Source organism: Bacillus sp. PPSBB_11 (assembly GCF_038023285.1).
Taxonomy (GTDB): domain Bacteria; phylum Bacillota; class Bacilli; order Bacillales; family Bacillaceae; genus Bacillus; species Bacillus altitudinis.
The window spans coordinates 1,916,722-1,974,392 of the sequence record NZ_CP150633.1 but is presented as its reverse complement, the minus strand read 5'-3'; the positions used below and the strand labels follow the sequence as shown (position 1 = coordinate 1,974,392).

55 protein-coding genes and 2 riboswitches (1 of these 57 running past the window's edge) are annotated in these 57,671 nt (G+C 42.0%); of the genes, 13 read left to right on the top strand and 42 right to left on the bottom strand.

From position 1 onward, the window contains the following. The 7 genes from V7L95_RS09655 to V7L95_RS09625 form a co-directional block, all read right to left on the bottom strand. Positions 1-402, bottom strand: partial view of a PH domain-containing protein gene (locus V7L95_RS09655; protein WP_058336386.1) — the start only. It extends 1,095 nt beyond the left edge of the window; only the first 402 of its 1,497 coding nucleotides appear in the window; it begins with the start codon at positions 400-402; its stop codon lies beyond the left edge, outside the window. Beyond that, positions 392-871 carry a PH domain-containing protein gene (locus tag V7L95_RS09650; protein WP_008346922.1) on the bottom strand — a complete coding sequence of 160 codons (480 nt, stop codon included), beginning with the start codon at positions 869-871 and terminating at the stop codon, positions 392-394. Before V7L95_RS09650 ends, V7L95_RS09655 begins: the two co-directional genes overlap by 11 nt. Before the next feature lie 110 nt (positions 872-981). Further along, entirely contained in the window at positions 982-2,472 is a 1,491-nt protein-coding gene (locus V7L95_RS09645) for a DEAD/DEAH box helicase (protein WP_017358400.1), read from the bottom strand. Positions 2,473-2,638: 166 nt separating this feature from the next. After that, on the bottom strand, positions 2,639-2,977 hold the full coding sequence (locus tag V7L95_RS09640) for a hypothetical protein (RefSeq protein WP_017366661.1): 339 nt from the start codon (positions 2,975-2,977) through the stop codon (positions 2,639-2,641). A 120-nt stretch (positions 2,978-3,097) separates the two neighbouring features. Further along, complete coding sequence (locus V7L95_RS09635; protein WP_017366660.1) at positions 3,098-3,796, bottom strand: alpha/beta fold hydrolase; 699 nt, start codon at positions 3,794-3,796, stop codon at positions 3,098-3,100. 26 nt (positions 3,797-3,822) lie between these two features. After that, complete coding sequence (gene murF, locus V7L95_RS09630) at positions 3,823-5,187, bottom strand: UDP-N-acetylmuramoyl-tripeptide--D-alanyl-D-alanine ligase (protein WP_048001255.1); 1,365 nt, start codon at positions 5,185-5,187, stop codon at positions 3,823-3,825. Between the two features lie 81 nt (positions 5,188-5,268). Then, a complete protein-coding gene (locus tag V7L95_RS09625; protein WP_007496503.1) occupies positions 5,269-6,351 on the bottom strand; it encodes a D-alanine--D-alanine ligase in 1,083 nt (360 codons plus the stop codon). A 193-nt stretch (positions 6,352-6,544) separates the two neighbouring features. Between V7L95_RS09625 and V7L95_RS09620 the strand changes: the two genes are divergently transcribed. Both V7L95_RS09620 and fbpB read left to right on the top strand, forming a co-directional pair. After that, positions 6,545-6,865, top strand: coding sequence for a thioredoxin family protein (locus V7L95_RS09620; protein ID WP_008346934.1), 321 nt, complete (start codon positions 6,545-6,547; stop codon positions 6,863-6,865). A gap of 340 nt (positions 6,866-7,205) precedes the next feature. Continuing rightward, positions 7,206-7,355: a Fur-regulated basic protein FbpB gene (fbpB, locus tag V7L95_RS09615; protein ID WP_017366658.1), complete on the top strand. Its 150-nt coding sequence runs from the start codon at positions 7,206-7,208 to the stop codon at positions 7,353-7,355. 98 nt (positions 7,356-7,453) lie between these two features. Here the strand turns inward: fbpB and V7L95_RS09610 are convergent, their stop codons facing one another. The 8 genes from V7L95_RS09610 to V7L95_RS09575 form a co-directional block, all read right to left on the bottom strand. After that, positions 7,454-7,789: a hypothetical protein gene (locus tag V7L95_RS09610; RefSeq protein ID WP_017366657.1), complete on the bottom strand. Its 336-nt coding sequence runs from the start codon at positions 7,787-7,789 to the stop codon at positions 7,454-7,456. Between the two features lie 117 nt (positions 7,790-7,906). Beyond that, positions 7,907-8,674, bottom strand: coding sequence for an ABC transporter permease (locus V7L95_RS09605; RefSeq protein WP_024720482.1), 768 nt, complete (start codon positions 8,672-8,674; stop codon positions 7,907-7,909). Further along, positions 8,652-9,578: an ABC transporter ATP-binding protein gene (locus tag V7L95_RS09600; protein WP_340966026.1), complete on the bottom strand. Its 927-nt coding sequence runs from the start codon at positions 9,576-9,578 to the stop codon at positions 8,652-8,654. The genes V7L95_RS09605 and V7L95_RS09600 overlap by 23 nt, the downstream gene beginning before the upstream one ends. A 126-nt stretch (positions 9,579-9,704) precedes the next feature. Further along, a complete protein-coding gene (locus V7L95_RS09595; RefSeq protein ID WP_025206789.1) occupies positions 9,705-10,946 on the bottom strand; it encodes a dicarboxylate/amino acid:cation symporter in 1,242 nt (413 codons plus the stop codon). Between the two features lie 77 nt (positions 10,947-11,023). After that, positions 11,024-11,158: riboswitch (cyclic di-AMP (ydaO/yuaA leader) on the bottom strand. Positions 11,159-11,221: 63 nt separating this feature from the next. Continuing rightward, entirely contained in the window at positions 11,222-12,244 is a 1,023-nt protein-coding gene (locus V7L95_RS09590) for an AI-2E family transporter (RefSeq protein WP_007496515.1), read from the bottom strand. Between the two features lie 210 nt (positions 12,245-12,454). Then, positions 12,455-13,723, bottom strand: a complete 1,269-nt coding sequence (gene dctP, locus V7L95_RS09585) for a C4-dicarboxylate transporter DctP (RefSeq protein ID WP_007496516.1) — start codon at positions 13,721-13,723, stop codon at positions 12,455-12,457. 124 nt (positions 13,724-13,847) lie between these two features. Then, a complete protein-coding gene (locus tag V7L95_RS09580) occupies positions 13,848-14,531 on the bottom strand; it encodes a response regulator (protein ID WP_046342720.1) in 684 nt (227 codons plus the stop codon). Then, positions 14,528-16,132, bottom strand: a complete 1,605-nt coding sequence (locus tag V7L95_RS09575) for a sensor histidine kinase (RefSeq protein WP_162837050.1) — start codon at positions 16,130-16,132, stop codon at positions 14,528-14,530. Before V7L95_RS09575 ends, V7L95_RS09580 begins: the two co-directional genes overlap by 4 nt. A gap of 82 nt (positions 16,133-16,214) precedes the next feature. Between V7L95_RS09575 and V7L95_RS09570 the strand changes: the two genes are divergently transcribed. After that, complete coding sequence (locus tag V7L95_RS09570) at positions 16,215-17,312, top strand: TRAP transporter substrate-binding protein (protein ID WP_025206786.1); 1,098 nt, start codon at positions 16,215-16,217, stop codon at positions 17,310-17,312. Positions 17,313-17,338: 26 nt separating this feature from the next. Here the strand turns inward: V7L95_RS09570 and V7L95_RS09565 are convergent, their stop codons facing one another. Next, complete coding sequence (locus V7L95_RS09565) at positions 17,339-18,169, bottom strand: EcsC family protein (RefSeq protein WP_052320361.1); 831 nt, start codon at positions 18,167-18,169, stop codon at positions 17,339-17,341. Positions 18,170-18,332: 163 nt separating this feature from the next. On the opposite strand from V7L95_RS09565, the gene V7L95_RS09560 reads away from it, so the two are divergent. The 4 genes from V7L95_RS09560 to V7L95_RS09545 all read left to right on the top strand — a co-directional run bounded on the left by V7L95_RS09560 (position 18,333) and on the right by V7L95_RS09545 (position 21,100). Next, on the top strand, positions 18,333-18,593 hold the full coding sequence (locus V7L95_RS09560; RefSeq protein WP_003214275.1) for a GlsB/YeaQ/YmgE family stress response membrane protein: 261 nt from the start codon (positions 18,333-18,335) through the stop codon (positions 18,591-18,593). 229 nt (positions 18,594-18,822) lie between these two features. After that, positions 18,823-20,100, top strand: a complete 1,278-nt coding sequence (locus tag V7L95_RS09555; protein WP_076822730.1) for an Nramp family divalent metal transporter — start codon at positions 18,823-18,825, stop codon at positions 20,098-20,100. 67 nt (positions 20,101-20,167) lie between these two features. Further along, the gene (locus tag V7L95_RS09550; protein WP_008346964.1) at positions 20,168-20,737 is read left to right on the top strand and encodes a GNAT family protein; all 570 of its coding nucleotides are present in this window, start codon (positions 20,168-20,170) and stop codon (positions 20,735-20,737) included. A 99-nt stretch (positions 20,738-20,836) separates the two neighbouring features. Beyond that, a complete protein-coding gene (locus tag V7L95_RS09545) occupies positions 20,837-21,100 on the top strand; it encodes a hypothetical protein (RefSeq protein WP_008346966.1) in 264 nt (87 codons plus the stop codon). A gap of 39 nt (positions 21,101-21,139) precedes the next feature. Here V7L95_RS09545 and V7L95_RS09540 read toward each other — a convergent pair whose 3' ends face one another. From V7L95_RS09540 to V7L95_RS09475, 14 genes are all read right to left on the bottom strand, one after another. Continuing rightward, positions 21,140-21,361: a hypothetical protein gene (locus tag V7L95_RS09540; RefSeq protein WP_072368455.1), complete on the bottom strand. Its 222-nt coding sequence runs from the start codon at positions 21,359-21,361 to the stop codon at positions 21,140-21,142. 71 nt (positions 21,362-21,432) lie between these two features. Then, a complete protein-coding gene (locus V7L95_RS09535; protein ID WP_072368456.1) occupies positions 21,433-21,744 on the bottom strand; it encodes a hypothetical protein in 312 nt (103 codons plus the stop codon). A gap of 14 nt (positions 21,745-21,758) precedes the next feature. Further along, positions 21,759-23,429, bottom strand: a complete 1,671-nt coding sequence (locus V7L95_RS09530; RefSeq protein WP_076822728.1) for a T7SS effector LXG polymorphic toxin — start codon at positions 23,427-23,429, stop codon at positions 21,759-21,761. A gap of 193 nt (positions 23,430-23,622) precedes the next feature. Continuing rightward, entirely contained in the window at positions 23,623-25,344 is a 1,722-nt protein-coding gene (locus tag V7L95_RS09525; protein WP_017366647.1) for a pyruvate oxidase, read from the bottom strand. 70 nt (positions 25,345-25,414) lie between these two features. Next, the gene (locus V7L95_RS09520; protein WP_007498061.1) at positions 25,415-27,241 is read right to left on the bottom strand and encodes an APC family permease; all 1,827 of its coding nucleotides are present in this window, start codon (positions 27,239-27,241) and stop codon (positions 25,415-25,417) included. Positions 27,242-27,353: 112 nt separating this feature from the next. Further along, a riboswitch (cyclic di-AMP (ydaO/yuaA leader) is annotated at positions 27,354-27,501 on the bottom strand. A 66-nt stretch (positions 27,502-27,567) separates the two neighbouring features. Next, positions 27,568-29,649: a cellulose biosynthesis cyclic di-GMP-binding regulatory protein BcsB gene (locus V7L95_RS09515; protein ID WP_340966011.1), complete on the bottom strand. Its 2,082-nt coding sequence runs from the start codon at positions 29,647-29,649 to the stop codon at positions 27,568-27,570. Between the two features lie 4 nt (positions 29,650-29,653). After that, positions 29,654-30,922 carry a glycosyltransferase gene (locus V7L95_RS09510; RefSeq protein ID WP_039166140.1) on the bottom strand — a complete coding sequence of 423 codons (1,269 nt, stop codon included), beginning with the start codon at positions 30,920-30,922 and terminating at the stop codon, positions 29,654-29,656. Then, positions 30,915-32,630, bottom strand: a complete 1,716-nt coding sequence (locus V7L95_RS09505) for a DUF2334 domain-containing protein (RefSeq protein ID WP_340966007.1) — start codon at positions 32,628-32,630, stop codon at positions 30,915-30,917. The genes V7L95_RS09510 and V7L95_RS09505 overlap by 8 nt, the downstream gene beginning before the upstream one ends. Next, positions 32,620-33,471: a GGDEF domain-containing protein gene (locus tag V7L95_RS09500; RefSeq protein WP_046527399.1), complete on the bottom strand. Its 852-nt coding sequence runs from the start codon at positions 33,469-33,471 to the stop codon at positions 32,620-32,622. The genes V7L95_RS09505 and V7L95_RS09500 overlap by 11 nt, the downstream gene beginning before the upstream one ends. Next, positions 33,452-34,534, bottom strand: coding sequence for a glycosyl hydrolase family 8 (locus V7L95_RS09495; RefSeq protein ID WP_171465011.1), 1,083 nt, complete (start codon positions 34,532-34,534; stop codon positions 33,452-33,454). Before V7L95_RS09495 ends, V7L95_RS09500 begins: the two co-directional genes overlap by 20 nt. A 197-nt stretch (positions 34,535-34,731) precedes the next feature. Then, complete coding sequence (locus tag V7L95_RS09490; RefSeq protein WP_340966000.1) at positions 34,732-36,918, bottom strand: DNA topoisomerase III; 2,187 nt, start codon at positions 36,916-36,918, stop codon at positions 34,732-34,734. Between the two features lie 72 nt (positions 36,919-36,990). Beyond that, positions 36,991-38,046, bottom strand: a complete 1,056-nt coding sequence (locus tag V7L95_RS09485; RefSeq protein WP_113747471.1) for a tartrate dehydrogenase — start codon at positions 38,044-38,046, stop codon at positions 36,991-36,993. 97 nt (positions 38,047-38,143) lie between these two features. Continuing rightward, positions 38,144-39,076 (bottom strand): DMT family transporter, encoded by a 933-nt coding sequence (locus V7L95_RS09480; protein WP_008347149.1) that lies wholly within the window; start codon positions 39,074-39,076, stop codon positions 38,144-38,146. After that, a complete protein-coding gene (locus V7L95_RS09475) occupies positions 39,073-39,894 on the bottom strand; it encodes an AraC family transcriptional regulator (protein ID WP_017358421.1) in 822 nt (273 codons plus the stop codon). Before V7L95_RS09475 ends, V7L95_RS09480 begins: the two co-directional genes overlap by 4 nt. A gap of 154 nt (positions 39,895-40,048) precedes the next feature. On the opposite strand from V7L95_RS09475, the gene V7L95_RS09470 reads away from it, so the two are divergent. Next, complete coding sequence (locus V7L95_RS09470) at positions 40,049-40,723, top strand: GntR family transcriptional regulator (protein WP_025206775.1); 675 nt, start codon at positions 40,049-40,051, stop codon at positions 40,721-40,723. Between the two features lie 132 nt (positions 40,724-40,855). Continuing rightward, positions 40,856-41,152: a DUF3817 domain-containing protein gene (locus V7L95_RS09465; protein WP_008347156.1), complete on the top strand. Its 297-nt coding sequence runs from the start codon at positions 40,856-40,858 to the stop codon at positions 41,150-41,152. Positions 41,153-41,210: 58 nt separating this feature from the next. On the opposite strand, the gene V7L95_RS09460 is transcribed toward V7L95_RS09465, so the two are convergent. Beyond that, the gene (locus V7L95_RS09460; RefSeq protein ID WP_340965994.1) at positions 41,211-43,460 is read right to left on the bottom strand and encodes a hypothetical protein; all 2,250 of its coding nucleotides are present in this window, start codon (positions 43,458-43,460) and stop codon (positions 41,211-41,213) included. A 160-nt stretch (positions 43,461-43,620) separates the two neighbouring features. Between V7L95_RS09460 and V7L95_RS09455 the strand changes: the two genes are divergently transcribed. Both V7L95_RS09455 and V7L95_RS09450 read left to right on the top strand, forming a co-directional pair. Next, positions 43,621-43,839 carry a hypothetical protein gene (locus V7L95_RS09455; protein WP_039963137.1) on the top strand — a complete coding sequence of 73 codons (219 nt, stop codon included), beginning with the start codon at positions 43,621-43,623 and terminating at the stop codon, positions 43,837-43,839. 13 nt (positions 43,840-43,852) lie between these two features. After that, positions 43,853-44,035: a hypothetical protein gene (locus V7L95_RS09450; protein WP_041091160.1), complete on the top strand. Its 183-nt coding sequence runs from the start codon at positions 43,853-43,855 to the stop codon at positions 44,033-44,035. Positions 44,036-44,600: 565 nt separating this feature from the next. Here the strand turns inward: V7L95_RS09450 and V7L95_RS09445 are convergent. Further along, entirely contained in the window at positions 44,601-45,023 is a 423-nt protein-coding gene (locus V7L95_RS09445) for a pyridoxamine 5'-phosphate oxidase family protein (RefSeq protein WP_008347166.1), read from the bottom strand. Positions 45,024-45,316: 293 nt separating this feature from the next. Then, positions 45,317-46,186: an SDR family oxidoreductase gene (locus V7L95_RS09440; RefSeq protein WP_008347170.1), complete on the bottom strand. Its 870-nt coding sequence runs from the start codon at positions 46,184-46,186 to the stop codon at positions 45,317-45,319. A gap of 155 nt (positions 46,187-46,341) precedes the next feature. Here V7L95_RS09440 and V7L95_RS09435 point away from each other — a divergent pair, with 155 nt between their 5' ends. Continuing rightward, on the top strand, positions 46,342-46,953 hold the full coding sequence (locus V7L95_RS09435; protein WP_340965984.1) for a class I SAM-dependent methyltransferase: 612 nt from the start codon (positions 46,342-46,344) through the stop codon (positions 46,951-46,953). 16 nt (positions 46,954-46,969) lie between these two features. Here the strand turns inward: V7L95_RS09435 and V7L95_RS09430 are convergent, their stop codons facing one another. From V7L95_RS09430 to V7L95_RS09420, 3 genes are all read right to left on the bottom strand, one after another. Next, positions 46,970-49,057, bottom strand: coding sequence for a BglG family transcription antiterminator (locus tag V7L95_RS09430; protein ID WP_340965981.1), 2,088 nt, complete (start codon positions 49,055-49,057; stop codon positions 46,970-46,972). Between the two features lie 121 nt (positions 49,058-49,178). Next, the gene (locus V7L95_RS09425; RefSeq protein ID WP_340965979.1) at positions 49,179-50,261 is read right to left on the bottom strand and encodes a C45 family peptidase; all 1,083 of its coding nucleotides are present in this window, start codon (positions 50,259-50,261) and stop codon (positions 49,179-49,181) included. Between the two features lie 87 nt (positions 50,262-50,348). Further along, entirely contained in the window at positions 50,349-50,981 is a 633-nt protein-coding gene (locus V7L95_RS09420; protein ID WP_017366635.1) for a GDSL-type esterase/lipase family protein, read from the bottom strand. 414 nt (positions 50,982-51,395) lie between these two features. Here V7L95_RS09420 and V7L95_RS09415 point away from each other — a divergent pair, with 414 nt between their 5' ends. Then, on the top strand, positions 51,396-52,031 hold the full coding sequence (locus V7L95_RS09415; RefSeq protein ID WP_024720223.1) for an FMN-dependent NADH-azoreductase: 636 nt from the start codon (positions 51,396-51,398) through the stop codon (positions 52,029-52,031). Positions 52,032-52,065: 34 nt separating this feature from the next. Here the strand turns inward: V7L95_RS09415 and V7L95_RS09410 are convergent, their stop codons facing one another. The 6 genes from V7L95_RS09410 to V7L95_RS09385 are packed head-to-tail and all read right to left on the bottom strand — an operon-like array spanning position 52,066 to position 57,417. Further along, on the bottom strand, positions 52,066-52,839 hold the full coding sequence (locus V7L95_RS09410; RefSeq protein WP_007498093.1) for an IclR family transcriptional regulator: 774 nt from the start codon (positions 52,837-52,839) through the stop codon (positions 52,066-52,068). Between the two features lie 14 nt (positions 52,840-52,853). Next, on the bottom strand, positions 52,854-53,858 hold the full coding sequence (locus tag V7L95_RS09405; protein ID WP_206114193.1) for a biotin-dependent carboxyltransferase family protein: 1,005 nt from the start codon (positions 53,856-53,858) through the stop codon (positions 52,854-52,856). Next, positions 53,855-54,601 (bottom strand): 5-oxoprolinase subunit PxpB, encoded by a 747-nt coding sequence (gene pxpB / locus V7L95_RS09400; RefSeq protein WP_050826965.1) that lies wholly within the window; start codon positions 54,599-54,601, stop codon positions 53,855-53,857. The genes V7L95_RS09405 and pxpB overlap by 4 nt, the downstream gene beginning before the upstream one ends. 19 nt (positions 54,602-54,620) lie before the next feature. Continuing rightward, entirely contained in the window at positions 54,621-55,412 is a 792-nt protein-coding gene (locus V7L95_RS09395) for a putative hydro-lyase (RefSeq protein WP_050826964.1), read from the bottom strand. A 4-nt stretch (positions 55,413-55,416) separates the two neighbouring features. Further along, complete coding sequence (locus V7L95_RS09390; RefSeq protein WP_008347191.1) at positions 55,417-56,634, bottom strand: NRAMP family divalent metal transporter; 1,218 nt, start codon at positions 56,632-56,634, stop codon at positions 55,417-55,419. A gap of 24 nt (positions 56,635-56,658) precedes the next feature. After that, a complete protein-coding gene (locus V7L95_RS09385; protein WP_212357600.1) occupies positions 56,659-57,417 on the bottom strand; it encodes a 5-oxoprolinase subunit PxpA in 759 nt (252 codons plus the stop codon). Positions 57,418-57,671: the final 254 nt, after the last annotated feature.

Genomic DNA, 57,671 nt, shown 5'->3' with positions numbered 1-57,671 from the left:
CGCCGTCAGACTCACTTCCGGGCCATCTGTTCCGCCAGCTGTTTCGATTTGAACCCGCACTAAACCAAAGATCCGCTGGAAGATACCTTCACTTGTATTCACTGTTTGAATTCGTTCTAACGAGATATACTTTTTCTTTTTGGTGATGACACCTGATTCCACTCGAAATTCATCGTCTTCCATTCGGTAGGTGAATCGTCTCCATGCTAAAACGGTTGAAACAGCTTTCCATAAAAGAAGCACCCCAAGAATAATGAACGCATAAAAACGAATACTTGAATTCGAGTTCACAAAAATAAGCACGAAAAAAGGGATAATAAAGTTTTTGATCATGGATACGGCATCTGATATAAAATCAATGAACATCGAGATTGGATGTACACGTTTTGGTTCAGACATCATCTTCCGTCACCCTTGCTAATCGAGATATGTAATCGCGAAGCTCATCTGCCTCTTCTAATTCCAGTGCCGGAATATCATGCACTGTCGCAGCCGTAGAAATTTGAACAGATGCCAACCGGTAGCGCCTTAAAAGCGGCCCTTGAGATGTATCCACATGCTGAACACGTACCATTGGCACAATGACACGTGTGACACGAATCAATCCGTGCTGTATTTCAATTTCGTTCTCAAATACTTCATAGCGCCAGATGTGATGGCGGATTTTCGGGATGAGCCAGATTCCGAAGATGACCTGTAAAATCCACAAACCGATGAGGATGGCTCCAATCCAATATGGCCATTGAAAATAATAACTAGCTACAAATACCCCAATGATGATGAATAAGAAAATCAATGAGATAATTCCATTTTGAAGACGCCATACTTTTAATCCATTTAAGCTGATTTGACGTTGCGGCTGTTTTCTCACATTCTTCCCCCATTCTCTTACTTTTCTATCAATATATTACGAAAGAAAGCCTAAAAAGTTTCATTAGGCCTGTTAAAAAAAGCGAACCCTGCAAAGGATTCGCTTTTGAATTAGTTGTTATAAGATTTCTTTTGACGACGATCGTTAGAAGAACGATTGCGGTCATTTGAAGAACGCTTTTTATCACCGTAAGATGAACGGCTTTTTCCGCGATAGCCGCCACCACCGCCGCCGTCTCTGCGTTTAGAAGAGCTGCGGTTGTTACGATTGCGTTTTGAAATCATTGGTGCTTCATCTGTCAAACGAACAGGCGTTGCATCCGGCTCTTTTGTCATCATTTTGATGGCAGCCGCAACCACTGTAACAGAATCATGATCTTCTAACAATTCAGCAGCTGCTGTCATGTAGAAGTTCAAGTTGTTTTCACTAATGATTGTGCGTAGACGGTCAACTGTGACTTGTTGTTGTCCTTCAATTGCCTCGTCTAGAGTTGGTTCTTTCATACGATCCATTTTACGCTTAGTCGTTTGCTCAATCGCACGAAGCATATCTTTTTCACGTGGTGTGATGAATGTCATCGCCATACCTGTACGTCCAGCACGGCCTGTACGTCCAATACGGTGTACATAGCTTTCTGGATCTTGTGGTACGTCGAAGTTATACACATGTGTAACACCTGAGATATCAAGTCCACGTGCTGCAACGTCTGTTGCGACAAGCACATCGATTGAACCTTCTTTAAATTTACGAAGCGCAACCATACGTTTCGCTTGAGTCAAGTCACCATGAATTCCTTCAGCTGTATAACCTCTAAGGTTTAATGCTTCAGTCAATTCGTCAACGCGGCGCTTTGTACGGCCGAAAACAATTGAAAGCTCTGGTGATTGAATGTCAAGAAGACGAGTCAATGTATCGAACTTCTTACGCTCGTGAATATCCAAGTAGAACTGCTGGATGTTAGATACAGTCATTTCTTTCGCTTTTACTTTTACATGTTCTGGGTTTGTCATGAAACGCTCTGCAATACGCTTAATTGGTGCAGGCATTGTCGCAGAGAATAAAAGTGTTTGGTGTTCACTTGGTACATTTGAAAGGATCGCTTCAATGTCTTCGATGAAACCCATGTTGAGCATTTCGTCTGCTTCATCAAGCACGACTGTTTCAACATTTTGAAGACGCATTGTGCGACGATTAATGTGATCAAGTAAACGTCCTGGAGTTCCTACAATGATATGAGGATTTTTCTTGAGCGAACGGATTTGACGGCCGATATCTTGTCCACCGTAAATTGGAAGTACACGTGCACGCTTGTCTTGGCCGATTTTGTATAGCTCTTCAGATACTTGAATCGCTAATTCTCTTGTTGGCGCAATGATGATCGCTTGGATGTTAGGAGACGCTGGATCGATTTTTTCTACAAGAGGAATACCAAATGCTGCAGTTTTTCCTGTTCCTGTTTGTGCTTGTCCGATGACATCTTTATTCTGAAGACCGAGAGGAATCGTTTCTGCTTGAATCGGTGTTGCTTCTTCAAATCCCATGCGGTTAATAGCTTTCATGAGACTTTCGCTTAATTGAAAATCTTGAAACGTTATAGTCAATTTATTCAAACTCCTTCTAATTGCTGTTTCAGTAATCTCGTGAATGATCATTAAAAACTGCCCTTTGTATGAAAGGACAGGTCCATTATATACAAAGCCCGAATTACCCTACATTATATCTTACCATTACACTATTTGTTTTTCAACAAGACAGAAATGGATATATCTACTGCTCGACAATGACTGATTCACCTTCACTTTGATCTCCGTCCATCCATTTCCACTTTTCAAACAGTTGGATTTTCCCGTTATCCAGCTGCTTAGGGGTGGAATGACATGAACCGCTTCTCATGCTGCCATCCTTACTTACATGATGATATCTAAAATGAAGTGCTCCGTCTTTATTCACAGTTCCTACAAGTACGCCAGATTGAATACTGCCGCCTTGATATGTGCCCGTTAAAATATTCCCGTCCTGACGATATTGAAATATGGTTCCTTCCGATACTTCCCCATTGCTCGAATTAGACTGCGGGACAAAGGTTTTTCCGTCATATTGAAACAACCGAATCGACCACCTTTTCTTACCTATTGTAACATAGGCCTGTCACTCATTCGACAAAAATGATGCAAATTTTAACAAGTGGGATTCAATTTATATTAGTTTAGCCACATTTTAGCTTTTCTATAGATTAAATTGTTTTTTTAGAAATTGTTCGACTTTCTCAAACAATTGCTGTGCACAAGGCTCATGACAAACGTGATGTTTACAATCCGGTAAATAGAACATTTCTTTCTGACGGGACGGGATTTTATGATAAATGAATTCTGCACTAGAAGCGGGGACGATCCCATCGCTTTCACCTTGAACGATCAAGACAGGTAGATGAAGCTTTTCAAGAGAACCTTTCGTTTGCTTCACCAATTTCATAAATTCTACAGCAGCTGATAGCGGTGTACTCTTCAGCTTATGACGATATCGATCATACAATGGGTTCGTATCAATCAAACCAGACAAGGATTCCTTCACCATCTGCCTTGTGTCTTGAATCATTTGTTTTGGGTTAACATATTTAGCAGCAGCACTTAACAGAACAAGACGGGCCACTGGATACTTCGCTGCTAAATATGAGGCAATCATCCCGCCCATAGAAAAGCCGACCAAATAAATGGTGTCACATGTTCGGTAAAGGGATAAGAGTTCTAATTCAGCGGTGGCAATCCACTCCTGATAGAGAATGCCTTTGAGCTGAAGTTCCTCCCCATGCCCCGGAAGCGTGACAGATTGTACCGTCCAATCTGTCGTCTGCTTTAAATATTCTGCAAGTGGCTCTACTTCATACGGGGCACCAGTAAAACCGTGTATACATAGACAGCCAATCACCCTGTCACCTTCTTTGCCGATCTGTTTTATAGTGCAGTAATCACGTCTTCCAATCTCATGCCACGGGAAGCTTTGACAAGAACGACATCGTCAGGTCCTGCCACATCCGCTAGTTTTTTCTTCAGTTCTTCTTTGTCCATATAAGAAGACACGCGGTCGTCTCCAAATGCTTTCTTCGCTCCTTCAGCAATGAATGCGCCAAGACGGCCAAACGTTAAAACATGATCAATAAACTCAGGCTTGATGTACTCCCCTACTTCAAAATGATAGGTCTCTTCTTCACTGCCCATCTCCAGCATATCTCCGAGAACGAGTATGCGGTTAGCAAAGCCGTCCATATCTCCTACAAGATCAATCGCTGCCTTCATCGACGTAGGACTCGCATTATACGCATCGTTGATAACCGTGATGCCCTTATCTGTTTTAAACAGTTCTAAACGCATGCCTGTCAATTTCGTTTGCATTAGCCCTTGGGCAATTTGTCTTTCATTCAGACCGAAATGCTGGCCGATTGCAATAGCTGCAAGAGCATTCTTTACATTGTGTTTCCCTAATACAGGAATGAGAAACCCTTGAGCATATCCCTCCACTTGAAATTCAGTGCCTTCAGCGAGTTGGTGGATGTGAATCACCTTGATATCACAGTCCTCTGATTCCCCAAATGTTTTTACGCTACGTGCAAGGGCATTTGCTCTTTGGCGGAGTAAAGGCTCGTCTCCTAAATAATAAAAAGTCCCATCCTCTTTTAACCCTTTTGTGATCTCACATTTTGCATCTGCAATGGCTTCTCTTGATCCTAGATCCTGCATATGAGATTCTCCAATATTGGTGATGACAGCTGCATCAGGTTCAGCGAGATTAGATAAAAATTCGATTTCTCCTTTTGCACTCATGCCCATCTCTAATACAGCAATCTCTGTTCCTTCTGGCATTGCAAGGATGGTCAGTGGAAGTCCAATATGATTATTAAAGTTGCCATCTGTTTTATGGACTCTGTATGTCGTTTGTAGGACAGAATGGATCATGTCTTTCGTCGTTGTTTTGCCATTACTTCCAGTAATACCGACAACTCGAGGGTTTTCCTCTTTTAAGTATGATTTCGCAAGCTGTTGGAGTGCTGTCAGAGTATCCTCTACAAGAATGACAGGTACACCGGATGGTGGGTTCGCTTCTGTTTCATTCCAAAGAACCGCTGCCGCTCCAAGCTCCACTGCTTTTGAAGCAAAAGTGTGACCGTTAAAATGTTCCCCGATAAGCGGGATAAATAGTGCGCCTTTTGATACTTTTCGTGTATCTGTTGTCACTCCGTGTATCTGTTCTTCGCCAAAAGCTTCATTCGATAATGTGCCACCAGCCATTTGGGCGACTTGTTTCACTGTACGTTTGATCATGTTTTTTCGCCTCTCTTTCTCATTTCACGTTTGAAGGAAAAGAGACACTACCTGTAGGATAGTGTCTGCTTGCTTCTTACATTAAAAAGTGGTTTTAATGGTTTGTTTTTCTTGATGGCGCTCAATTGCAAGTGACACCAGCTTCTCAATCAGCTCAGGATACTCTACACCAGTATGTTTCCAAAGCAGCGGGAACATACTAAAAGGTGTGAACCCTGGCATTGTATTCACTTCATTGATCAGCACTTCGCCTTCTTCTGTTAGGAAGAAATCTGCACGTACGAGGCCAGATCCATCAATGGCTTTAAATGCCTTAATCGCCATATCATGAATCGTCTTGTACTCTTCCTCTGACACACTCGCAGGAATGATCAAATCTGTATCGCCATCTTCATATTTTGCTTTGTAGTCATAAAAATCTGTTTTAGGTGCAATTTCACCAACAACTGAGCATTTCGGCTCGTCATTTCCTAATACACCAATTTCAATTTCTCGTCCTACAACGCCTTCTTCCACAACAACACGACGATCATATTGGAAAGCCAAATCAAATGCTGTTTGCAGCTCTTCTTTGCTGCGGCATTTACTAATTCCGACACTTGATCCCATGTTGGCAGGTTTCACAAAACAAGGATACCCGAGAACTGCTTCTACCTGTTCTAGACTGTCTGATATGGCTTTCTCATAATCCTTTTTATTGAAGGAAAGGTGCTTTGCCTGCGCAAGTCCAGCTTGAGCAAACACATCTTTCATCATGACTTTATCCATACCCGCAGCAGACGCGAGAACGCCGTTACCAACATACGGGATATTCAATAGTTCAAGTAACCCTTGCATGGTCCCATCTTCACCATTTGGCCCATGTAGCAATGGAAAGACAACATCAATCTTTTCATCAGCTGCTGCAGGCTGTGGAAACATGCTTTCATTTAAAGAAGTTGGTAAAAACGTCTTTGCATTTTGTTCAAATTGAAGCATTTTGACGTTTGATACTGGTTCAGTGAGTTTTTCTCCTCTTAGCCATTCGCCCTCTTCTGTAATATAAATTGGATGTATATCGAACTTCTCAGTGTTAAGTGCTTTTGTAACTGCAAGGGCTGTTTGCAGTGATACATTATGTTCGGCTGACTTTCCGCCGTAAACCAATCCTAAACTTATTTTCAATGGATACTCCCCCCACTAAAATTCATCTTTACTATCTTATCACTTTCAAGCAAAAATGCTCTAATTAATTTTTGTTGTTACGGAATTGAAATGATTTGTAAAGATTGTAAGCGCCCCCCCGAGCATTTGTATGTCATTCGCCTTTATTTTATATTAAAATGACAAAATGACATTGAAAAGGAGTTGTGACAAATTGAAAAAAATTACAAGCACTGAACAATTCAACGAAATCATTCAATCAGACAAAGAGGTCATCGTTAAATTCTTTGCGACATGGTGCCCTGATTGCACTAGAATGGACATGTTCATTCCAGACATCTTAGAGGCTTATGCTCAGAATGAATGGTTTGAAATAAACAAAGACGACTTTCCTGAGTTAGCGGAAACGTATCAGGTCATGGGAATTCCTAGCCTGTTAATTTTCAAAAATGGCGAAAAAACAGGTCATTTACACAGTGCCAACGCTAAATCACCTGAAGAAGTAACAGAGTTTCTTCAAGAACACGTTTCATAACTCATTTGAATGGAGACATCAGCCAACTCATGCTGGTGTCTTTTTTTATATCCTTTTAAATCAAATCTCTTCATAAGACGAGATGTGCGGCTAAAACGTTTCAACATCGGCAGGGAATGTTTGATCTGATTTCATGACAAGGTTTGACAGCGGATTATTTCCTGGGAAAGAATTCATCGTCGATATGGATGGGAATATGTCGGTTACGTGAATTTTCTGAATTGAATCTTTACTTATGACATTCTGCTTTGTATAATGGAGTTGCTAATTGAAAATGATTATCAATTTCATCTGTGTGAAATCTTATAGAATCCATTCTACCAAAGGAGCGTTGAGTTACATGTCTAAGAAGAAAATCAAAACGTATCAGCAATTGATTGAAGAAAACAAGGAAGCGATCATGCGAGACCCTAAGATGATGGAAAGTATATACGCAACCATCGACAAAAAGCACCAGAAGCAGCTTGCCGCTGCTGGACGTGAATCATAAACACAAGAAGAGCAGTCAAATAGATGGCTGCTTTTTTATTTGCCTGAAGAAAAGAAAAAGCCGATAAAATCTATTCTTCGATTTTATCGGCTTTTGTTTTAATGTGATTTCGCTACACGGTCTTGTTTCATTCCTAAATAGATGAGCATATATGTTAGATAACCCATTGTCATCGTTAAACCACCGAAGAAGAATTGTGAAAACACGGGTTCTTCAAATGTCGTAACGGCAGCAAGAACGATCCAGCTCGCATATAAATAGACCATGAACCATTTCATGTTTCTTTTAAGTGTATACAGAAAGAAAAGACCCGCTAATGAAAAGATCCCTAGCGCTAGTCTGAAATAAACAAGATGATCAAACTGGAAGGCAAAAGACACAAACGAAAACGACAACAGCAACAAAATAGGTAAAGCCGTAATAAAATTTTTCACGATAGTGCCACCTCCATGACTCTGTCTTATTATAAGACAAAATCAGCCGGTTATCGTGAAATACAGACTCGTTTTCACAAAGATGTCACGAATTTTTCTTGTTATTTGACACAATTTTTACACATTTACATCACGCTTCCAAAAAAGGAGCCAAGCAGCACCAACAAAGAAAACGAAATGCGCCCCTACAATGAATAGCGAAAACAGAGGGCTCATGCCCTGAAAGAGCGGCGGACCTTGAAAACTGTATTGTGTAAAGTCCGTATTAGCGAAAAGTAGAATCTTCCCCCACTGATTTTCTAACAGAGACATGATCGACACTAATGATTTCGCCGCGTATAAGACGAAAAATGAAGTCACAAGTGCAATCAGACTGTTTCTAAACAAACTTGAGCACAGAAAAGCAAAGCTTGCCATCATGACCACTTCCACCCACTGTGATCCAATCACAGCAAATGTGTGCAGAAATAATCGCCCAGTGCTTTCATCAAAATCAGTACCAAAGAAAATAAGGCCAAAAAGAAAAGCGAACACATAATAAAAAACAAACAGGTAAAGGACCATCAGCACAAGAGTGATGTATTTTGACAAGAAAATATGAAGCCTTGTCTTCGGCCGAATCAACAAGAACTTGATGGTTCTTTTTTGAAACTCTGTTGAGATCAATGTGGCGCCAATCACGACAGCGAACACTTGTAAAATAAACACAACATTCGTAGAATAAGCAAAATAGTTCGCGACTGTATCTTGCCCGCCAAGCCCGGAAATGACTCGTTTCAATGCTAGAGCCATCGTCAATTGAAAGACAACAATCAGTCCAAGTGCAATGAATGTGATCTTTTGTCTCGTGATTTTTTTATGTTCATTCTTGATGAGTTGAAGCATCTGCCGTCCCGCCTTCCGTCCATTTCATAAAGGCCTCTTCAATTGATTGTTTTTGAGGCGTCATTTCAAGTACATCAAATTCTGCTAAGACAAGCTGTTTATTCAGCTCCGGCACACGGTCTTTTTTCAGTTGAACCAGCACATGCTGATCCCTTTGTTCATATGTATATCCTTGCGTATCTAGCCATGAAACTGCCTTTTCTACTGGCTGAATATTCATCAACACCTGCTCTTTTCCTTCCATGTCTCGAAGGTTTGTATTGGCTTTGATTTGTCCTTTTTGGATGATGATCATGCGGTCACAAAGCTCTTCTACTTCATGCAATAGATGTGTAGCAAATAACACAGAGACACCTTCTTCTTGTACAAGCAGTTGCAAGTGCTCTCGAAACTCCTTCATTCCTGCGGGATCAAGCCCATTTGTTGGTTCATCTAAAATGAGCAGATTGGGCTTATGCAAAATTGCTTGTGCAATCCCGAGCCTTTGTTTCATCCCTAGTGAATACGTTTTGACCTTCTGATGAATGGCGTGCTCCAGACGAACTCTTTTTACCACTTCAAAAATGCGTTCTTCTGAAACTCCATCATGCATAGATGCATACAGCTCAAGGTTTTCAAAACCTGTTAAATATGAATAAAATTCCGGATTTTCTATGATCGCCCCAACAGATGACATCGCCTTTTGATGATCATCATCTTGAGAATATCCATTTATGATGATCCGGCCGTTGTTTTTTTTCATCAAGCCAACGATCAATCGAATCAAGGTCGTTTTTCCAGACCCATTTGGACCAAGTAAACCGACAATTTCCCCTTGCCTAATGTCCAACGAAATATGTTGCAAAATTTGATGCCGGCCAATTTGTTTATCGACGTTCTCTATGTGTAAAACAGCAGACTGCAAAGTGGTTCCTCCTTCTGATGTAAAACCTATGGCGGCAGTTACGGCCGCTCATCCTGTAAAAAGTATATCACGCTAGACAAGCCGTTCCACGAAAAAAAGGGCTGATCCAGTCAGCCCTTCTTGTTGTTATAGTGATAAGTTAGGTGTTGGTGCTTCCTTCTCATGTTTCTTCTCAGTTTCAGAAACAATCACCGCACATGCTGCGTCACCTGTAATATTGACCACGGTTCTTGCCATGTCTAATAAGCGGTCTATGCCAAGGATCAGCGCAATGCCCTCAACAGGAAGATTCACGGAATTTAAAACCATGGCTAGCATGATGAGCCCTACCCCTGGGACACCTGCTGTGCCAATACTTGCTAGTACTGCCGTTAAGACAACTGTCAGCATTTGAACAAGGGTTAATTCAACTCCATACACTTGTGCGATAAAAATAGTCGCAACCCCTTGCATGATCGCTGTACCATCCATATTAATGGTCGCACCTAGCGGCTGCACAAAGCTTGAAATAGGTTCTGGCACCTTCAAGCGCTTTTGAGCTGTTTCCATTGATACTGGCAGCACTGCGTTACTGCTTGATGTACTAAATGCCACAACCATCGCTGGAGAAAATCCTTTGAAGAATGCCATTGGATTTCGTTTAGCTAATAGGGCAACGGTTGACCCATAGGTCAGGAAGAAATGCAAGATCAGCGCAATTAAGACGACTGAGAAGTAAAGTCCCATCGCTTTCATGGCATCGAGCCCCTGACTGCCAATCGCCGTTGCGATCAAACCGAATGTCCCGTACGGTGCGAATTTCATCACAACACCGACAAGATACATCATTAATTCATTTCCTTGTTCAAACAGCTTCAGCAAGCCTTCTGTTTTTTTACCGAGCAAGGCAATGCCGAGACCTAAAAATACACAAAAGACGATAATTTGAAGCATATTTCCTTCAACTAGAGATTGGACTGGATTGGTTGGAATAATGTTGAGTAGTGTGTCTGCCATTGATGGGGCTTCCTCAGCGGAATATTCTGCCGCTTTCGTATCAAAATTACCGAATGCGCCTGGCTTAATTAGTAAGGCCAATGAAATGCCAATAATGATGGCAAAAGTCGTAGTGAGTAGAAAGTAAGTAATGGTTTTCACGCCGATTCTGCCAAGTTTTTTCGGATCGCCAAGGCCTGCTACACCAAGTGTGATCGAAAAGAAGACAATCGGCACAACTAACATTTTAATCAGGTTTAAGAAGATTTGACCTAGAGGTGTAAATAGATAAGGGTCTAACACTTTGAATACATTTGGAGCAAAAATGTTGAGTAGTAGTCCTGTGATTGCACCTACAATTAAAGCAATAATAATTTTCGTCGCAAGCTTCAATAAAATCTCCCCTTCCTCGTCAAAAAGGCCCACGAGAGAGTCTTCTCGTGGGCCTGCGTGTCCATACGTGTACCACTGTCTACTCTCTTCACGCTGATGAGGTTAGCTGACGGGTTAGGACGAAGAGATGTCCTTTTTTCTTAAAATAAGAAAAATTCACCCCAAAAACTTGGGTCCCCCATTCCTTTAGAAGGATTAAGCGTGTGGTAATATGATATTTTCATACTATTTATACCTTATTTTTAGAAAATTGTAAACAGGTTCATATGAACTTTTTAATTACTTTCTTCCTTATTCGTGACCTCCAAGATATCTAAGATAAACACAAAGATTGGGATGCCGATAATCAGTCCCCAAATGCCAATATAGTGTTCAGAGAAGATCAGGACAATAAACGTGAAGAAAATAGGGAGCTCTGTTTTAGCTGACATGAGCTTCGGATTTAAGAAGTAGGCTTCAATGGCATGGATGATCACGATCACCAGCACAATATATAGGACGTACATTCCGCCTCCAAGTGTATACGCAATGATGCTGAGTGGAACGAGGGAGATGACCACACCCGCTACCGGAATTAAACCTAACAAGAAGACCATGACCGCTAATCCAAATAATTGCGGGAAGCCCATAATGCCAAGCGCAATTGTCGTTAACACACAGTTAACTGTTGCAATGATGAACTGTGCTTCAAGTACCTTACCAAATGTTCTGGAAAACTTACGTCCAAAGAAGGCAATTTCATGATAGAACACGGAGATTTTACTCGTTTTGAACTTATTCATGAATTGAATGAGGCGTTCCTTTTCGAACAGGAAGAACATGCTTAATATTAAGGACATAATGACCTGGATACTGAACGTGCTGAAATCTGTTAAGTATGTATAGAGGAAATTAAACCCTTTCTCGAAGAAAGAAGATATTTTGAAATCTCCGAACACATTGGTGACGACGTCAAAGAAGGGTAAATCTTGTGGATGATCTGCAATCTTTTTCCCTAAATGAAATAACTGTTCCACCTGTTTCGCAATGATGGGCACAAACACAAAGCCGCCAAACGTCAATCCACCAGCTAGAAGGATGTACAAAATGGTGATGACTGATTTCTGTCCTATTTTCAGGAAGCGATTTAAAAAGCCTCTTATGACCTCTTCTAACCGGTTCATTAAAAAGGTGAAAATGAAGGTCAGGAGAATTAAATTCATCATTCCTCTTAATAGATATAATGCTGTGGCTAATACTACAAATACTGAAAACCTCTTGACACCAGGTTTTTCGAACAATTTAAAAAATGCCGCCATACGTTACACACCTGCCAGGACTAAAGTCTATTTTTCGTTGGATCTCCTATTCATTATATCGGATCTTTCTGTAAATTATATAACAAAAGGTCAATGAGGTCTTACGATTCGTCCTAAATTTATCAAGCTTTTATGTTTTTTCTTTTTTTACACAAGAAAAAACCGAACCCCATGTAGAACATAAGGTTTCGGTTTTTGGTTGTTTTTATACTAAACAGCCTGCTTGATATTTCGCATTTCCTGTAGCGCTGTTTTACTCTTCGCTTCGTCAAATTCCCCTTCACTTTTCGCTACAACAATTGTAGCAATTCCATTTCCAATCAGGTTCGTAATCGCTCTTCCTTCACTCATGAAACGGTCTACCCCTAATAGCAGTGCAAGACCTTCTAGCGGGATAACCTGAAGTGCAGCAAGTGTAGAAGCTAGCACGATAAATCCGCTTCCTGTGACTCCAGCTGCTCCTTTTGATGTGAGCATCAGAACAAGGATAATCGTGATTTGCTGTCCGATGGATAGGTCCACCCCAAACACTTGCGCTAAGAAGACCACGGCCATGGACAAGTAGATTGAAGTACCATCTAAGTTAAAGGAATAGCCTGTCGGAATGACAAGTCCAACAACCGACTTAGAGCACCCGTAGCGTTCCATTTTATCCATCATTCTTGGCAAGACAGATTCTGAAGAACTTGTGCCAAGAACAATTAAAATTTCATCTTTGATAAAACGGAGATAACCGAACAGGCTGAAGCCATACATTTTACAAATGATGTTCAGCACGACGAAAATAAACAAGAACATCGTCATATAAACGGAAAGCATCAGACTAGCTAGTGGTTTAATTGAAGCTAAACCGAAGTGTCCGATTGTATAAGCCATTGCTCCAAATGCCCCTAATGGCGCGGCACGCATGATGTAACCAATGATTTTAAAGAAGACAAGCGACAGCTTATCAAGCCATTCGATGATGCCTTTCCCCTTCTCGCCAAGTGCAGCGAGCGCAACACCGAATAAAATAGAGAAGAATAAGACCTGTAAAATATCTCCCTTTGCAAAGGCATCTACCATGTTAGATGGCACAATGTGTGTGACAAACTCCATCCAGTCGATACCCTGTCCCCCATTTTGGGTATATTGCGAGACATCCCCTTTTTCAAGCTTACTATAGTCAAGACCCGCTCCCGGCTTCATGATATTGACCACAAACAGTCCGATGACAAGCGCAAGCGTCGTCACAACTTCAAAATAGATAAAAGCTTTTCCCCCAACTTTTCCAACCTTTTTCATGTCCCCCATCTTGGCAATTCCAAGAACAATGGTTAAGAAAATAATGGGTGCAATGACCATTTTCACTGCATTAATAAATGTGTCACCAAGCGGCTTCATTTCTTTCCCGACGTTTGGCCAAACCATCCCAACAATGATCCCGATAATGACAGCTGCAATGACCTGAAATGTCAGGTTCTTCAATAGCCTCTTCATAAAAAATCAACTCCCTCACCCTTTGATGTAAACGCTTAACTGTTATCTGTAGGTAAATGATAGCGATTTCATCAAAGGCTGTGAAGCTTATGGACATATCGTACATTTTGGTCTTTTTGGTCTCTTAGTCAGAATGTACGATATATTTATTCACAGGGCGTCCGACCCCGCCATATTGCATATCTAATTTCAGCTCGCCTTCTTTTACAAGGAAGTCTAAATAACGGCGTGCCGTAACACGTGCAATCCCAAGTGCATTGGCGACTTCCTCTGCAGACTGCGCTCCGTCTTGCAGACGCATATAGGCTTTAATTTCATTCATCGTATGCACATTCAGCCCCTTAGGAAGCCATGTCTCTTCCTGCTTAACTGCAGGCTTTCGTATGATATCATCGAGCATCTCTTGAGAAAATTCTGCTGCGGTACGAATTTTTGATTTGAACGCTTTATAGCTTTCAAGAGATTCTTTCATCCGTTCGAACTTAAATGGCTTAATGATATAATCTCGGGCACCATTTTGAAGCATGGTGCCGATCGTCTCTTTGTCCTTTGCTGCCGAAATCACAATCACATCCACCTGCATCTTTTGCTTTCTGATGTCTTGCAGTGTTTTGACGCCATCTTTTTTAGGCATATACACATCGAGCACCACAAGATCTGGGCGAATGTCTTTGATGAGCTGGATGCCCTGCTCACCATTTCCTGCTACAGCCGCAACTTGAAAGCCAGGGACACTCTTAATGAACTCTTTATTGACTTCTTGCACCATCGGGTCATCTTCAATTAATAGCACCTTAATCTGAGTCATCTGTCTCTCTCCTCTATTGTCATTGGGAATTCGATTGAGAAGGTGGTACCAATGCCGATGCTTGATGTGACTTCTACATTTCCCATTCCTTTGTCGATAATCGTTTTTACAATATACAGCCCGTAGCCTGTTCCGCCTTCTTTACCGTGAGTAAAGCCTTTGTCGAAAATATGAGGAATCATGTCCTCTTCTATTCCAGAACCATAATCTTCAATTAAGATCGCGAGGACATCCTCTGTTTGATCAATACTAATAGAAATGAGTTTTGTGTCTCTTTCTACAGTATCATACGCGGCAAAGGCGTTCTCGATCAGGTTGCCAAGCAGCTTCGTCATATCATGCTGATCCAGCCGCTCTGGAAAATCGCGCAGACTGCTATTTTCATCTACTTCAACCTTTATGCCTAGCTCCTTGCCCCTTCTTATCTTGCTCATCAATAAACCAGCAACTGCATCATGCTGTATTACACGGTGGAGAAAGTCCGTCACATGCTCCTGTTCTTCGGTCGTTTGGAACGCTAAATCGAGCGCTTGATCGGCTTTCCCCAGCTGAATTAAACCCGCAATTGTATGAAGCTTATTCATATGTTCATGATTTTGCACCCGCAGGCCATCAACGAAGTTCTTCACCCCGGTTAATTCCTCCGCCAATTTGGCCGCCTCTGTCCGGTCCTGAAAAATCGCAACCGCTCCGATGATTTTCTTTTTCATCACAATTGGAATTCGGCTGCTCATGATCCGCTTTCCGCTCATATGAATTTCTTCATTGTAGACGGGTTCTGCGCGGTCAATGATTTCTGGAAGCCTTGTATCTGACAGCACATCCCAAATATTTCGGCCCACTACATCACCTGTCACGCTGAAAATTTGCTTTGCTTTTTCATTAAAAATGGTGATCATGTGCTGGTTATCAATGGCAATGACCCCTTCATTAATGGAATGAAAGGTAGCGGTGCGTTCCTCTAGCATTCTGACAATCTCATGCGGCTCCAGCTTAAACATTTGCTGTTTAATATGACGGGCGAGCAAAAATGAACCGACAAGCCCGAAGCTGAGTGTGAGCAGAAGGATCATGAGGATATCCTGCTTCATTTCTCCTAATATATCTGCCATACTCGGCAATGTTCTTCCGACTAGTACAACCCCTGTTTGGTTAAATTTTTCATCCTTTACTGGATAAAAGGCTCTAATGGCTGTGCCAAGCTCGCCCTGTGCTTCTGAGAAATAGATATGCTCTGCAAAGGCAGGTTCTTCATCTGTCCCCTCTGAGCGCTGGCCAATCCTTGTTTTCACTGGATGTGTCAGTCGCACGTGATCCATATCCATGACAACAATGTAGTCAGCATCTTGGATAATCCGAATCTCTTCGATGGCATGCTGCAACCGCGCACGCTCCTTTGTCTGATCATCCAACGCCTGCTTTACCTCATTCATCTCAGCTACTGTTCTTGCCGTGTTCATGAGCCTTTTTCGAAGTTCTCGTTCCTCTGTTTGCTGAATTCCCCCGACCAGAACAATTCCTCCGATTAAAAGGGCAAAAATGACAACGAAATATGTGAGGATGGTGAGCTTCCATCTAATAGATAATTGTTGTAATTTCAGTCGATTTCTCATCATTTTTTCACCTGTATCTTTACGAATTCTTCCTCTGTCAAGTATCCTTGACATAAGGGGGATCTGACGCATGAAGAATTTACTCGCCTATACGCTATTACTCATCATCGGTTTTGTAACCGCTTTATACTTTGGCTTTTATCATATGATGCCTAAATCAGCGACGACCTTCGACGATGAACAGACAGGGCTGAAGGATCAGCTTGTGTTCAAATTCAGCCATGTTGTCGCAGATAATACCCCAAAAGGGCTGGCTGCAAAGAAATTTGCTGAGCTTGTTCACGAAAAATCCGATGGCAGGATCAGCATTCAAATCTTTTCAAACGGGAGTCTTTATTCTGATATCGAAGAAATTAATGCACTAAAAGAGAATCAAGTTCAATTTATTGCTCCGTCTACGTCAAAGCTCGGCATGCTGTCCCCTGAATGGCTGGCACTTGATCTGCCCTTTGCCTTTTCTAACTACGATGCTGTCCAAGAAGGGTTACATGGTGCGATTGGACAGAGACTGTTCGGCACACTGCAAAAAGACGGACTAAAGGGAATGGCCTACTGGACAAATGGCTTTAAGCAAATCACTTCGAATAAAGGCCCAATCAAGCAGCCTAGTGATTTAAAAAAACAATCTCTCCGTATTATGCAAAGTGACATGATTGAAAAGCAATTCAAGCTTCTAGGCGCAAAACCCTATCAGGAATCGTTTAATTCAACATTTCAGCTGCTAGAAACAAAAAAAGTAGACGGTGAAGAAAATACAATTTCAAATATTTATTCAAAAAAATTCTATCATATACAAGACTATATGACGATCAGTAATCACGGGTATTTAGGGTATGTCGTCTTGACGGATCAATCTTTTTTTGATCGTCAAACACCTGAGACGAAGCGAATTTTACTCGAAGCGATGGAAGAAACAACAGCATGGAACGAAAAACATGCCGAACAGATGAACAAGGATCAGCTGGAGGATATTAAACGCGAATCTCCAATTGCGATACACGAATTAACACCAGCAGAGCGGCAAAAATGGATGAAGGCGCTCGATCCTTTGTATGATGAAGCAGAAAGGATCATCGGTTCCACCTTGATCAAACAAATCCGCGAGCTCCGGGCACGCTATGAATATTCTCCGATTCAAGCGTTTGAAGAAGATGCTGAGACCAAATAAAAAATCCCTTCGAGAAAGGGATTTTTTTATGCGCCGGAGTCACGCTGTTCTTGCTGAGCGAGCTCCTCTAATCTTGATAATATTCTGCGCTTTCGATATTGCATGATGCCTGTTTCGGCAATTCCTTTTAACTGTGAGCGGTTGGACGCTGCACCAAACAAAATCCCCGCAATTGGGACAAGTTGAAACAGCTTCTTCCAGCCAAACGAATCACGATAGTTATATACGACCTCACGCCATCCTTGAATTTGAGAGATCATGTTTTCGTGCTTCCCTTCTGATGCATGATAGCTCTTCAGCTCTTTTAATATTGATTTTTTCCCAACAACGTCAGCAGAATTCAACTGTAAACATTTAATGATAAAGACTCGTTCTTCTTTATTTTTCGGATCATAGCCATAGGTGACGGCGATATCCTGTAATGTTTTTAAAGAGAGACCGAGGACAGCCGGAATATCTGCCGCTAATGTAAACATACCTCCGACACCTGTCGTCGCACCTTGCACAGTGGCGAGGTTTGTTCGGTTTTTCCCCATCTGATCACTAATGGCATCCATGACCTCGATCGGAGCCGCCTCAATATCTTCAATACGCGAAATCGATTCATCGGCACATTTCTTTTGAAATTGATGAATAATGCCTTTCTCTGACGTCAAATAGACACCGCCTGATTGAATATAGTGCCCCATCTCATCTAATAACACACCGATTTTTTTTTGAATAAAGGCAGGGGTCAGCTTGTCCAGCATTTGAAATGGAAGCCGGCTAAGTTTCTCCCAAAACCATACCTTTTGCTGGTCTTTCTCCCACTTTTCAATCTCTTTTAATTGTGCTTTTAACCACTCTCTTTCCTCCATGCGATTTGCCTCCTTAGATGCCGTTCAAGTATATGTCTGTTATTATACACAATCCTTGTCCATCATACGTATCGAACATTGAAGTGGTTCCGAAAGGTTTTAATCTCTTTTAAAACGGTTATTGCTTAGTAAACAATAAACAAACAAAAGAGGAGTGATCAACATGTTAGGATTTCTGATTTCATTAGTTGTGGCGATTGTCATTGGTCTCATTGGGAGTGCACTCGCTGGAGGCAGTGTACCAGGAGGCTGGATCGGTTCAATGATTGCCGGGCTTGCAGGTGCTTGGATTGGTCATGGATTACTTGGAACGTGGGGTCCTAGTCTGGCAGGATTTGCGATCATTCCAGCGATCTTAGGAGCAGCCATTTTTGTCATTATTTTAAGCCTGATCTTCCGCAGCGTTGGATCAAGGGTTTCTTAAAAAACGATAGAAAAGAAGAGGAAGCAGAGGATGCACCGCCTAAGATAAGAGGCGGTGTTTTTTATGTTTTGATTGACAAGGTATCTATTTTTTTCACTTACATATGATAAACAAACCTATTAGTTCAGATAGTTGACTTTTCATGAAGATGGGCATATGATGATTAAAAATTGCATCGAGGAAACTTTTTGTGCCAAAGCAAAACTTTGTAGAATCTAGGTGATGACATATGACAAACAAATACATCGAGACACAAGCCCACATGTCAGTGGCAGCGGAGCGTGCACTTGAAGGAAAGGTGAAGGGTTTTAGAAGGCTCCTTCCTTTTCTCGGGCCTGCTTTTATCGCAGCCATTGCCTATATTGATCCAGGAAACTTTGCGACCAACATTGCGGCTGGCTCGAAATATGGCTATCTTCTGTTATGGGTCATTCTCATATCCAATCTCATGGCCTTACTCATCCAGTCTTTGTCTGCAAAGCTTGGAATCGCAACAGGGAAAAATTTACCTGAAATTGCTCGAGAAGAGTTTCCAAAACCAGTCTCGATTGGTTTATGGATTCAGGGCGAGCTCGTCATTATCGCCACAGATTTAGCCGAATTTATCGGGGCTGCCCTTGGTTTATACTTACTCTTTCGTATCCCGCTGCTTGAAGCATCGATTATTGCAGCGATCGGTTCTTTTGCCATTTTAGAGCTCCAAAGACGAGGTTATCGAGCGTTAGAAGCAGGAATTACCGGCATGCTGTTTGTTGTCGTGATTGCTTTCGCTGTACAAACCTTTGTGGCTAAACCTGATCTTGCAAGTGTCGCCGGTGGACTGTTCATTCCAAGGTTTGAAGGGACAGACAGCGTACTGCTTGCCGCTGGTATTTTAGGCGCTACGGTGATGCCGCATGCGATCTATCTCCATTCAGCCTTAACGCAAAGAAGAGTCGTCGGCAGAACGGAAAAAGAGAAAAAGCTGATTTTTCGTTTTGAGTTTTTAGACATCCTCATTGCGATGGTAGTTGCTGGCGCTATCAATGCCAGCATGTTGATTGTAGCAGCTGCTTTATTTTTTAAAAATGGTCTTTTTGTTGAGGATTTAGATGTAGCATTTCAGCATTTTGGAACTCTCGCAGGTCCTGTATCAGCGATCTTATTTGGTGTAGGTCTGCTTGTAGCCGGACTTTCCAGTTCTTCTGTCGGTACACTGTCAGGCGATATTATCATGCAAGGTTTTATTCAGTACCGAATTCCGCTGTATGTCCGCCGGCTGATTACCATCATCCCCCCTATTGCGATCATTGCATCTGGGGTCAATCCGACATCTGCGCTTGTGATGAGTCAAGTGGTCTTATCCTTTGGCATTGCGTTTGCTTTAATTCCGCTCATTTTGTTTACAAGTAAAAAACGAATTATGGGCGATTTGACGAATGCTCGCTGGGTGACCGGAATATCTTGGGTGATAGCAGCTCTTGTTGTCGCACTTAATCTGTTTTTAATTGTGGATACGTTTATGTAAAAGACAGTGATCAGGCTGTCTTTTATATCGGGTTGTGGTAGAATTTCCCTTGAAAGGATGTGATCACATGTTTTTTTATCAGGATCAAGATCTATCCATGCGGCTACTTGAACCAAGAGACGCGAGAAGTCTGTATCTGCTCATCCAACGCTCAAGAGAGCACTTACGTGAATGGATGCTATGGGTCGATTCGACGCAGACAGAAGAAGATAGCATGGCGTTTATTCAAGGTGCCATGCAACAAGCTTTGCAAAACAATGGTTTTCAGGCTGGAATCTGGTCACATGGAGAACTCGTTGGTATCATTGGCACCCACCAAATTCATTGGATTAATCGGACGGTTTCCATTGGCTATTGGCTCGGGGAAGGCTATCAAGGAAAAGGCATCATGACAAAAGCATGCAAAGCGGTCATTCACTATTTATTTGAAGAGTGCGGTCTGCACCGCATTGAAATAAGGGCCGCTGTTGATAATCAAAAAAGCAGACGCATCGCAGAGCGTTTATCTTTTTCACTTGAAGGCATATTAAGACAATGTGAATGGCTGGGCGACCACTTTGCCGATCACTGTGTGTACGCACTTTTACAGCCTGAATATATGAAACAAAAAACGAATTCGATCAATCAGCCTACTTAATTGTGTCGATTGGATGAACTATTTTACAAAGTGAAGCTTTGTAGTATCCGTTGTGATTGGCATCTGATAAAATAGAAGGAAAAAATCGAGGTATGATGTATGTCTCTTATTATTTTATTTTACTTATGGATTGTCCCTTTATTATTTGGCATTTTCTTCTCATTCCTAACAAAGAAAGCCACATACAAACGCCGCTTTGTCCCATCATATAGCATGGCAGGACTCAGCATCGTATTTCTCATTCTGGCACTCGTCTTTTCAGCCAGTCATTTTCTATTCATTTGCGGTATGTTCCTATTTGCCACAACACTTGTCGGCACAGGCATTCCGTTATTTTTAGCCTTTACCAAAACACCTTCATAAACAAAACCACCTTTTCGCAATGGAAAGGTGGTTTCTTTTTTACTGCTGAGGCATTCGGTATGTAATAGATGCACCTTGATTTTCTTCAACCGTCTTCACAATGTCTTGCAGAATCTCTGCTGCTCGATCGCTTGAGTCATACTTGCCGAGAGTTTTTGTCCAAGAATCATTTCCCATGATCCCTTCAATTTTTTTACCCTGTACTGTGACTTCATTGACGTGGACCAGACTTTGCTGGTTTTGTGTGAAAATCCATAACATGGCTGATTCTCCTTTTATGTGGTGATTGGATTAGATTAACATATTATTATTAGTTAAATAGATCATAAAATTTAATCTTCAATATAGCTTTCTGCTAGATCAATATCTTGTTTCATCTCTAATTCAGGATATTTTTTATCCAACCTACGCAAACATTTAATTAATTCCTTACTTTGTAAAACTTCTGATATGTCTTCAAACACTTCACTTATCCAATATAAATCTTCTTTACTGCAACGTTCTAAATATTCCAACGTTCTCTCTTCGTTTTCTCCGAGAATTTCTATTATTTCATCCCAACTCTTCTGTATACCGTAATCATCATTTAAATCTAATTTTTTTCTTTTATCTAATACTCTATTTAATGTATTTTCAATGTCCATGTTGATCCTCCACATTAAGGTTGTTTTGTAGCATCCGGAAAAATAGTTCCTACTTCTCCATTGGTTTTAATAACTCCAACTCTTACTCCTTTATATTCACCAAAGATAGCCACTCCATTTTCCACTTTAGAAAAATCAGGTGACTCAACAATTTTGGCACCCGCTGCCGCAATATCAGATTCTGTCCAGTTTTCTGGGAACCAAGATTGGTTAGAACCTGTTCGTTTTGCTTTCACCTTATGACCAGGCACATTCCCTATCCTAACACCGTTCTCATATACTTTATTTATATTATATTCTATATTATTTTCTTGTAAGAATTTTATATTGTGTTGTCCGTGTCCTCCACCCTTCATTTTTGAAATATCCCCTGTTTTAGGGTTTGTTGTGAAATCTCCTTTATTAGAATGTTTAATGCTATTTTCAGGTATTTTACTTAAACCACTTGTTTTTTTAATCCCCATCTTCCCATGAAACCCTTTCGCCCCAAACGGCAAAAGCATCCCTAGCGCCGCATTCATACTCGCTTCCTGCTGTTCTTTCGAGACTTTATTTCCAAACATATCTCGACCCGTAATCGCTTCGCTGAAGCCGTTTGTTGCGGTGAGTCCATATAAGCCTTTTTGAGATGTTTTCAGGGCGTCAAAAGACTTCTGTGATGTCTTGTAAATGTCGACTGCTCTAACTGCGGCAGACGTGGCTTGAGTCGTTTTATAGACAGCCTTTCCGCCTTTGAAAATGCGTCCTGCCCAGCCGACAATCGGGATGTAGCCTGCTGCTGCCATGCCACCTGCGGCGACTCGCTGTCCTGCGGTGAGTTCTTCACCTGTGATCGGATCAACGCCCGTTGCGGCGCGTTTTGCATCGTTCACGCCTGTCAGTTCATTGACGATATTTCCTCCGTAATCAAGGGCTTTTTCATACCAAGGACGGTTGGCGAGCGCTTCTTGTTCCTTTGCGATCTTGCGGGCTTCTTCTTGATCTTTTTTGATTTTTAGATATTCAGAAGTTTGCTTCTCAATATCGCTTTTTGCCTTGTAGATTTCGCTATTTTGATACGCTTTCTTGTCAAAATTCATAGGCGAAATGGATTTTCCGTCATTTGTCGCATTCATCATTTCTGCGTACAATGCCATTGTAGCTTGCTGCTCCGTTTCTGACAAAGCATATTCATCTTTTAGATTTTGATCAAGTTCTATTAAATCTTTAACCGTTTTCTTGCGTTCATCTTCCGCATCTGCAATCTTTTCGTCAAAGGTTTTACTATCAAATACCTCCAGAGAAATGAGGTCATCAATATCTTGAAAAATCGTTTTGAGTGCCTTTTTTTGATCCTTCACGATGCTTTTCGCATTCTTGATTCCCATATGTACAGCGTTGTCTAAAAAGTGTTCTTCTACAAAGGTATCGCCGCCAAAGTTTGTATCATCAAGCGTTCCAGAAACACCTTCATGAAAGGCTTTTTGCTTATCAATAAAGCTGATGAACATGTCCACATTTCCTGCGAGCTCTTTGTAGAAGCTTTTAATATTATCGGCACCTTTTCCAGTGAAGTCATCACCTAGATTCGCCACGCCCTGTAGCGCTTTTTTTAAATCAACCATTTCTTCACGGAGTGCCTGATAGTGTTTCGCCCTTGTATCCATGGCACTGGTTAGTGCTTTTGCATCAAGTATCTTACCCAGAAAAATCCACTCCCTCCATTATTGATCATAAAGTCTATTTTACCTTTCTCATCGAATTGGAAAAATAGGCTTTAAGTTACAAAAATCCAGTCTGTATATTTTTATACAAAAGAAAACAAGTGACAATTGAAATGTTTTTCCTTGTTCAACAAAAAAGTCAGTCCCCCTAATTGGAGGACCGACTACCTGCTGTTTAGAAAAAACGTTTAAGGCTTTTCTTAAGTGGAGGGATATCCAGCTCACCTTTTTCAAAGAATTTTTTCAATAAATATTTACTAAAGCCCGCTGCTTGTGTGTAAGTGATTTTACCAGGTAACGGTGGTTCATTGGACACCGCAACATCAATGATCACAGGTTTCTCAGCTTGAAGTGCTTGATCAAAGGCTGGTGCTAGTTCTTCATGTGATGACACCGAGATTCCTTTACCACCGCATGCTTCTGCAAATTTTGCAAAATCAATATCTTCCAGCTCTATACCATAGTTGATGTTGCCTTTTACCTGTTGTTCATATTCAATCATACCAAGGTTGTTGTTGTTTAAGATCACAACGACAATTGGCAGTTTATATTTTACCGCCGTCACAAAATCTTGCATCACCATTGTGAAGCCTCCGTCACCACAGACAGCAATGGCTTGGCGGTTTGGTTCGTTTAATTTAGCTGATATTGCGCCAGGTAAACCACAGCCCATTGTGGCAAGCCAGCTGGAAATAATGAAATCCTGCTGTTTCATTTGGAAATGACGTGCCATCCATACCGTCACATTACCGACATCAACTGAAAGAATGGCATCATCATCTACCGCTTCTTCTAATCTAGCGATGACTTGCTGCGGTTTAAGCGGTGATGTGGCAATAGATTTTTCCTTATCCATTTCTTCTCGCCACTTCATCATATGCTCTGTACAAGCTTCAAGGAAACCGCGCTGCTCTTTATATTCAATATAAGAGGTTAGTTCATGAAGACCATTTTTACTGTCACTTACAATCCCCACTTCTACTGGATATCTTTTACCGATCTGATCCGATTTGATATCCAATTGAATGGCAGGTGTGTCTTCCGGTAAGTAATCCCTATATGGGAAGGAGGTTCCAAGCATGATTAATAAATCGCACTCTTCCATCGCTTCATATGCAGGCTTCGTCCCGATCTGACCTAGGTTCCCTAAAAAGTATGGATGCCTGTCTGGAACAACACCTTTTGCAGGAAGTGTAATGACGATCGGTGCAGCTGCCTTTTCTGCAAACGAAAGAAGCTCTTCTTTTGCATTTCTTAATCCTTTTCCTGCTAAGATGACCGGCTTCTTCGCATTGTTAATGAGTTGAGCAGCCTTTAGCAGTTGATCTTTCTTCGGCCGCACGTCTCCCTCTATGTAAAGAGGAGATGTATAAACAGGACTCCGCTTAATTTTCTGAGAAAATAAATCATCTGAAACAGTGAGAACCGCCACCCCTTTATGGGTATAAGCAGCTTTGATGGCTTGATTCAATAAGTCAGGCAGAGCTTCTGCTGTTTGTACTTGCTGATTAAAGACAGCAACATCGTCAAACATCCGCTCTAATTTGATTTCTTGAAATGCATCTCTGCCTACTTCAGTTGAGGCAACCTGCCCTGCAATCGCTAATACAGGTGCACCATCCGCTTTTGCATCGTATAGTCCATTTAATAAGTGGACAGCACCTGGCCCAGCAATTGATAAACAAACACCAAGTTTGCCTGTTAGTTTCGCATCAGCTGCTGCTGAAAGTGCTGCCACTTCTTCATGTCTTGTTTGTATAAATTGAATTTTGCTTGATTCATGCCTTAGTTCTTCGATTAATTCGTTAATACTGTCGCCGGGCATTCCATAAATATGTTTCACGCCCCACTCTTCCAGTAGCGCTGTTACTTCTTTTCCTGCGGTTCTTTGCGGCATGTGAGAAAACTCCTTTTTTCTTACTCCATACCACCGCACCCTTTTGATCAAACGTTTCAACTTGCTCTTGCTACTTTTTAAAGTGATATGGAAGAGTGGCGACAACAATATCCCGTTTCCATAATAAACGGAATCTTAATAAGAAAGCAGATTGATTGTGCAAAATGGTGTGCCATCTTTTTTTCGGAATAAATTGAGGGACGAGCACCATCACTCTATATTGATGTGCATTTGCTTTCGCTTCAATCGTTTCAAGAAATTTATCAAGCGGGTGAATGAGACTTCGATAAGACGAATGTAAAATCACAAGACGCACATCACTATTCAGCTTTTCCCAATCAGCTTCAATTTTCTTGTCTTTCTCTTTATCAAACGATACATGAACCGCTATGACCTGGTCTGATAAGGATTTTGCATATTGCACAGATTGTTCGACGACACGTGTGACACCTGCTATTGGGACGATGACCACATTTCCTTTGATTTCGACAGGCTCGGTTTCATTCAATAAACGCAATTGTTCTCCAACAGACAGATAATGTTTCTTAATAGAATGAAAAATAAATAGAACAATTGGCATGAAAACAAATACTGGCCATACAAGGTGAAACTTGGTCAAAATGAGAATCATGAAAACCGTAAATGAAATAAGTGCTCCCACGATATTGATAGGCATTTTCACTTTCCATCCCTGTGGTTTTTCACGAATCCACTTTACACACATACCTGTCTGAGACAAGGTAAATGGAATAAACACACCGACAGCATAAAGTGGAATGAGGTGTTCTGTTTTCCCATCAAATAGCCAAATGAGCAGCATAGAAGCAACACCTAAAAAGATAATGCCATTGGAATAACCGAGTCGATCTCCTCTCACTGTAAACATACGCGGCATATATTTATCTTTTGCTAAGTTAACAGCCAATAATGGAAAAGCTGAAAAACCTGTGTTTGCCGCTAATATTAAAATTAAAGCTGTGACAGCCTGAATGACATAGTAGAAAAACGTCCGTCCAAATGTGTCTGATGCAATTTGTGACACAACCGTTTCTTCTGGCTTTGGCGAGATGCCAAAACCAAACGCAAGCAATGTCACTCCTACAAATAGAACGGCCAGTAATCCCCCCATCATCAATAAAGTTCTCGCTGCATTTTGTGCAGCTGGTTTTTTAAAGGATGGAATTGTATTAGAAATCGCTTCAACACCAGTTAAAGCAGAACAGCCAGACGAAAATGCCTTTAATAAAAGAAATAACGTGATGCCTGATACATGTGTGCCAAATGCTGTATGTTCAGGTGCTGGCGGCACTTGCCCTGTTAATAGTTTAAACCCGCCCACTCCAATTAAAATGAGCAATGAAAAGACAAATAGGTACACAGGATAAGCCAAAATAGATGCCGACTCTGTCAGTCCACGAAGGTTTAACACCATAATCACTAGAACTAATACGATTGAGATCATGACATGATATGGATATAGAGCTGGAAAAGCCGATGTGATCGCATCGGTCCCAGCAGAAATGCTCACTGCTACGGTTAAAATGTAATCGACGAGTAATGATCCACCAGCAACCAGCCCTGGTTTTTCACCTAAGTTTCTGCTGGAGACGACATACGCCCCGCCGCCTTCTGGATAAGCATAAATAATCTGGCGGTAAGATAGAATTAACGCCATTAAAAGGATTAATACACAACCTGCAATCGGGAGTGAGTACCAAAACGCTGCCGCACTGACAACTGATAATACAATCAAGATTTGTTCTGTACCGTATGCGACTGACGACAATGCGTCTGATGACAATAATGCCAAAGCTTTGATTTTTGATAGTTTTTGTTCTCCTGCTGCCTGTGATTTTAATGGTTTACCAATTAAAATACGCTTCATCAAACTGTACATGTGATGCCCGCTCCTTTAGTGTCAAACGATTTGAGTTACAAAATTTGGATCGCCAAAAAGACACAGAGGCAATAGAATGCCCCTGTGCCTATTGTTTAGATCACAGGTTGGTCTTTGCTCTCTTTAACGCTTACGAGGTTAGCTGACGGATTCGGGCGCATGAGATTTTGCCCTACCTTAAAAGGATTCACCCCACGTGGTGTTTTATACCACCACAATTGGTTCCCCCGCTCATCGAAATGATTCAGCGATTGGTCTTTTATAAAAGAGATCATACTCCCGTTTGACACCAAAGTAAAGAGATTTTTTCAAGGTCTTTTGATCGTTTAGAACTCAGTCTTTTTACGGTTTTTTCGTACGAAATAGACAATCATCACAAGCACAAAAAGGATGAGTGCAGCGATACACACAAAGTAAATCCAAGACTCGCTGCTGCTTTGTTTTTCATTTGTTTTCAGACTGTTCGATGTGCTGCTGACGGATTGATGATTAGAAAACACGCCTTTGTTTTTACTCTCTATTGCAACTGTTGCTTTTTCTGTATTAGTTTGAAGAAATTGCATGACTGCATTTGACACGTAAGCTTCAGTTGCAGTCATTCCTGAAAAGACTGTCATTGTCTGTTCTTTATTCCAAACAGATGGCTGCGTCCATACAATTCGAGCCGTTGTTTCGTTGATCATGCCGAAAGAAGATACATCATACTGATCCTTTTTCACCGGAACAACGAGATCGGCTGCGTTTTCTTTCAGAAGAGAGAATGTTTGAATGCCTCCGATGAAAATGAGAGGGTGATTTTTCAATTGTTCATTTGTCACTTGAGAAGCTTTTATTAAATGATATTGAGCTACTTCTGGCTGACTAAAAGATTCCGTCAGCATGGCCATTTGATTGATTGTTTCACGCTTGATTTGATCTGGTATGATGATCAATGTATTTTTTGAAGTGAACGGGAGCGGCCATGCGGCTAAATCTGGCTTTTCACTCGTTGTTCCTTCTGGTATTTGTAAAGTGCTATTTTTGTCAATGAATATCCAGCCTTCTTCATCTGTATGTCTGCAGGATTCCATGTTTTTAAAACCACTTGTGACAAATTGCAAATCAATATATTCATTTTTTTGAAGTATCTTTGAATCTACTGGAATCGAGACATGATAGAATCCATTCGCATCTTTGTTGCCTAGTTTTGTTAATGGTACGTCGTGCGGTTCGTCATTGATCATAACAGTTAACCGTTCTGTTTTGCTTGCTGCTGTATCAGATTTTTTGAATGAAAGATTGAGCTTTGCACCTGATTTTTGGTTAGCCAGTAGCGCTTTCGGATAATAGTAGTGGTCGGATGCCGTCTTGTTGGTCCCAACCGTGACATCATCTCCGCCAAAATCTTTCAAACGAATCTTGTGAGATGGTTTAGACGTTTGAGTTGCAGCCTTTTGAAGCAGCAGGTCTGTTCCAGTCAGTTGATCCGTTAATTCTGACTGAGTCAGAACATTGATTTTTTCAGCGATTGTCACAGGCTTTTCCGCTGTCACCAATAAAATGGGCTGTTCTGTTTTCTTTGCTGTCAAAGTTCTCATCGCTAACGTAAGATGACTGCTTTTCGTTTTAGTTCCTGCACCTTGTTCAATCGTTTTCATCCGTCCATCCCAGCTTCCTTTAGCTCCCACAGCAATCGTTGGGTGAGCCACTTGCTTGATGTCCTTTTCTTGGATAAGTTTGATCTCTTTTTGGCGATCTTTGTTTTTCAACGTACGGTATACTTTGATGGCTGCTTCTAATTCAGCTGCATCCGGTGAATTAGGAATGACAATGTCTGTCTGTTCTTTCTGATCACCTGTTTGAATAAAAGGTGATGGAAAGCTATCTAATGTGAAATCTTTCGTCTTGATTCCTTTGAATGTAAGTTCACTTTCAGGATACACTTTTAGCCAATTGGCAGGTGTCTCTTGGTTGATACACACGCCTTCTTTTAAAACACCATAAAATGTGACCTGAATGCGGTGAGTACCTTTTTTCAATTGTGCTTTATTCAACTTGATTTGAATCGACTTCTTCTGGTTTTCCCCTGATACAGGGATGGTCTTTTCGATCTCTCCATCAATCATAACAGTGAATGAGGAAGGTGAAATCAATAATGGTGAAGCCTCTATATTGAACGTCAATGTGCTTGACTCTGTTTTTTCCTGATCCACTTGATAGGTAAATTCAGTGCGGTCTTCTTGTCCATATAAGGTCACTACATCTTCTGATAGATGCTGCGTTTTTGTTTTGCTTTCTTTTGAAGGTTGAACCCAATCATCTTTGACTTGAACTCGGTTGGATTGCGCCATTGCTTGACCTGCCATGAAAAAAGGCTGGATCGCTAAGGATAATCCTAATATATAAATTAACCACTTTAACGATTTCAATATGTCACCCGCTTTTCTTTTGTTGTTGATTGTAACGCTCGGTTTTGTACCATTTCACTTCTTGTTTCAATAATCGGCTTTTCACCTCTACACATAAGGAGTACACAACAAGCGCAATCCATACTTGGGAATAGGTAAAGTACATGAGAACGACAATGAGAATGTTTTGTTTGGTCAGCTCTGTTTTCTCTATGCTTAACGTAATCATCACTTCTGTTAAAAAGAGAAAAAAGGCCAACCCCCATAGGATGAGTGCCACAGCTCCCACAGATAAGTGAAGGTCAACGAATAAGTTTACAATAAAAATGCCGTTGGAGAGCAGTACACCAAAGAAAAATAAGAAATACGTAAAGAAAAAATAAAATAAATCGAAAATCATTCGTTTTCGTTTTAATTTCATAAACTGTCTTAAAAATTTGAGCACAACATATTGGTTGCCTCTAGCCCAGCGTGTTCGTTGTCGCCACCAGACTTTCCATGTTTCAGGCTCTTGTTCCCATGTAATCGCAGCAGGAAAGAACCGAATCACATAGCCCAGATTATACACACGAATTGTTAATTCAGTGTCTTCAGCTAGTGCATGGACATCCCAGCCGCCAAGCTCTTCTAAAATGTGCCGGCGGATCGCAAAGTTGGTGCCTGGTATTGTCGCAATGCCAAACCATTTCCATCTCCCGCCTTGCGCCATCCACTGGAAGCAGATCGTTTCTATGTTAATGAATTTTGTCAGGAGGTTTTTGGCTGCATTAATGACCCTGAATTTCCCGACAACAGCACCTGCTTTAGGATCATTCAATAATCCAAGAACCAAATGGTAGACGGCTTTCTTTTCAGGCATATTATCTGCATCGTATACACAAATAACGTCTCCTGTCGAAGCCTTCAAGCCTTCATTCAGTGCAGTAGATTTCCCCTTCCCTGCAAATGGCGGCTTTGTTTCAATCATATGGACATGATCGTATTGTTCACTAAATGATTGCACAATCTCCCCTGTACGATCAGAGGAATTGTCATTAATCACAATGATTTCAAGAAGGTGTTTGGGATAGGATAACTGGACCATGGCTTTTAGCGTCTGCCGAATGACCACTTCTTCATTATGTGCTGGAATGAGAATGCTGACGGTCGGCAGATCTTTCCCTTGTTTCGTCCATTTAGGCAGTACTTTTTCGTAAGTTAAATAGTGCTGAAAGCCTCCCTGCATCAGAAACATATGATATAGGAGCATGATCCAAATCAGTATTAATGATAGGTAAAATAAGATATCAGCCACCTGATTTTCTCTCCTTAAAGATCCGTTTTTTCATCGTCAGCCTTAAATACAATGTGTAAAAAGCAAATGCCACAATAAAGAGCAGAACCACCATTGTGAGTATTCGAAGCATATTTTCCATCCCGCTTCGTTTGTGTGTTTTTGGTTCAGCTATATTGGATTGCTCTATTTGAATATGACCATTTCCTGCTGTTTTGATCTGGACATTCTGAGTTTGAACAGTCTGTTTTGTTTTCTTTAAATCTAGCCATTCACTAGAAGGGATCGCATCCATTTGTGTGATTACATCTTGCAGCCCATCTATCCCCGCTTCCACATCATAGGACAGCCCAATGGCGGCGGATTGGATATGCTGCATGGATTGAATTGTTTGCTCTGTCAGTATGTTTGCACCTTCTTGGCCAGACGCTGTATCTATAGACTGTTCAGGATATAAAGTCATGCCATGAAGCATGGCGGGTGTCGACAAAAATGGTGATGCACTACTTGTTTTCCATGTACGGTCTGAGAGCTGCACCTGTCCAAATAGACTGGACACATGGCGGGAAATCACTTCATAGCCTTGCAGGGATATGGCGTCATTCGGCACTTCAAATGCAAGTGGATATAACCCCTGCTGCGTGAGCAGTTCAATGCCTTTTGTCAGCTTTTCTTCTGTATAGATGGCTTCTTGATGTTGATTGGATTTGATATACACATTAAAATCTTTTTCATTCGGAAAAAAGCTTTTGTTCAGCTGCTGATCAGCTTTCTCTGGTTCATTTGACGTAACGGGCTGATCGTACTTTACATCCCAAAATTCAAAGCCTTTACCCGACTCCTCCGTTCGATACGTACGGCTAAACCCATGAAGAACGACACTAGCTCCATTGCTTTGCAATTGTTTTAACACGTGGACAAGTTTAGGTCGGTCACTGAGCGTCACTTCATCCCCTGTTGCTGGATCAATCCATATAGGGGTCACCGCCAGCAGAAAAGGGATATGGCGAGCTGTTACGTATCGCCCAAGTTCAAGTAACTTCTTCTCATCCGTGACGGGGTTAATCTTCCCAAGCTGTAAGTACTTTGTCGTCGTTTGATTAGAAGCCGGCAGGAGACTTTCCAGCACCTCTGCAAGCAGCTTGTCGTGCTGAAGGATATTTAGCATTCCGACATATGCCGCACCTTCTTTTGTTTGAATCACAAATGGCTGTTCAGCTTGATTTTTCTTCAATAAGAATTTACGTTGCAGATCTGTCCCTTGAACCGTCTGAGCTGTGATTCCTCTCTCTAGATGACGGTATTCTTGATCATCAGTATCTTTGATTTGACTGATGTGATCTTGTTTGTGAAAAGTAAGCTTGGAGAATGGGCGAAGCTGTTCCGCATTGTATCCAATTGCAATTAAGCGTTTTGATTCGTTTATGAGACGAATGGTTTGTGCTTTCAACGTTCTCTTTTCTTCACCTATATAGATAACTTGCTGAAAGTTATTGAGGTTCTTTTCAGTGATTTGTTCATCAGATAAAATGGTCGTTCGTGTGGAAAAATGCCCCACAAGTACATCAAGCATATGAACAGATGGAGTTGCCTCACCTGATTGTGTGGAATAGACGATGAGGGTCCTGGACTCTTTCTCAAGTGCACCGGCTGATGTACTGTCTTTGATCAAAAGCATAGAGAAAAGAACGATTAACAAACAACATTTCGTCAAAACATTAAAGTTCATTCATCATCATCTCGTTTTCTAGTTCTTCTAAAAATTGCTCTGGTGTCCGATAGTCCGAGCTGCTTGTTAAATGACAGACATGAAAAGTTAAGGTCACTTCACGACCATTTAGCAGGACATGCGTTTGCAGTTTGTCCTTTAGCTTTTCAAGAACGATCGAGACGTTTTCTGCAGGTGTGTGAGTGAGCAGCAGCCCGATTCGTTCTTCGGATAATCGAAATTTCTTATCGGTTTCTCTCACACTTTCGCGTATCTTCATACTGAGTTGCTGGAAAAGATGCTGCATTTCTTTTTCTCCATATAATGTTTTGAATTCAGCTGAGTAATGCATATGAAGAAGGATAAAGACGAATGGCTGTTTGTATCGTTCTGCTCGTTTCATTTCCTCAGACAATTCGAGCCTCATCCGCTCTGCATTGTCAAATCCTGTGGTTGAGTCAATCGCTACAAATTGTTTGATGGCCCTCTTTTGTTGGTCAATGGTGTGACGCATCGTTTTTATTCGCTCATGCACGTTTCCAGCAGAAATAGCAAAAAAGAGAAGCGCCACGCCCCATATCACGACATCTTGCAACGTTTGATGAGAAAAGAGTGAATTTGTGTGACCAAGCTCTGTAAAGAACATCCCGCTTCCTATAAAGAACAAAATCAACAAAGTAAAAACCAATGCTGGCAAAATACCAAATAAAATGCCGCATCCTATCACGACAAATGTGAGTGTGATGATCATGACACTCTCCGCATCACGTCCATTCAAGTAGCCCATAAATAAAATGAGTCCCGCAAACGTGAGGAGCAGCGTATAATACGTGCGATAGGTGTTACTGAATAACCTTTTCATTTAGAAGCTCCCTTTCTGCAATTAGAGGCAATAAATTATCAAATGAGTGTGTATCTTTTTCGTTCATATAGCCTCCGTAATAAGGCTTGAGAGGATCTTGGATTTGCAGCTCTTTCATTCGGTGATAGACGTCTTTTGCAAAATCATCTTCTCCTTGTTTGAGTGCATATAAGATCACCAGTGCATAGACTGAAGGCGATTCATACGTCACTGCTGGCTGTAATGTGCTCAGTTTATATCGTCCATACAGTTTTCCTTCCTTTTGGAAGTTGGTTTTCAGCCATTTCATGATGACTTTTGTATCAACCTGTGCACGTTCGGCATAAAGAGCCGTATAAAGCTGATCGATCAAGTTGATTTCCTGATCAAATGAGTAGACTTTCTTCGCTATGTCATAGGATTTTGGAAAAAATCCTTTTTGTCTCGGTGCATTTTTTAGAATGGCCAATTGGTTGTTCATCATTTGTTCTGTGAATAGGTGGAGGGATACTAGTTCTTTGATTGCTTTTGGGTCAAGATATGAAAGTGTGATTGTGTGTGAAGTTTGTTTTGTCGATGCATCATAATAGTCGGTCAACATACCCTTGAACATGTTTTTGTCTTTTAACGCTTTTGCGATTTTTTTGGCTGTGGTTTGATACACTGACTTCTGCCACAATTGATCTGCTTTTTGAAGTGCTGTTACTACACGTAAGTCATCAACTAAAGCATTGACTTTGCTTTTTTGATGAGATTCGATTTGCCAGCTAAGAAGATCATGTTCCAGTAAGAATTGAGTGCGCAGGACGTCTACCTGTTGATCAAAAGATGTTTGATCTTTTTTTCTAACAAGATAATCCATCCAAAGTCCGAGCGATTCTGATAAGTAAGTAGGCTGCTCCGCAAGCGAGGTCCGAATCATGCCTTGGTCTGTCATTAAGTGGTGAGTCATAAAGTACTCTCCTGACAATACTGGCTTTGCAGGTTCTGGTTGAGCTGAATGTTGCTGCTGTTTCCAGGTACATCCGCCTAGTAGAATGACAATGAGTATAGCGATAGCTGTACGATGTATGGGTGTATCCATTCGTGTCCCCTTTCAATCCTTGTTCTCTCTAAGCATCTAACGATTTATTATAGAGCGTTTCTGTTTAAATGAAAATAAATATTTTATACCAAATTACGAGTCTTTTCGCTTACATATTCCCATTTACAGAAAAACAACATGTCAAAATACTCGAACAAACAAAAAACCCATGCGAATTCACATGGGTTTTTACACAACTATTGATCTAATTTTAGTTTCTTCAATTGTTCTGCAAGTGCATTATTGATTGGTTCTTCCACTTTCTTTTGTTTCTTCATATATTTGGACACATCGTGCTTACTGGCTCGTTTTTGATTGGATTGTGATTTGCGTTTTTCGAAAACAGACAGTTTCTCTCTATGACCACAAACACAGGCAAATATTTTGCCATCACCTTCTCCTCGTAGCTCAAGCTTTTTATGACAGTTCGGGCAGCGTGCATTTGTTTTCTTTGCCACATTTTTTCGATGTCCACATTCTCTATCCTGACAAACAAGCATGGTACCGTTTTTCCCGTTCACTTTTAACATGAGTTTTCCGCAGTCAGGACAATGTGTGCCTGTCATGTTGTCATGCTTAAAGGTTTGGTTCGTTTGTTTGATTTCAGATACGGCTTGTTTTGCATATGACTTCATTTCACTCATGAATTGAGAAGCTTTCAGTTGGCCTTTCGCAATTTTAGAAAGCTTTTGTTCCCATTCCGCTGTTAACGCAGGTGACTTCAAATCTTCAGGTACTAAAGAAAGAAGCTGCTTCCCTTTCGATGTGATGAAGATGTCTTTGTCTTTTTTCTCAATTAAGAAGCTGTTAAACAGTTTCTCAATGATATCAGCTCGAGTTGCCACTGTCCCCAATCCACCCGTTTCACCAAGGGTTTTCACTAAGTCTTTTTCCTTGTTCTGCATAAATGTAGACGGGTTCTCCATGGCAGATAAAAGGGTCGCTTCGTTAAAACGAGCAGGAGGTTTCGTTTCGCCTTTTGTCTCTTTTAATTGGCGTACGTCAAGTGACTGCCCCTCTGTTAATGCCGGCAAGTGCTGATCTGCTTCGGCTGATTCCTCGTCTTCATAGGAATCATCGTACACGGCTTTCCAGCCAGCTGATTGCACAATTTTTCCTTTCGCTGTGAATGTCTCACTGCCGATCTTGGCGATCACTGTTGTTTCCTCATATTCAAAGGGGGTCATCAGTACAGCGAGGAATCGCTTGGCAATCAGGTCATATAATTTACGCTCTTTATCACTTAATGCACCTGAATACAGCTCTTCCTCGGTTGGAATGATCGCATGGTGATCTGACACTTTGGCATCGTTGACGAAGCCTTTATGTGCTTTAATGCCTGATTGTAAAATGCGATTCACATGCTGCGCGTAAGGTCTAACGTTCATTCCTTTGAGTCGATCTTTTAATGTAGGCACGATATCTGCCGAAATGAAACGTGAATCCGTACGCGGGTATGTGACGAGCTTATGCTGTTCATACAGACGCTGAAGTGTAGACAATGTTTCTTTTGCTGAAAAACCGTAGCGTTTATGGGCATCACGCTGCAATTCTGTCAGGTCATACAATCCTGGAGCAAAGGATTTTTTCGCTGTTTTTTTCAGTGCATCAATCACTGTAGGTTTTCCTTTACAGGCTGCCAAGCGCTCCTTCACTACATCCTCTTGGAATGTACGGTTTTGTTTGGTCTTTGCATCCTGCCAAGTCAGCGTCAGTCCGTCTACTTGTGCCGTCAGTCCAAAGAACGGCTTCGGCTGAAATTGCTGAATGTCTTCCTCTCGCTTGGCGATCATAGCAATCGTTGGCGTTTGCACACGTCCACAGGATAACTGCGCATTGAACTTCGTTGTCAGCGCTCTTGTTGCGTTGATTCCTACAATCCAGTCTGCCTCTGCACGCGCAACCGCCGAGCGATACAGGTTATCATACTCTCTGCCGTCTTTTAATCGTTTGAACCCTTCTTGAATGGCTTTGTCTGTAACAGACGAAATCCATAGACGTTTTAGAGGCTTTTTCACATGTGCTTTTTCAAGAATCCACCTTGCCACAAGCTCCCCTTCACGTCCAGCATCTGTTGCGATGACAATGTCTTTTACATCTTTTCTCGCCAGCTGCGCTTTGACCGCTTGGAACTGTTTGCCTGTCTTTTTCATCACGACAAGCTTGAGTGGTTCTGGAATAATTGGTAAATCCTCTAGACGCCAGGATTGAAATTCTTTCCCGTAGCCTTCTGGATCAGCCAGTGTCACCAAGTGGCCAAGCGCCCACGTGACAATGTATTGATCTCCTTCTAAGAAACCATTTCCTTTTTTATGACACTTCAGCACACGTGCAAGGTCACGTCCTACCGAAGGTTTCTCTGCTAATACAACTGTTTTTGACACTAGATTTCACATCTCTTTCTTCTATCCATCCTTTTATTATAGCAGACGTGGAGATGTGGTTCTAATGACGGATTATTTCTTCAATCGTTTAATGATTTCGTTTGTGACCTCTTGTGTTTGATAAGCTCCGCCGATGTCTGCCGTTAAAAAGCCGTCTGCTGTGACAGATTCAATCGTATCGAGAAGGTGTGTGCCTAATTCTTCCTCTCCGAAATGATCAAGCATGAGTTTAGCGGTCCAGATTTGTCCGATAGGGTTTGCGATCCCTTTTCCAGCGATATCTGGTGCTGATCCATGTACTGGCTCAAACATGGATGGATATTTGCCATTTACATTGATATTGGCTGCTGGTGCGACACCAATACTACCCATTATAGCGGCACCAAGATCCGTCAAAATGTCACCAAATAAATTGCTGGCAACAATCACATCGAATTTCTCTGGTCTTGTGACAAAGAAGGCTGAGAGCGCATCAATGTGCTGAGAATCTGCCGCCACATTAGGGTAGTCCTTTGAGACGTCTTGAAACACTTCATCCCAAAATGGCATGGTATGCACGATGCCGTTTGACTTTGTTGCACTTGTTACATGGTTTCGTCTCTTTTCTGCTAATTGAAAAGCAAAACGCATCGCACGTTCTGTCCCTTTTCTAGAGAAGACGGCATTTTGAATCGCAAGCTGATCCTCCCCTTGATAAATCCGACCCCCAATTTCACTATATTCGCCTTCTCCATTTTCTCTTACAACTAGTAGATCAAAATCTTTTGGCTGAGCAAGCGGAGAACGGATGCCCTTTAGCTGTTTTGCCGGTCTTACGTTAATCACCTGTTCAAATTCCCGTCTAATTTTAATGAGCAGTCCCCAAAGCGAGATATGATCAGGCACTAAGTTGGCATCACCGACAGCCCCTAAGAAAATACTGTCAAAGGCTTTCAGTTGTTCCAATCCATCCTTTGGCATCATTTCGCCATGCTCTAAATAGTATTCGCAGCTCCACGGAAAATCCTGAAAAGAAAAAGTCAGACCGCCATGCACCTCTGATATCGCTTTCAAAACACGTACTGCTTCTGGTACAACTTCTTTTCCTACCCCATCACCAGGTATCGTCGCAATCGAAAAGTGTTTCATTGTATTCTCCCCCTTATGAATGGTCGACCGTCGACCGATTAAGTTGAGTTTACTAAAGAGTTCATGTTCTTTCAATAAACAAAAAGACGCTTTTTGATCAAAGCGCCTTTTTGTTCTGCAACTGTAATGGGACTGACTGTTTTTTTCTACCTGCTCCTTTTTTATCTGAAAGAAGCAATCCTCCCAAAGTCAGAGCTGTTCCGAGCAGTGACATGAAGGTCAATCTCTCATGGAGAACGATCATTGAAATGACCATCGTGATGATTGGAACGCCATAAATGTAGATACTCGATTTCACCACACCGATCGTCTTCACGGAAAAGCTCCATGTCAGAAAACAAATAGCAGATGCAAAGACGCCTAAAAACAGCAAGTGGAAGGCAAACGATGGATTCGTCAACCGCTCCCAGTCTAAACGAATCTTAAAATGCCAGATCAGTGGAATCATCCATAAAAGCCCGTAAAAGAAAACACGTCTTGTCACCTGAATAATATGGTAGCCATATTGATTGATCATTTTCGATAAAATGGAATAAAATGCCCAGACAATGGTAGCCATAAATGCTAAAGCATCGCCGAGTGGATTCAATTGGAATGTCGTCATCCCGTTCAAGCTAATCAGCACAATTCCCGTCATCGCAATGAAAAAACCGATAAAAAACCGGCTATGTAGCGGCTCATCTTTTAATAAAAAATAAGACAATAGAAAAGAGAAAAATGGGACAACGGAGCTGATAACACCTGCATTCGAAGCGAACGTATAGGTAAGTGCAACATTTTCTAAAAAATAGTATAAGACCACACCGCATAACCCTGCGAGCGCAAACATCCCTTCATGCTTTCTATGTTGCACCTTCATGGTGACTGGATAAATGATCATCAGGGCAAGGTACCCAAGGAAAAAACGAAAAAATAAAATCTCTGTTGGAGAAAAAGCCGTTAATAATATTTTGGTTGATATAAAGGTAGATCCCCATAAAAAAATGGTGAGCATGGCTGCTAGATGACCAAGAAGCTGTTTATTTTTCATTTTGCTGTTACCTGCTTTGCAAAAATTTGCTGATACTGCCCTGGCGTAAGCCCAATAAATTCCGAAAAGAAATGAGTCAAATGACTTTGATCAGAAAATCCAGCGGCAGCAGCTACATCTATTGGCTTCATTCCTTGGGCGAGAAGTTCCTTCGCATAGTTCACCCTGATTGTCTGTAAATAACGATACGGCGTAATTCCTCTGAACTTTGTAAAAGCACGCAGCAATGAATATTTGTTCATGGACACAAGCTCACCTAAGTCATCTAACGATATATTTTCCGTGAGATGTGTTTCAATATATTGCTGTACGTCTTGGACTTTTTGTTCATTGGCATTGGCTGCTGATACTTTTTCCTCTGGTGTATCAGAATAGGTTTCGATCAACTGCTTCATCAAAAAGTAAAAGGCTTCCTGTTTATTCAAAGCAGGAGCTTCTTCTGTGATCATTTGATGAAGATCATATAATTGCTTTGCTAGTTCACTTTGTGAAACCACAGGGGCTTTAAAATGCGGCTTGTGCTGAAAGACCTTCTCCAGCACCTCTGGTTCAATATTTAAGCTGCGATAATCTAGCGGCATGTGATCAAATTGTTCACATGCGTGGTTATCGTACGGATTGAAAAGAAGGATATCTCCTTTTTCAATGATGTATTCTTGATTTTGGCAGAACATACGTCTTTGACCGCCTTCAATAAATCCAATCACATAGTATGGATGAAAATGTTTTGGGAACTTTTTGATGATGGCATGAAAGCGATACGCCTCTATTTGCAAGTCCTTATCAAAATGGACTGTTCGTTCCTCTAGTATTCTCATGTCGATCCCCTCTTTTCACTGAGCTGATCATTAGTGTAGCACACCCTTTTTCTCTTGGATTGTACGATATTGACTTTTCGATGCAGGCTTGCCTAGAGGGAAGAACTTGGATAACATGAGACAAAAGATGATGTACAAAAGAGGGAATGATGGGATGAATTCATTCGAGATGGAAAGACCAGCACCGTATCACATGCAATTTTATGAACAGCTGAAGCAAATGATTTTTGATGGCCAGTTTCAGCCAGGAGAGCGCATCAATGAAACGCAGCTTGCCAAACAATTTGGCGTAAGCCGCTCACCAGTGAGAGAAGCCATGCGGCTTTTAGAAAAGGACGAACTTTTAATCGCTGATCCCAAATCAGGCTACTCTGTCTATACGTTAACAGAGCGGGATGTCGAGGAACTCTATCAAGTCCGAATGGCTTTAGAAACGCTTGCCGTTAAGCTTGCCTGCAAAGAAGCCACAGATAGAGAAATAGATGACATTGAACAGGTGCTCACGAAGGCAGACGAAGCGATCAAACAGCAGCTGCCATCTCAGGATATCGTTCAGTTACACGAAGCGTTTCATCAAACAATCATACAAGCCAGTCACAATCACCGTTTATCTAAACAATTAAATCACGTGAATGCGCTCATTCATTATTGCCGCATCTTTCATTTTAGCGGCGGGCCTCGGGCCGAGACGATTCAAAAAGAGCATACGGCCATTTTCACTCAAATAAAAGAACGCCGGGCTGCTGAAGCCGTTCAGGCGATGACAGACCACCTCATACATGATGTGGCGCATTTAAAGCAAGTACTCTCTGAAACAACCGAAAAGTAATGCGTGTCATTTCCCATTTTTTAAGCATTCGTTGAACATATTTTGAATTTTTCGTAGATTATCGCATGTTCAGGCGATCTTTCGTTTATATTAGAAGATGAGAAACTAGCTTTTATACAGGAGGATTTGTATATGCATACAAGTATTAGCCGTCTGAGACAGGCGGGTTTTATTGAGGGTATGTCTCTTTTAACCCTTCTTTTAATTGCCATGCCTCTAAAATATTTTGCGGATATTCCGATGGCGGTCACCATTGTGGGCTCTCTTCATGGCGCATTGTTTGTGATCTATATGCTCATTTTGGCATATGTGACCTTTAAAGTTCGCTGGCATTTGAAATGGTCCATCGCCGGATTCTTTGCGGCATTCATTCCTTTCGGCAACTTCGCCTATGACAAGGTGCTTCGCCAGTATGATACAAAAGCTTAATCAAAAAGGGCTAAAACGACATTCGTTTTAGCCCTTTTTCTACACGCTGACGTATTTTTTAAATCGATGCATATTTCACAATGGCTGCTTGACGTGTCATTTCGTGATATGCCACCCATAATTCATCACCTGGCAAGACGCTAGTGATCGGATCGATTGGCTGTTTCACTTCATACATCACGCCATCTCTCTCAATCTGAATGATCGCTAACGGCTGGTTGCCGATGACACCGGAAAATGTGACATGGGTCACTTTTGCACTTCCTTGTTTCTCTTGCATAAGACTGATTTCTTTATCCAGATCTTCTTGTTTTGTCTGCATCGTGATTTGAGTTCCTGGCGCGACCTCCATATGATCAGGGATGAATTGGCTGACCGTTTTTGTGATGGATTGATCTCCGCTAGAAACCGTCACATCCAGCATAATAGGCTTCTGATCATGAATTGTGACTGGATATTGCTTCACCCGTTGGATCGTTCCTGTCAATGTCACGTCTTTCCCCAAACGATTCCGCACTTCATGCCCATAGGCTGCCATTTTCAGCTGACCACTGATGTCGACGAGATCGGCTTTTTCTCCTGTTCTAAATTCAAAACCAGCGGCTTGAATCATCGGAATGGTATACCTTTTCTGATCTGCTTCAAATGTAAGTGATAAAACGGTGCCTCGTCCTACGGTTCCATATGATTCTATGTTTCTTAAAATAGCGCCTTTGACGAACTTTGGCTCGCTTGGCTGCGAGAAGTCACCTTCTTTTAAGAGCATCGCTTTTTTCTTTTTCGGATTGTAGAGAATGGCGATACGCTGACCCGGTTGCGGTATCTGAGTATAGGATACAACCGTTTTAACCGCCTTTTCGATATTTTTCCCATCATATTGAAATTGAAGTTGCATGTTGACCAGCGGCTGTTCGTTGATGTAGGTACCCGTTTCTTTGACTGATACAATATTGGCTTCTAATGTGACACTGTCTTTTATCTTGTTCTTTCTCACAAGCCTCAAAATCGGTGGCAGGAAGATCGCTAGCACAAATAACAACAGTGGGATAAAGAGCCATATCGCCCAGTTGAGAATAAGTGGTCCGCCCTTCATGACATATTGCATAAAGGTGTCAACAGACGTTTGGTGGGCTGGACTGGCATTTTCGATTGAGATAACCTTTTGCAAAGGAAATTCCTTTAGCTGTTTGCTTTTCGCCTCAAATGCCCCCGTTAATTGGTTGCCAAGTGAATAATAGAGCCAATCGCTCTTCACATTTTTATGAAAAGAGAGATCTTCTTTTTGTAAAGATTCATATGACAACGACTGAGACAGCTTGCTGGCAGACGTCGCCTTATTCGTGCGATGATTATAAATATAACCAGTCAGCTTGCCTTTTGCTTCGTCCTTTGCTGTAGAGCCTAAAAGAAGAACTTCTTCTTCATTCAGCTGGTAGATAAAGGTTTGGTACATCGGTTTTGGTGTTGGGACGACTTCCCCAAGCCTTCCCTCTGCATCCACTTTCCTTGGTCTTTTTGGATAGTTGGATTCGACAGCGACAGCAACGTTTTGTGATGATCCGATCGTTTTTTTCAGTTGCTGCACGACTTTATCTTCAATGAGGCTAAACGGTTCTGCACTTTTGGAGACATAGACCCCAAGCTGATGCTTCTCGTTTGAGATTCCGCTGACATACGCCTTCTGGTCATTTTTCAAAGTCAATTCAAACATAGGGAATGGGGTCTGCCCTCTAAAAGAATTCATGACGACATCGATGGAAACAGGTCTTGCTGGTAGCTTCAGCTCGCTGAGATTGTGGACATGAAACTGACCATTCTTTAGCTCACCGAGGACCGCAGCAGCGCCTTCCATTTCTCCTGTAAACACGAGACGTCCATTCCATTGATATGTATTCGTTTTTAAAAATGAGGGAATCTGTAAGTTTTGCTTGACGAGTTCTTTCTTTGCTCCGCTTGGAGACAGTTTTTCGATCAACAGCTGATCGTCTTTATTTTTTAAAGCAAGTAAGAGATGGTTCCCTTGAATAGATGGCAGCATTTCATTAAACGTATCGCTTTCCGTTATCCATTCACTGATTCTTTTTCCTGATTGAGGATCATACATTGCAAAATGGAGCTGCTGGTTTTTTGATACAGCACTCACTACTCGTTTTCCTTCATCGAATGTAAATATTTGTTTGACGTCATATTGCGTCGCTTTCCCTGCTGACAAATCATCTTGGTAATGGTTCCACACCAAGACACTAAGAATGATTGCTGGAATAAAGAAGACAATATACCTGAGGAAAATCACTGGTATTCTTTTCACTTGATCGCTTCCTTTCATGGAGTTCCTTTTTCTTATACGTCAGTGCAGCGAGAATGTTTCATGCTAGAAGAATACCATTCCAACTTTCTAAATCCATATTTTACATATTTGATTGTTTACGATAAAATCCAATCAGATTCAAAAAAAGGATGTTATCTCAATGGATAAGCTATCATCGATCATTCTAGCGGCTTGGCTGCGTGTTCCCCGTTGGTTCAAGCAAGGGGTGCTCGTATCTATGACCATTTTCTTTTTTTATATGTGCTTTGTAAAGGGGCTGACTGGCTGGTACACCTTGCCGCCTGTCACTTTGCTCGCATGCGCCATTTGTTCCTTTTTCATCTGGATGGTGTGGCTAAACAGTCAAAAAAACAAGTGAAAAGGAGAATTTCATGAAAGAATCCATCTTTTATTTTGCTATCTCTTTTGTTCTTCAATGGGTTTGGTTTGGGGTTGTGCATCCAGATAGAGGCGTGACACTGCTGGACATGTTGATCTTCTCTATTTTGTTTACGGTGATGTTCTTTTTTATTGGCCGGATTTGGAGGTATCAGAAGAAAGGGCGAAGGGAGTGATGATGAAGCATTTCCTCTTTCTGTCGATGAGTGTTCGTTGTTCTATTGTTGACGGCGAATCTTTTTGAAGGGGATGTCATGCGGATGGTATCCGCTTTTAACCTAAAAAGGCTGCCAAATAGATGGCAGCCCGTTTCTTACTCTTTTCATGCAAATAAATAATCAATGTTTAATCTCCGTCACGGAGTGTATGAATTAAGATTCGATCATATCAGTGTGTCATATGTGTTCCGAGTGAACCTACGTTTGAAAGTAAACGCCATGGAAGTTCTGGATAACAAGACAACGAAAGCCCTACCTCTCATTCGTCCTTACGGCTCCGAAGCCGTGCCAGTGTGAATTGTAAATCAAAACGTCTTTTTTCCATTCTTCCGCTTTTATAGGGGGGCGGTTGCAGAAGGAAAAGAATAAGTTTGTTCGCTTTGACAGCGTCTCGTTCTTATCAAGTAGAAGCTCTATTGCTTCTCATTATGTCATAGAAAAAAGAAAGTTTACTTTCTTTATTTATTTGCTATTTCAACACTTAATACAAAACTATAACACGTTCCCCCAACTTACGCAAGTGTTAAAGTGATAATTCTGCTGGTGTCCGGTTTCCTTCGTTCATATAACGAATGGAGGTTGGGTCAATCTTAAGGATCACTAGGTTTGGATCATCTTTTCCTTTAAACCATTTCTCCATCTCATCAGACCAAAGGCGGTCGATCAGTTCTGGATCATCAGTTAATGTGGCTTTACCTGCGATTTCTGCATATGTGTCCCCAAATCCTTCACCTGAATAACCAATGAGAATATGAACATTCGGATTTTTTTCAATCTCATCAGCTTTATGTGTTTCTTTGCTTGTTGGTGTATATAATGTCAGTCCTTCATGGAAAAAAGTCATATAGCGGGTATGCGGCTTATCTTGTTCAACAGTCGCCAATGTTCCGACTTTTTGTTCGTCTAATAAATTCATTACCTTTTGTTTTAACTCTTCTTGTGACATGTATCTTCACTCCTTCAAAATGTCATCCGTACTCTTAGGTTTCCACGACAACCCATTCATTAAACAAAGAAATGTGTTTTTCATAAAAAGACATCTTCTAGCTGATGCTATAAAAAACGGACACATTGAAAGGGGAAGTTGAACATGCATCATGAAACGATGTTCCATTTGAGTTCACTTGTTATTGCAGCGGTTGTTGTGGGCATTATCATATGGTCTGTCTCATCTGTACAGAAGAATCGGAAGAAATACTAAATACACCGCCCAATCAAAGCTGGGCGGCGTGCTATTGATCATGTATTCATAAAGGAACCGCCGTTGACGTGAAGTGTCTGTCCCGTCATATAAGACGATTCGTCCGAAGCAAGCAGTACATAGCAGCCTACATGCTCCACAGGCTGTCCTGGTCTTCCCATTGGGGTCTCGGCCCCGAAGTTTTCGACACTGTCTTCATCAAATGTAGATGGAATGAGCGGCGTCCAAATTGGACCGGGTGCTACACCGTTGACCCGAATTCCATCTTTCACAAGCGACTGTGCCATAGAACGAGTAAAGCCGTTGATGGCCCCTTTTGTCGCCGTATAATCAATGAGCACTTTGTTGCCTCGATACGGGTTAATAGATGTTGTATTAATAATGGAACTTCCCGGTTTTAAGTAATCGAGTGCCTTCTTCGTAAAATAAAAATAAGAATAGAAATTGGTTCTAAAGGTTTGGTGAAGCTGTTCACTAGAAATATCTTGAATACGTTCTTTCGGATGCTGTTCGGCCGCATTATTGACTAAGATGTCCAGCTTCCCAAAGGCTTCAACTGTCTTTTCTACCGCTTTCTCGCAAAAGGCTTCGTCCCCGACATCCCCTGCAATCGTTAAACATTTAACGCCTTCCTGTTCTACACGTTTTTGCGTATCTTCTGCATCCTCATGTTCATTTAAGTATACAATCGCGACATGAGCTCCTTCTTTGGCATACGCAACAGAAACGGCACGTCCAATTCCGCTGTCTCCCCCTGTAATCAGCGCTACTTTTCCTTTTAGCTTACCAGACCCTTTATACGATTCATCCTCATAGATCGGCGCAGGATTCATTTCTCTTTCACTGCCTGGCTGCTGATCCTGCGTTTGGCGCGGAATGCCATTTGTTAAGTATTCACGTAAATCCATGTGTAAGCTCCTCCTTGATTTGTTGATGTATCCTTTCATTACCACTTCATTTTTTCACTCAAACATCCCTATGCTTCATCAATGCGTTTTGAAAACTGACAGGTTTCAGGATGTGAAAAATCGGTTACATAAACATAAAAAAGGAGCGTTCTCACATGCTGTCAACCATTTCTAAAACCTTTAGCAGACCAAAAGGCTGGCTCGGAAGCATCGCAGGTTTTATTATGGCAAATGAAAATAAGGCACTGAATCAATGGGCGATCCAGCATTTAGATTTATCAGATGGTGAAAACATATTGGAAATAGGCTATGGCCCCGGCTATAGCCTCAAACATATGCTCAAGCATTATGACGATCTTCACATTGATGGACTAGATGCTTCTTCAACTATGAAGGAACAGGCGCATTCGCGTATAAAGAAACGATCCAAAGAGAAGCAGGTCCGGCTGTATGTCGGGAAAATTGAAAAAACACGCCTGCCGGCGGATCAGTATGACAAAGTACTCTCTGTTAACAATTATACGATTTGGGATGACCCAAAGGCTGGCGCACTCAACCTTTATCACACCTTGAAACCTGGCGGAAAACTCGTCATTGTGATGCAGCCAAGAGAAAAAGGAGCAGACGCCAATCGGACAAAAGAAATGGGCGAAAGCATCCTCAATGACTTAGAATTTGCTGGATTTGATCAGTTTTCTGTTGAATATGAAGAGATTCGTCCCACCCTCGCTGTCTGTGTCACAGCAAAAAAGCCGAGAAGCGAATAAGCTCTCGGCTTTTTTCTTACCATTTTGCCTCTTTGACAAATTGATAAAAAAGTTGATGTAATTTCTGTTCAATCTCTTCCTTTGTTCCTTGTCCATAAAGCGCCATGCTTTCTTCGCTTTCAATGATGGATGAACTGATCAGGCTAAACATTTCAGACCCTTCTTTGCCAAGCTCTAGCGGCGCCAGCATGAGGAGCATTCTGGACATGAGCTGTTGCCCGCCATCCATGCTTTTGATCTCATATGCCTCATCAAGATCATAGATATGAAAGACCGGTTTCTTAATGAGATCATGCTTTAAGTGAAAAAGAGCAAACTCAGTTCCCGGAATGCCTAAACCACCTTGCTGCTCACGCTCAAGTAAACCGGCTGTCACTTCGTCTGCACGTTCTAAATAGCCTTGACTTTCAACCTGACGCATCAGCTCTCTCATTGTTGACTCATGCTGCTCCGTCGTCCTCTTTTTTTCGATTGTAAAATGGGACAAGATGCTGCGAATCACTGACATATAATTCGTGATTTGCTCTGCCATTCCTATCATATCAACCGTTTCCTCCACCGATTCTTTTGCAGATTCCTGCGCTCTTTTTTTCTCAATCAGATAAGGAATTTTTCGTTTAATATGAGACTTGACCCGCACTGCGTCATCCTCGTTTAAGAGCGGGCTGACCATAATGTAATCAATATGCTCATAGGGGATCGGCACGGTTGATACGATCATGTCATAGCTCGCAGCGTCGATTTCCTTTAGCTCCATTAAGGAAGATAGATCGAATTTGGCGATCTCAGGCAATTCTTTTTTTAATCGTGATGCGAGCATTTTGGACGAACCGATGCCGCTTGAGCAAACGACCAATGCATGAATCTTTGTTTCTTCTTTTTTAATTTCAAGCACCGAACCAAAATGAAGCACGATAAAGGCAATTTCATCCTCTGGAAATTCGATCTCAGGAAAGAAGCGCTCCACACCTTCTTCAATCGCCATGAACAGCAAGAAGTAGTCTTTTTTTATTTGTTGTGTGAGCGGATTGTAAATCCGCATCTTTTCTTTTAAACGGTTCATAGCTGGTTCAAGATGAGACACGAGTCCCTCATACAATGAATCGTTTTCATTTAAATGGTAGCCTGTTTTATGAGAAATAAAGTCAATGAGTTTCTTCGTTCTCAGCGCAATATCTAACTCAATCTCATCAATGCGGTATTCTGCCGTAAAGCTTCGATTTGCACTACGCAAATGGATGGTCATGTAGCCGACCTCCGCTTCAGGAATCTCTACATTAAACATGCGTTCTAATGCTCGTGCGATTCTGAGTGAAGATTCAAATTCCTTCGTCCGCTTTAATTCAAGCAATTCTTCCTCTTCCATCCGAATGGTTTCACCGATTTGAATGCGTTCAATGGCATAGGTTAAGTGAACGACAAGTGCAATATAGGCACTATCTGACAACGAGAGAGAGAGTCTGTTTTTCAAATGAAAGAGCAGCCTTTCTACCTTGAGCAGCTGTCCTCGACTGACTACCCCAAACACCTTTTCAGTCGCTTTCGTTCGATGTTTAATATTCATCTCAATCGTTTCGAGAAATAATTGAATGTCGAGACGGTCAACGATCAGGTTCCCGACAATTTTTCGTTTGGCTTCCTCAGGCCCTTTTAATTCAATGCCGTACCCACGCTTGCGGATAAGCAGTAAACCGTAGGGAGCGATCCAGTCCGTCAGTTCATCTAAGTCGTAGCTGATGGTCGCATTTGTAACCTGCAAGTCGGCTGCAAGTGTATATAATTTCACCGGTTCTTTTGCTTCAAGCAGGGCACACAGGATTAAGAGCTTCCGTTCATCAGAACTATATTCAATTTGATCTTCATTTGAAATATGAGACAGAAGCCGCTGTTTGTCTTCCTGTTCACCGACCGCCTTCAAGCCCTTCCCCGGCTGTTTATCAAGTGATAGGTTGTAATTCTTTAAAATAGGTTTAATGGATTTAAGTTCTCTATGAATGGTTCTTGTACTTACTTGAACAGAATCGGCGATCTCACGAATGGTGACATAACGATTTTGCTGAATCATATATTTGATCACTTTCTGTTCTCGTGCCGTTATGTACATGAAATGCCTCCTTCTGCTTAAATAGGTCTATTGTCACACTTTAATATAAAACGCTTTCACTGATCGATGCAACCTGAAGTTGATCTAAATTTGGCACACAGGTTGTGACAAAATGAAAGACTCACACGTTTCTCCAAAAGGAAGGTCCATAATCCTTTTGATGAAATTTAATCGTTTGTTCATGAAATGGCAGTGCGCCCCCGACCTTTAATGAATAGGTAGGATGATAGACGGGAGAGCCAAAGCAATACTCCATCGTCCCTTCCTCCGGCCGAAACATGACGGTTCGCATCGTCCCAAACAGCTCTTCATAATTGTGCACAGTCAGACCAGCAGGGTATTCTGCCTGAAATAGTTCCGTAAGAGACTCGCTTGACGGCTGTTCTTCTAAAGCTTGAATTAACATGTCGTACCTGACAACAGAATGATGTTTCGTCAACCCTTTTGCCGTGTGATCAGCGAGCGGATGGTTCGTAGCCGCAATAAATCCACGCTCCGGCCTTCTCACCTTTTTTTGCCCATCAATCATTTCAATCACAGCCGCCTCTCCCTGCCGGTCAGCAAGCATTAGATGAACATTAGACGCGACGGGCATTTCCTGTACCAAACGGACGGCATCCTCCACCGTTTTACAGGACTCTAGCACAGCACGAATAACATGATATACTTGCAAGCCAGCAACAGCCGGCGGCTTTAAGCCTGGTTCGTTGCCAATAGGCGGACCGCATGCAGAAAATGTCACCGATAGACCATGTTCATTCATCCCATCCGATCGACCAAATAAGATTAATGATGAGCCTGTATGGACTGCTGAGCCCTTCACATGTGTAGATACAAGACGCATATCATCAAACAGCGGAGAAAAATCATAGTTGCGAAGCATCACCGTTTGTTGATTGGCAGCCTCATTTCCCTGCATCACACAATGGGAACAACCTGGCTGAAGATGCGAAGAATAGAAAAAGGTCAAATTGCTTTCATCCATTTGCATTTCATCACAAAATCCCGTGAGTTCTTCCTCTAACTGAGGAAGAAACGGTCGAATCAGCTGCTTCGTTTCCTTCACAGCCTCTTTTAATAACGGTTCTGATTGAATGTATTGTTTTTTAAGCAAAGGGTGCTCCTTCAGCCAGACAGCCTGCTGCTTTCCTATCTCATAAGCTGTTCCTTTCAATTCATGAAAATACGCGCTCATCTCCTGCATGCATACACCTCTTTTGTCTTTGTTTCTTTTATCATATCGAAACAGCCCTTCATTTAAAAGAATGAAAAAAACTGCAATCCCGCGGGATCACAGTTGCTTAGCGGATTGTTGAAACAGCGCTTCTGCCATTGCTTCATATCCTTTGTGGTTCGGATGAAATTGATCAATCGATAAGTATGCGCTTTGATGACCTTCAAATACACCGTAAATATCCACCACTTCTACATGTGGATTCGCAGCAAGCTGGCGAAGGTGATGGTTGTATTGCTTCAGCCATCTCTCTGCGATCGGAATCTCAGGAAAAGGATTATATAAATTCAATAAATATACGCAGTATGGATGATGCTGACCTCTTTTTATCAGAGCGATTTCTTGAACCATTTTGCTAAAATTCGCCTGACAATGCATAGACGCTTGCAGCAGTGTCTTTTCATCTTCACCTTTTTCATACTGCAGAACAGCTTGAACAAGATCATTCCCGCAGCCTGTGATGGTGATGATGTCAGCATGAGCAATCGCCCGTCTTACATCAGACCGCCGAAAAAGCTGCAAGATCTCTTCCGTTGTTAACCCTGATTTCGCAAATACGGACAGTTTCACCGGTATATGCAGCTTCTTTTCAAGCTTCGCCGCATATCGCTCCGTAAAACCGCCGCCAAATAAACGTGCCCCCACCCCAACCGTTAAGGAATCTCCAATCGCAACATAGGATCGTCCCACTCTTATCCCTCACTCTCTCCTGCCTTCTCTTATATATACGAAAAAGAAGAACAAATGCTTGTAGCAGATGGCTTAAAGGCATCCACCTTTTTTTCAAAGACGCAGGATGAGCGCATTTACAAACACTTTACTTGCGATATCGATCCATTTTTTGTTCAATGGGAGTAGGGTTTTTTTGCTTAAATCGCAGCTTTGAAGCGTTTCAGAAAAATTTACAAACTTTTTATCTTGATTTCAAGACTTTATACCTTGACTTCAAACTATATAGTGATTACAATGAAAATATCAGTTTTTATGTAACTGTGCTTGTTACATCTTTTTCATAGCATTCCAATATGATTAAAGATGCCACATATTCAGTGTATCTTTGGGATACGCTAAAAAAATCATTGAAACAGGAAGGATTGAATGAACATGGCAAAAGTTTTATACATCACTGCACATCCGCATGATGAAACAGTTTCTTACAGTATGGCTACTGCTAAAGCATTTATCGAATCTTATAAGGAAGCAAATCCAAGTGACGAGGTTGTACATATCGATTTGTACAAAGAAAACATTCCTCACATTGATGCAGATGTATTCGCTGGATGGGGCAAGCTTCAATCTGGTGCTGGCTTCGATACACTTTCAGCTGAAGAGCAAGCGAAAGTTGCTCGCCTAAACGAATTAAGCGATCAATTCGTTTCTGCTGACAAATACGTATTTGTTTCACCACTTTGGAACTTCTCATTCCCACCAGTTCTTAAAGCATACATCGACTCTGTTGCTGTAGCTGGTAAAACATTCAAATACACTGAGCAAGGTCCTGTTGGATTACTAACAGACAAAAAAGCGCTACACATCCAAGCACGTGGCGGATACTACACTGAAGGTCCTGCTGCTGAACTAGAAGCAGGTCACCGTTACCTTGGAACAATTGCAAACTTCTTCGGTATTCCTTCTTTCGAAGGTCTTATTGTTGAAGGTCACAATGCTGAGCCTGCAAAAGCAGAACAAATTAAAGCAGATGCGATCGAACGTGCAAAAGCTTTAGGTAAAACTTTCTAATTATTAACACGCAAAAAGCCAATGATCTTAACGGTCATTGGCTTTTTATTTGTTCAGATGCAAAACCTAATTCTTTTGAAATGCCGCTGGCCGCTTTTTTGACCTGCTCAATTAAATAAGGAAGCCGTTCCTTTTGATAGCCTGCCTCAAACCCCGCAATACTAATGCCTGCTGCCACTTCTCCGTGATGATTGAAAATGGGCGCTCCAATAGCTGCAGTATAGTTTTCAAGCTCTGAATAGCTTAACGTATAGCCGCGCCTGTTTGATTCTTCGATCATGTTTCGCAGGACATCTTTATCGGTAATGGTTCCGATCCCGATTTTCCCGAGCTCTACCGAATCAATATAGGCAAGTCTCTCTTCCTCTGGCAAAAAGGAAAGAATACTTCTCGCACAAGCTCCCGCATATAATGGGGATCTTCTTCCGACAGCGGTGTAGAGCCGGACAGGCTGCGTTCCTTCCATTTTCTCCACATAAATCGCTTCATCTCCTTCACGAATAATGAGCTGAACAGCCTCACCTACCTCATCACGCAAGTTTTCCATAAAGGGCCTTGCAATTCTACGGATATCGAGGCGGTCGGCGACAAGCTGACCATATTCAAGGAACATCAAGCCTAATCGGTAAACACCTGAAGGATGCTTTTCTAATAACCCCATATCGGCTAACGAGTTGGCCATTCGGTGTACAGATGTTTTGGGCATGCTCGAGAGCTCAATCATGTCATTTAACGTTAATTGTTCGTGTGTGATAAAAAGCCGTAATATCTCCATTGATTTCACAACGGTTTTATTTGTGTTCTGCATGTTTCTCACCTTTTCTAAAACGAAAATGCTTCGAGTTTTAATCTTGCCGTCAGGTCCTTCATCTCTGCTTCTTGTGTGAATAAGGCTTGCTCTGCTTCTTGGCGGTCAATTTGTTGAAACGTGAGATTCGCTCCAGGCATCGCCTGCGCAATGAGCGGCAAATCGACTGTTGCCACCTCACCAATACGGGGATATCCACCTGTCGTCTGGCGATCTGCGAGCAGAATAATCGGCTGGCCGTCAGGAGGAATTTGAATAGAGCCAAAAGCAACCGCTTCTGAAATCAATTCAAGTTTTTGCTTTAAACGAATCGGTTCCCCTTTCAATCTGCATCCCATACGATCAGATTGGGGAGTGACCTGATAAGACCGTTCGAAAAAAGCTTGCTGCGATTCTTCCTGAAAATGAGATAGATGTCTGCCTGCCAGCACCCGAATGACTGGTGATTTCCCGAGAGGCAAAAAATGAGCATGATTGACTGTCCATTCTGGCGCACGTTCCCCTTTGCTTTTTAACATGTGAACGAGGCTCACCGCCAGTGGTGACGGTTCTCCAATCGGCAGGACGTCTCCTTTTTCTAGCGGACGCCCTTCTACCCCGCCTATCTTCGCTCTGACATACGTACTTTTACTTTTCATCACCGGCTCAACATCAAATCCACCGGCTACAGCGAGATAGGAGCGGCATCCCCTCTTACAAGGGCCAAAGGTGATCGTGCTTCCTGCTCGAATGAAGAGTGGTTTCCATAGAGGCGCTTGTTCTCCGTCAATCTCAATCTCCACATCAGCACCGGTCACGGCGATCAGCTGATCCTTCTGACATGTCAACACTGGGCCGGGTCCCATTAATGTGATTTCCAGCACCGCTTCGTTTTCTTGATTCCCGGTGAGGATGTTGGCGATTCGGAGCGAGAGCGAGTCCATGCCGCCGCTCGTTAAAACACCGTACTTCTGATAGCCTATTCTCCCTTTATCTTGAATGGTGGTGAACATTCCTGGCTTGATGACATGCATACTCAACGATCTTCCTCCTTCATGCTGAAAAATTCCTTTTCAGACAGTTGAACAAATCGAACCTCGTCCCCTGCCTTTAGTAGACTAGGTCTCTCAGCATTCGGCCGAAATAAGGACAAAGGGGTTTGTCCAATGAGCTGCCAGCCTCCGGGTGTAGATATCGGATAAACCCCTGTCTGCTTCCCCGCAATACCCACAGACCCTTTCGGAATCGACATTCTTGGTGTTTCTCTACGCGGAGCTGCAATTTTTTCAGAAAGTCCGCCTAAAAACGGGAACCCAGGAGCAAACCCAATCATATAGACAAGATACGTCCCGGATGTGTGAATACGTACAACTTCTTCAGGCGTCAAACCATTGATACGGGCGACTTCTTCTAAGTCAGGACCGAGCTCTCCTCCATAACATACAGGAATGTCGACGATCCGGCGCTTTGCCTGATTCCCCTCCTGCCAGTTGTCTTCAAGGAGGTTTTCAATATAGTCTTTGACCCATTCATACGGAGAGATTGCACGTTGCTTAAGCTGAGCAGATTGATACACCTTATAGGGCTCATAAAAGACGGTCACGTTTGTAAAGGCTTGAACAGCTTCCACATATCCGTCAAATGGATGCTGTTCAATACATGAAAACAGCTGCTTCACACGCTCATGAATGTCTTCACTTATGTCAGTCCCGGCTTGAATGACAATGGCTGCGTCTCCTAGCGGGTGGAACGTGATCGTATCTTTTATCGTTGAAAATGCCACTCTTATGACACCTCTCTTTCTACAGGACACCGAGCTTTTGATCTCTTACATCTGTGATAAACATATGACCGGGTGCATGGGTGATCGCAATGTCTGGCTTAGTGTGCATAACAATGGCTTGCGGCGTCACACCACATGCCCAAAACACCGGGACTTCCCCTTCTTTGATCACAGATGGTTCTCCAAAGTCTGGTTGATCTACATGTTCAATGCCAATCACAGCTGGATCACCTATATGGATAGGACCGCCATGTACCGATGGGAATCTAGATGTCACCTGAACACTTCTTGTGACTTGATGCGCTGGGATCGGCCTCATACTGACAACCATCGGACCATGGAATACACCTGCCCTTTCACATGGAATGTTCGTTTGATACATTGGTACATTATGACCGTCTTCAATATGGCGGACAGGAATGTCATTCAGCATCAGTGCATGCTCAAACGTAAAGCTGCATCCGATGAGAAAGCCCACCATATCATCCTCCCAATAGGAAGAAATATCTGTTACCTCTTCTTGAAGAACCCCTTTTTTGTAAATACGATATTTAGGGAAATCCGTTCGAATATCCGCATCAGGTGCTGAACGCCTTGGCACTGGATCACCTGGGTCGAGCACATCAAGCAAAGGGCACGAAGCCGGATTCCGCTGACAAAATAAAAGAAAATCGAAGGCTAGCTCTTTTTTGACGATCATTAAGTTGGCTTGCGCAAATCCCTCAGCAAAGCCAGCCGTTGGTCCTGTGATCTTCTGCTTACGAATCAATTCCCTTATTTGTGACGGCTCATAGGTTTGATATGCTTTCATGTGATCAGCTCCATAGTTTTGGAATTTCATTCATGATGGTATATCCGCCCATGATTGCCATGATGACAACAACAAACGCACCTGTTGCTGTCAAAAAGAATGGATGGCGATAATCACCGACAATTTCTTTTTTATAGGCAGCAATCAGCAATGTTCCGAGTGCAAGCGGCAAGATCAATGCATTGATGGCCCCAACCAAAATCAATATGTTCACAGGTCTTCCAATCGTGATAAAACAAATGGTCGAGAGCGCAATGAATCCAACGATAATGCCTCGTTGATTTTTCTCGATTTTTGGTGAGAAGGTTTTAAAGAAGGAAACGGAGGTGTATGCTGCTCCAATGACTGAGGTAATGGCGGCAGCCCACATAATAATCCCGAACATTTTATATCCAACATTTCCAGATGCTAATTGAAAAACAGACGCAGGCGGGTTCGATGGATCAATCTGTAAGCCTTTTGAGACAACTCCTAGAACGGCTAAAAATAAAGCCACACGCATCACGGATGTGATCAAAATACCGAAAATGGAACTTTTCGTCACTTGCGGCAATGCATCCTTCCCCTTAATGCCAGCATCCAGCAGACGATGACCACCAGCAAAAACGATATAGCCACCAACTGTCCCGCCGACAAGTGTGACAATCGATAACATGTCAATTTTCTCTGGCACAAAAGTTCTCATGACCGCTTCTCCAACTGGCGGTGCTGTGGAAATAGCCACATACAGCATCAGACCAATCATGACAAAACCAGCGATTTGTGTGAATCGGTCCATCGCTTTCCCTGCCTCTTTGATGACAAAAATGAGAATGGCAATGACTGCACTGACCCCAGCCCCTATGCGGGGATCGACGCCGAATATGACCTGAAAACCGAGACCCGCACCAGCGATATTTCCAATATTAAAGGCAAGCCCCCCAATGACAATCAAACAGGCTAACACATATCCGAGACCCGGCAGAACCATATTGGCAATGTCCTGTCCTCTTTTTTCCGAGACGGCAATGATACGCCATACATTTGTTTGCGCAAAAATGTCTAGCAAAATGGAAATCAAAATGACAAACCCAAAGCTAGCTGCGAGCTGCTGTGTGAACACCGTTGTTTGTGTTAAAAATCCCGGTCCAATGGCGGACGTTGCCATTAAAAAGGCTGCGCCCATCAGCATAGAACGGTTCCCTTTTGGAGCTTTCATCTGTTTGGCTTTCTCTCTTTTCATGCTGTTTCCCCCTTTGATGACGATTTATCGAAAGGCCTTGAGTTGAATAGTGGCTTCTTTTAACTTCGCTGTAATGTTTTTTGCAAATTGAAGCGCGTGACTGCCATCCCCGTGGATGCACACCGTATCTGCTTTGAGCTGAACATCTTCCCCTTGCACTGTCCGCACTTTCCCCTCTCTTACCATACGGATGACCTGCTGAACTGCCCTTTCATCCTCTTCAATAAGTGCATGAGGTTCACGGCGGGATGTCAGTGTCCCGTCTGGTTGATACGTGCGATCAGAAAAAACTTCATGTGCCACTTGAAGACCGATTCTTTCCCCTGCTGACGCAAGTTCACTGCCTGACAGCGCAAATAACACAAGGTTAGGATCAATATCATACACAGCCTTCGCAATTGATTCAGATAATTCAGTATTTTTAGCCGCCATGTTGTAAAGGGCGCCGTGTGGTTTCACGTGCTGCATCGTGCCACCTTCTGCTTTCAGAAAGGCTGATAATGCACCAATTTGATAGATCACAAGATCATAGGCTTCCTCTGCTGAGATAGCGATTGGACGTCTGCCAAAACCGACTAAATCTTGCAGACCTGGATGTGCACCAATTTGAACCCCTTTATCCAGTGCCATTTTAACCGTCTTTCTCATCACAGTTGGATCTCCCGCATGAAAACCGCATGCAATATTGGCTGAGGTAACATATTCAAGAATTTGTTCATCTGAACCGATGGTGTATTGACCAAAACTTTCTCCCAAATCACAGTTAATATCCACTTGATACATAGGACCCCTCCTTGTCGTTCCGAATTGCGGAATAGAAAGTCCGAATATTCGAATTTATATTGATTATACCAACTTTGGATAGACTGCACATGAAATTGTCAGAAAATATAACAATAGAACTAGTAGAATGTGTCTCTTGCAAACTTTCGGTCTCATTCTCAAAAAGGTTATTCTATCAACCTTTTTGAACATTAAAAAAGAACAAACGTTTGCAAATAAATGCAGACAAAAGCATTCATTTGGGGGAGTATTGG

What these genes read in the sequence shown, in the direction of transcription:
- murF (WP_048001255.1), bottom strand. Translation starts at nt 5,187, where the DNA reads ATGATCAAACGTACAGTGAAACAAGTCGCCCAAATGGCTGGTGGCACA.
- fbpB (WP_017366658.1), top strand. Translation starts at nt 7,206, where the DNA reads ATGTCTAAGAAGAAAATCAAAACGTATCAGCAATTGATTGAAGAAAAC.
- V7L95_RS09605 (WP_024720482.1), bottom strand. Translation starts at nt 8,674, where the DNA reads ATGCTTCAACTCATCAAGAATGAACATAAAAAAATCACGAGACAAAAG.
- V7L95_RS09590 (WP_007496515.1), bottom strand. Translation starts at nt 12,244, where the DNA reads ATGGCGGCATTTTTTAAATTGTTCGAAAAACCTGGTGTCAAGAGGTTT.
- dctP (WP_007496516.1), bottom strand. Translation starts at nt 13,723, where the DNA reads ATGAAGAGGCTATTGAAGAACCTGACATTTCAGGTCATTGCAGCTGTC.
- V7L95_RS09580 (WP_046342720.1), bottom strand. Translation starts at nt 14,531, where the DNA reads ATGACTCAGATTAAGGTGCTATTAATTGAAGATGACCCGATGGTGCAA.
- V7L95_RS09570 (WP_025206786.1), top strand. Translation starts at nt 16,215, where the DNA reads ATGAAGAATTTACTCGCCTATACGCTATTACTCATCATCGGTTTTGTA.
- V7L95_RS09565 (WP_052320361.1), bottom strand. Translation starts at nt 18,169, where the DNA reads ATGGAGGAAAGAGAGTGGTTAAAAGCACAATTAAAAGAGATTGAAAAG.
- V7L95_RS09560 (WP_003214275.1), top strand. Translation starts at nt 18,333, where the DNA reads ATGTTAGGATTTCTGATTTCATTAGTTGTGGCGATTGTCATTGGTCTC.
- V7L95_RS09555 (WP_076822730.1), top strand. Translation starts at nt 18,823, where the DNA reads ATGACAAACAAATACATCGAGACACAAGCCCACATGTCAGTGGCAGCG.
- V7L95_RS09550 (WP_008346964.1), top strand. Translation starts at nt 20,168, where the DNA reads ATGTTTTTTTATCAGGATCAAGATCTATCCATGCGGCTACTTGAACCA.
- V7L95_RS09545 (WP_008346966.1), top strand. Translation starts at nt 20,837, where the DNA reads ATGTCTCTTATTATTTTATTTTACTTATGGATTGTCCCTTTATTATTT.
- V7L95_RS09540 (WP_072368455.1), bottom strand. Translation starts at nt 21,361, where the DNA reads ATGTTATGGATTTTCACACAAAACCAGCAAAGTCTGGTCCACGTCAAT.
- V7L95_RS09535 (WP_072368456.1), bottom strand. Translation starts at nt 21,744, where the DNA reads ATGGACATTGAAAATACATTAAATAGAGTATTAGATAAAAGAAAAAAA.
- V7L95_RS09525 (WP_017366647.1), bottom strand. Translation starts at nt 25,344, where the DNA reads ATGCCGCAAAGAACCGCAGGAAAAGAAGTAACAGCGCTACTGGAAGAG.
- V7L95_RS09520 (WP_007498061.1), bottom strand. Translation starts at nt 27,241, where the DNA reads ATGTACAGTTTGATGAAGCGTATTTTAATTGGTAAACCATTAAAATCA.
- V7L95_RS09505 (WP_340966007.1), bottom strand. Translation starts at nt 32,630, where the DNA reads ATGAACTTTAATGTTTTGACGAAATGTTGTTTGTTAATCGTTCTTTTC.
- V7L95_RS09500 (WP_046527399.1), bottom strand. Translation starts at nt 33,471, where the DNA reads ATGAAAAGGTTATTCAGTAACACCTATCGCACGTATTATACGCTGCTC.
- V7L95_RS09495 (WP_171465011.1), bottom strand. Translation starts at nt 34,534, where the DNA reads ATGGATACACCCATACATCGTACAGCTATCGCTATACTCATTGTCATT.
- V7L95_RS09485 (WP_113747471.1), bottom strand. Translation starts at nt 38,046, where the DNA reads ATGAAACACTTTTCGATTGCGACGATACCTGGTGATGGGGTAGGAAAA.
- V7L95_RS09480 (WP_008347149.1), bottom strand. Translation starts at nt 39,076, where the DNA reads ATGAAAAATAAACAGCTTCTTGGTCATCTAGCAGCCATGCTCACCATT.
- V7L95_RS09475 (WP_017358421.1), bottom strand. Translation starts at nt 39,894, where the DNA reads ATGAGAATACTAGAGGAACGAACAGTCCATTTTGATAAGGACTTGCAA.
- V7L95_RS09470 (WP_025206775.1), top strand. Translation starts at nt 40,049, where the DNA reads ATGAATTCATTCGAGATGGAAAGACCAGCACCGTATCACATGCAATTT.
- V7L95_RS09465 (WP_008347156.1), top strand. Translation starts at nt 40,856, where the DNA reads ATGCATACAAGTATTAGCCGTCTGAGACAGGCGGGTTTTATTGAGGGT.
- V7L95_RS09455 (WP_039963137.1), top strand. Translation starts at nt 43,621, where the DNA reads ATGGATAAGCTATCATCGATCATTCTAGCGGCTTGGCTGCGTGTTCCC.
- V7L95_RS09450 (WP_041091160.1), top strand. Translation starts at nt 43,853, where the DNA reads ATGAAAGAATCCATCTTTTATTTTGCTATCTCTTTTGTTCTTCAATGG.
- V7L95_RS09445 (WP_008347166.1), bottom strand. Translation starts at nt 45,023, where the DNA reads ATGTCACAAGAAGAGTTAAAACAAAAGGTAATGAATTTATTAGACGAA.
- V7L95_RS09440 (WP_008347170.1), bottom strand. Translation starts at nt 46,186, where the DNA reads ATGGATTTACGTGAATACTTAACAAATGGCATTCCGCGCCAAACGCAG.
- V7L95_RS09435 (WP_340965984.1), top strand. Translation starts at nt 46,342, where the DNA reads ATGCTGTCAACCATTTCTAAAACCTTTAGCAGACCAAAAGGCTGGCTC.
- V7L95_RS09430 (WP_340965981.1), bottom strand. Translation starts at nt 49,057, where the DNA reads ATGTACATAACGGCACGAGAACAGAAAGTGATCAAATATATGATTCAG.
- V7L95_RS09425 (WP_340965979.1), bottom strand. Translation starts at nt 50,261, where the DNA reads ATGCAGGAGATGAGCGCGTATTTTCATGAATTGAAAGGAACAGCTTAT.
- V7L95_RS09415 (WP_024720223.1), top strand. Translation starts at nt 51,396, where the DNA reads ATGGCAAAAGTTTTATACATCACTGCACATCCGCATGATGAAACAGTT.
- V7L95_RS09410 (WP_007498093.1), bottom strand. Translation starts at nt 52,839, where the DNA reads ATGCAGAACACAAATAAAACCGTTGTGAAATCAATGGAGATATTACGG.
- V7L95_RS09395 (WP_050826964.1), bottom strand. Translation starts at nt 55,412, where the DNA reads ATGAAAGCATATCAAACCTATGAGCCGTCACAAATAAGGGAATTGATT.
- V7L95_RS09390 (WP_008347191.1), bottom strand. Translation starts at nt 56,634, where the DNA reads ATGAAAAGAGAGAAAGCCAAACAGATGAAAGCTCCAAAAGGGAACCGT.
- V7L95_RS09385 (WP_212357600.1), bottom strand. Translation starts at nt 57,417, where the DNA reads ATGTATCAAGTGGATATTAACTGTGATTTGGGAGAAAGTTTTGGTCAA.